Annotated in this window: 59 protein-coding genes and 1 tRNA gene (2 of these 60 running past the window's edge); 23 read left to right on the plus strand and 37 right to left on the minus strand. The window is 70.9% G+C overall.

Annotated features, from left to right (window positions below):
* Positions 1–45, plus strand: partial view of a YchJ family metal-binding protein gene (locus GRQ65_RS18430; protein ID WP_160879462.1) — the 3' end only. It extends 318 nt beyond the left edge of the window; only the last 45 of its 363 coding nucleotides appear in the window; its start codon lies beyond the left edge, outside the window; it ends in the stop codon at positions 43–45.
* On the opposite strand, the gene GRQ65_RS18435 is transcribed toward GRQ65_RS18430, so the two are convergent.
* From GRQ65_RS18435 to GRQ65_RS18445, 3 genes are all read right to left on the minus strand, one after another.
* Positions 21–458 (minus strand): VOC family protein, encoded by a 438-nt coding sequence (locus tag GRQ65_RS18435; protein WP_160879463.1) that lies wholly within the window; start codon positions 456–458, stop codon positions 21–23. The genes GRQ65_RS18430 and GRQ65_RS18435 overlap by 25 nt on opposite strands.
* Positions 459–524: 66 nt before the next feature.
* Positions 525–1,946, minus strand: coding sequence for a PAS domain S-box protein (locus GRQ65_RS18440; protein ID WP_160879464.1), 1,422 nt, complete (start codon positions 1,944–1,946; stop codon positions 525–527).
* Positions 1,947–2,010: 64 nt separating this feature from the next.
* Positions 2,011–2,796 (minus strand): dioxygenase family protein, encoded by a 786-nt coding sequence (locus tag GRQ65_RS18445; protein ID WP_237448504.1) that lies wholly within the window; start codon positions 2,794–2,796, stop codon positions 2,011–2,013.
* Between the two features lie 92 nt (positions 2,797–2,888).
* On the opposite strand from GRQ65_RS18445, the gene pdxY reads away from it, so the two are divergent.
* Positions 2,889–3,740 carry a pyridoxal kinase PdxY gene (gene pdxY, locus GRQ65_RS18450; RefSeq protein ID WP_160879465.1) on the plus strand — a complete coding sequence of 284 codons (852 nt, stop codon included), beginning with the start codon at positions 2,889–2,891 and terminating at the stop codon, positions 3,738–3,740.
* A gap of 13 nt (positions 3,741–3,753) precedes the next feature.
* The gene (locus tag GRQ65_RS18455; RefSeq protein WP_160879466.1) at positions 3,754–4,368 is read left to right on the plus strand and encodes a trimeric intracellular cation channel family protein; all 615 of its coding nucleotides are present in this window, start codon (positions 3,754–3,756) and stop codon (positions 4,366–4,368) included.
* 120 nt (positions 4,369–4,488) lie between these two features.
* Here GRQ65_RS18455 and GRQ65_RS18460 read toward each other — a convergent pair whose 3' ends face one another.
* The 4 genes from GRQ65_RS18460 to GRQ65_RS18475 all read right to left on the minus strand — a co-directional run bounded on the left by GRQ65_RS18460 (position 4,489) and on the right by GRQ65_RS18475 (position 7,775).
* Positions 4,489–5,124 carry a DUF2510 domain-containing protein gene (locus GRQ65_RS18460; RefSeq protein ID WP_160879467.1) on the minus strand — a complete coding sequence of 212 codons (636 nt, stop codon included), beginning with the start codon at positions 5,122–5,124 and terminating at the stop codon, positions 4,489–4,491.
* The gene (gene malQ, locus GRQ65_RS18465) at positions 5,121–7,217 is read right to left on the minus strand and encodes a 4-alpha-glucanotransferase (RefSeq protein WP_160879468.1); all 2,097 of its coding nucleotides are present in this window, start codon (positions 7,215–7,217) and stop codon (positions 5,121–5,123) included. The genes GRQ65_RS18460 and malQ overlap by 4 nt, the downstream gene beginning before the upstream one ends.
* 25 nt (positions 7,218–7,242) lie before the next feature.
* Positions 7,243–7,548 carry an HNH endonuclease signature motif containing protein gene (locus GRQ65_RS18470; RefSeq protein WP_237448505.1) on the minus strand — a complete coding sequence of 102 codons (306 nt, stop codon included), beginning with the start codon at positions 7,546–7,548 and terminating at the stop codon, positions 7,243–7,245.
* A gap of 151 nt (positions 7,549–7,699) precedes the next feature.
* Positions 7,700–7,775 (minus strand) — tRNA-Thr (locus tag GRQ65_RS18475).
* Positions 7,776–7,841: 66 nt separating this feature from the next.
* On the opposite strand from GRQ65_RS18475, the gene GRQ65_RS18480 reads away from it, so the two are divergent.
* Positions 7,842–9,071, plus strand: a complete 1,230-nt coding sequence (locus GRQ65_RS18480; protein ID WP_160879470.1) for a DUF4032 domain-containing protein — start codon at positions 7,842–7,844, stop codon at positions 9,069–9,071.
* Here GRQ65_RS18480 and GRQ65_RS18485 read toward each other — a convergent pair.
* Genes GRQ65_RS18485 through GRQ65_RS18510 form a run of 6 tightly spaced genes read right to left on the minus strand, consistent with a single transcriptional unit; the run spans position 9,068 to position 16,186 of the window.
* Positions 9,068–10,609: a metallophosphoesterase family protein gene (locus GRQ65_RS18485; RefSeq protein ID WP_160879471.1), complete on the minus strand. Its 1,542-nt coding sequence runs from the start codon at positions 10,607–10,609 to the stop codon at positions 9,068–9,070. The genes GRQ65_RS18480 and GRQ65_RS18485 overlap by 4 nt on opposite strands.
* A complete protein-coding gene (gene rlmB, locus GRQ65_RS18490; RefSeq protein WP_160879472.1) occupies positions 10,606–11,547 on the minus strand; it encodes a 23S rRNA (guanosine(2251)-2'-O)-methyltransferase RlmB in 942 nt (313 codons plus the stop codon). Before rlmB ends, GRQ65_RS18485 begins: the two co-directional genes overlap by 4 nt.
* Positions 11,547–12,932 carry a cysteine--tRNA ligase gene (gene cysS, locus GRQ65_RS18495; RefSeq protein WP_160879473.1) on the minus strand — a complete coding sequence of 462 codons (1,386 nt, stop codon included), beginning with the start codon at positions 12,930–12,932 and terminating at the stop codon, positions 11,547–11,549. The genes rlmB and cysS overlap by 1 nt, the downstream gene beginning before the upstream one ends.
* 48 nt (positions 12,933–12,980) lie before the next feature.
* On the minus strand, positions 12,981–13,436 hold the full coding sequence (locus GRQ65_RS18500; protein WP_160879474.1) for a response regulator: 456 nt from the start codon (positions 13,434–13,436) through the stop codon (positions 12,981–12,983).
* On the minus strand, positions 13,408–14,991 hold the full coding sequence (locus GRQ65_RS18505) for an ATP-binding protein (RefSeq protein WP_160879475.1): 1,584 nt from the start codon (positions 14,989–14,991) through the stop codon (positions 13,408–13,410). Before GRQ65_RS18505 ends, GRQ65_RS18500 begins: the two co-directional genes overlap by 29 nt.
* A 25-nt stretch (positions 14,992–15,016) precedes the next feature.
* Positions 15,017–16,186 (minus strand): PP2C family protein-serine/threonine phosphatase, encoded by a 1,170-nt coding sequence (locus GRQ65_RS18510; protein ID WP_160879476.1) that lies wholly within the window; start codon positions 16,184–16,186, stop codon positions 15,017–15,019.
* Positions 16,187–16,290: 104 nt separating this feature from the next.
* On the opposite strand from GRQ65_RS18510, the gene GRQ65_RS24170 reads away from it, so the two are divergent.
* Both GRQ65_RS24170 and GRQ65_RS18520 read left to right on the plus strand, forming a co-directional pair.
* Positions 16,291–17,541, plus strand: coding sequence for a C39 family peptidase (locus tag GRQ65_RS24170; RefSeq protein WP_160879477.1), 1,251 nt, complete (start codon positions 16,291–16,293; stop codon positions 17,539–17,541).
* A 764-nt stretch (positions 17,542–18,305) separates the two neighbouring features.
* Positions 18,306–19,190 carry a hypothetical protein gene (locus GRQ65_RS18520; protein ID WP_160879478.1) on the plus strand — a complete coding sequence of 295 codons (885 nt, stop codon included), beginning with the start codon at positions 18,306–18,308 and terminating at the stop codon, positions 19,188–19,190.
* A gap of 4 nt (positions 19,191–19,194) precedes the next feature.
* Here GRQ65_RS18520 and miaB read toward each other — a convergent pair whose 3' ends face one another.
* Positions 19,195–20,652 (minus strand): tRNA (N6-isopentenyl adenosine(37)-C2)-methylthiotransferase MiaB, encoded by a 1,458-nt coding sequence (miaB, locus tag GRQ65_RS18525; RefSeq protein ID WP_160879479.1) that lies wholly within the window; start codon positions 20,650–20,652, stop codon positions 19,195–19,197.
* 72 nt (positions 20,653–20,724) lie between these two features.
* Between miaB and GRQ65_RS18530 the strand changes: the two genes are divergently transcribed.
* From GRQ65_RS18530 to GRQ65_RS18540, 3 genes are all read left to right on the plus strand, one after another.
* Positions 20,725–21,495, plus strand: coding sequence for a site-specific integrase (locus GRQ65_RS18530; protein ID WP_160879480.1), 771 nt, complete (start codon positions 20,725–20,727; stop codon positions 21,493–21,495).
* 336 nt (positions 21,496–21,831) lie between these two features.
* Complete coding sequence (locus GRQ65_RS18535) at positions 21,832–22,161, plus strand: hypothetical protein (protein ID WP_160879481.1); 330 nt, start codon at positions 21,832–21,834, stop codon at positions 22,159–22,161.
* A gap of 592 nt (positions 22,162–22,753) precedes the next feature.
* Positions 22,754–23,032 (plus strand): hypothetical protein, encoded by a 279-nt coding sequence (locus GRQ65_RS18540; RefSeq protein WP_160879482.1) that lies wholly within the window; start codon positions 22,754–22,756, stop codon positions 23,030–23,032.
* Between the two features lie 255 nt (positions 23,033–23,287).
* Here GRQ65_RS18540 and GRQ65_RS18545 read toward each other — a convergent pair whose 3' ends face one another.
* Both GRQ65_RS18545 and GRQ65_RS18550 read right to left on the minus strand, forming a co-directional pair.
* Positions 23,288–23,581: a hypothetical protein gene (locus GRQ65_RS18545; RefSeq protein WP_160879483.1), complete on the minus strand. Its 294-nt coding sequence runs from the start codon at positions 23,579–23,581 to the stop codon at positions 23,288–23,290.
* Positions 23,582–23,872: 291 nt separating this feature from the next.
* Positions 23,873–24,133, minus strand: coding sequence for a hypothetical protein (locus GRQ65_RS18550; protein ID WP_160879484.1), 261 nt, complete (start codon positions 24,131–24,133; stop codon positions 23,873–23,875).
* A gap of 213 nt (positions 24,134–24,346) precedes the next feature.
* Between GRQ65_RS18550 and GRQ65_RS18555 the strand changes: the two genes are divergently transcribed.
* Positions 24,347–24,760 (plus strand): DUF6228 family protein, encoded by a 414-nt coding sequence (locus tag GRQ65_RS18555; protein WP_160879485.1) that lies wholly within the window; start codon positions 24,347–24,349, stop codon positions 24,758–24,760.
* Positions 24,761–24,936: 176 nt separating this feature from the next.
* Complete coding sequence (locus tag GRQ65_RS18560; RefSeq protein ID WP_160879486.1) at positions 24,937–25,506, plus strand: recombinase family protein; 570 nt, start codon at positions 24,937–24,939, stop codon at positions 25,504–25,506.
* 277 nt (positions 25,507–25,783) lie between these two features.
* Here GRQ65_RS18560 and GRQ65_RS18565 read toward each other — a convergent pair whose 3' ends face one another.
* Positions 25,784–27,028, minus strand: a complete 1,245-nt coding sequence (locus GRQ65_RS18565; RefSeq protein WP_160879487.1) for a site-specific integrase — start codon at positions 27,026–27,028, stop codon at positions 25,784–25,786.
* 231 nt (positions 27,029–27,259) lie between these two features.
* Between GRQ65_RS18565 and GRQ65_RS18570 the strand changes: the two genes are divergently transcribed.
* From GRQ65_RS18570 to GRQ65_RS18580, 3 genes are all read left to right on the plus strand, one after another.
* On the plus strand, positions 27,260–27,598 hold the full coding sequence (locus tag GRQ65_RS18570; RefSeq protein ID WP_160879488.1) for a histone-like nucleoid-structuring protein Lsr2: 339 nt from the start codon (positions 27,260–27,262) through the stop codon (positions 27,596–27,598).
* A gap of 217 nt (positions 27,599–27,815) precedes the next feature.
* Positions 27,816–28,040: a hypothetical protein gene (locus GRQ65_RS18575; protein WP_160879489.1), complete on the plus strand. Its 225-nt coding sequence runs from the start codon at positions 27,816–27,818 to the stop codon at positions 28,038–28,040.
* A 240-nt stretch (positions 28,041–28,280) separates the two neighbouring features.
* Positions 28,281–28,832, plus strand: coding sequence for an excalibur calcium-binding domain-containing protein (locus GRQ65_RS18580; protein WP_160879490.1), 552 nt, complete (start codon positions 28,281–28,283; stop codon positions 28,830–28,832).
* A 129-nt stretch (positions 28,833–28,961) separates the two neighbouring features.
* Here GRQ65_RS18580 and GRQ65_RS18585 read toward each other — a convergent pair whose 3' ends face one another.
* The 4 genes from GRQ65_RS18585 to GRQ65_RS18600 all read right to left on the minus strand — a co-directional run bounded on the left by GRQ65_RS18585 (position 28,962) and on the right by GRQ65_RS18600 (position 32,506).
* Positions 28,962–29,996: a DUF3631 domain-containing protein gene (locus GRQ65_RS18585; protein ID WP_160879491.1), complete on the minus strand. Its 1,035-nt coding sequence runs from the start codon at positions 29,994–29,996 to the stop codon at positions 28,962–28,964.
* Between the two features lie 801 nt (positions 29,997–30,797).
* Positions 30,798–31,289, minus strand: coding sequence for a hotdog fold domain-containing protein (locus GRQ65_RS18590; protein ID WP_160879492.1), 492 nt, complete (start codon positions 31,287–31,289; stop codon positions 30,798–30,800).
* 42 nt (positions 31,290–31,331) lie between these two features.
* The gene (locus tag GRQ65_RS18595; protein WP_160879493.1) at positions 31,332–31,604 is read right to left on the minus strand and encodes a metal-sensitive transcriptional regulator; all 273 of its coding nucleotides are present in this window, start codon (positions 31,602–31,604) and stop codon (positions 31,332–31,334) included.
* A 122-nt stretch (positions 31,605–31,726) separates the two neighbouring features.
* Positions 31,727–32,506, minus strand: coding sequence for a methyltransferase domain-containing protein (locus GRQ65_RS18600; protein WP_160879494.1), 780 nt, complete (start codon positions 32,504–32,506; stop codon positions 31,727–31,729).
* Between the two features lie 63 nt (positions 32,507–32,569).
* Here GRQ65_RS18600 and GRQ65_RS18605 point away from each other — a divergent pair, with 63 nt between their 5' ends.
* Positions 32,570–33,061: a MarR family winged helix-turn-helix transcriptional regulator gene (locus GRQ65_RS18605; protein WP_160879495.1), complete on the plus strand. Its 492-nt coding sequence runs from the start codon at positions 32,570–32,572 to the stop codon at positions 33,059–33,061.
* Positions 33,062–33,064: 3 nt separating this feature from the next.
* Here GRQ65_RS18605 and GRQ65_RS18610 read toward each other — a convergent pair whose 3' ends face one another.
* The 8 genes from GRQ65_RS18610 to rsmI form a co-directional block, all read right to left on the minus strand.
* Positions 33,065–34,873 (minus strand): ATP-binding cassette domain-containing protein, encoded by a 1,809-nt coding sequence (locus tag GRQ65_RS18610; RefSeq protein WP_160879496.1) that lies wholly within the window; start codon positions 34,871–34,873, stop codon positions 33,065–33,067.
* Positions 34,866–35,774 (minus strand): 4-(cytidine 5'-diphospho)-2-C-methyl-D-erythritol kinase, encoded by a 909-nt coding sequence (locus GRQ65_RS18615; protein WP_160879497.1) that lies wholly within the window; start codon positions 35,772–35,774, stop codon positions 34,866–34,868. The genes GRQ65_RS18610 and GRQ65_RS18615 overlap by 8 nt, the downstream gene beginning before the upstream one ends.
* Entirely contained in the window at positions 35,771–36,640 is an 870-nt protein-coding gene (gene rsmA, locus GRQ65_RS18620) for a 16S rRNA (adenine(1518)-N(6)/adenine(1519)-N(6))-dimethyltransferase RsmA (protein ID WP_160879498.1), read from the minus strand. Before rsmA ends, GRQ65_RS18615 begins: the two co-directional genes overlap by 4 nt.
* 31 nt (positions 36,641–36,671) lie before the next feature.
* Positions 36,672–37,298 (minus strand): resuscitation-promoting factor, encoded by a 627-nt coding sequence (locus GRQ65_RS23555; protein WP_160879499.1) that lies wholly within the window; start codon positions 37,296–37,298, stop codon positions 36,672–36,674.
* 57 nt (positions 37,299–37,355) lie between these two features.
* Positions 37,356–38,477, minus strand: a complete 1,122-nt coding sequence (locus GRQ65_RS23560; RefSeq protein ID WP_160879500.1) for a transglycosylase family protein — start codon at positions 38,475–38,477, stop codon at positions 37,356–37,358.
* Between the two features lie 61 nt (positions 38,478–38,538).
* A complete protein-coding gene (locus GRQ65_RS18635) occupies positions 38,539–39,372 on the minus strand; it encodes a TatD family hydrolase (RefSeq protein WP_160879501.1) in 834 nt (277 codons plus the stop codon).
* A complete protein-coding gene (locus GRQ65_RS18640; RefSeq protein WP_160879502.1) occupies positions 39,369–40,205 on the minus strand; it encodes an alpha/beta fold hydrolase in 837 nt (278 codons plus the stop codon). Before GRQ65_RS18640 ends, GRQ65_RS18635 begins: the two co-directional genes overlap by 4 nt.
* Positions 40,202–41,053 (minus strand): 16S rRNA (cytidine(1402)-2'-O)-methyltransferase, encoded by an 852-nt coding sequence (gene rsmI, locus GRQ65_RS18645; protein ID WP_160879503.1) that lies wholly within the window; start codon positions 41,051–41,053, stop codon positions 40,202–40,204. Before rsmI ends, GRQ65_RS18640 begins: the two co-directional genes overlap by 4 nt.
* A 33-nt stretch (positions 41,054–41,086) precedes the next feature.
* On the opposite strand from rsmI, the gene GRQ65_RS18650 reads away from it, so the two are divergent.
* Both GRQ65_RS18650 and GRQ65_RS18655 read left to right on the plus strand, forming a co-directional pair.
* Entirely contained in the window at positions 41,087–42,799 is a 1,713-nt protein-coding gene (locus tag GRQ65_RS18650) for a dolichyl-phosphate-mannose--protein mannosyltransferase (protein WP_337191869.1), read from the plus strand.
* Positions 42,799–43,206, plus strand: a complete 408-nt coding sequence (locus tag GRQ65_RS18655) for a pyridoxamine 5'-phosphate oxidase family protein (protein WP_160879505.1) — start codon at positions 42,799–42,801, stop codon at positions 43,204–43,206. The genes GRQ65_RS18650 and GRQ65_RS18655 overlap by 1 nt, the downstream gene beginning before the upstream one ends.
* A gap of 1 nt (position 43,207) precedes the next feature.
* Here the strand turns inward: GRQ65_RS18655 and GRQ65_RS18660 are convergent, their stop codons facing one another.
* The 4 genes from GRQ65_RS18660 to GRQ65_RS18675 form a co-directional block, all read right to left on the minus strand.
* The gene (locus GRQ65_RS18660) at positions 43,208–44,056 is read right to left on the minus strand and encodes an alpha/beta hydrolase family protein (RefSeq protein ID WP_160879506.1); all 849 of its coding nucleotides are present in this window, start codon (positions 44,054–44,056) and stop codon (positions 43,208–43,210) included.
* Positions 44,057–44,115: 59 nt separating this feature from the next.
* A complete protein-coding gene (locus GRQ65_RS23020) occupies positions 44,116–44,415 on the minus strand; it encodes a sigma factor-like helix-turn-helix DNA-binding protein (protein ID WP_160879507.1) in 300 nt (99 codons plus the stop codon).
* A 131-nt stretch (positions 44,416–44,546) separates the two neighbouring features.
* Complete coding sequence (locus tag GRQ65_RS18670; protein WP_160879508.1) at positions 44,547–45,710, minus strand: CDP-glycerol glycerophosphotransferase family protein; 1,164 nt, start codon at positions 45,708–45,710, stop codon at positions 44,547–44,549.
* A 65-nt stretch (positions 45,711–45,775) separates the two neighbouring features.
* Positions 45,776–45,916, minus strand: coding sequence for a hypothetical protein (locus GRQ65_RS18675; protein WP_160879509.1), 141 nt, complete (start codon positions 45,914–45,916; stop codon positions 45,776–45,778).
* Positions 45,917–45,964: 48 nt separating this feature from the next.
* Here GRQ65_RS18675 and GRQ65_RS18680 point away from each other — a divergent pair, with 48 nt between their 5' ends.
* The 6 genes from GRQ65_RS18680 to GRQ65_RS18705 all read left to right on the plus strand — a co-directional run bounded on the left by GRQ65_RS18680 (position 45,965) and on the right by GRQ65_RS18705 (position 52,038).
* Positions 45,965–46,168 (plus strand): hypothetical protein, encoded by a 204-nt coding sequence (locus GRQ65_RS18680; protein ID WP_160879510.1) that lies wholly within the window; start codon positions 45,965–45,967, stop codon positions 46,166–46,168.
* Between the two features lie 57 nt (positions 46,169–46,225).
* Positions 46,226–46,762 carry a PadR family transcriptional regulator gene (locus tag GRQ65_RS18685; protein WP_160879511.1) on the plus strand — a complete coding sequence of 179 codons (537 nt, stop codon included), beginning with the start codon at positions 46,226–46,228 and terminating at the stop codon, positions 46,760–46,762.
* The gene (locus GRQ65_RS18690; RefSeq protein WP_160879512.1) at positions 46,759–47,451 is read left to right on the plus strand and encodes an ABC transporter ATP-binding protein; all 693 of its coding nucleotides are present in this window, start codon (positions 46,759–46,761) and stop codon (positions 47,449–47,451) included. Before GRQ65_RS18685 ends, GRQ65_RS18690 begins: the two co-directional genes overlap by 4 nt.
* On the plus strand, positions 47,448–48,758 hold the full coding sequence (locus GRQ65_RS18695; protein WP_160879513.1) for a hypothetical protein: 1,311 nt from the start codon (positions 47,448–47,450) through the stop codon (positions 48,756–48,758). The genes GRQ65_RS18690 and GRQ65_RS18695 overlap by 4 nt, the downstream gene beginning before the upstream one ends.
* 191 nt (positions 48,759–48,949) lie before the next feature.
* Positions 48,950–51,067 carry an endo-1,4-beta-xylanase gene (locus GRQ65_RS18700; RefSeq protein WP_160879514.1) on the plus strand — a complete coding sequence of 706 codons (2,118 nt, stop codon included), beginning with the start codon at positions 48,950–48,952 and terminating at the stop codon, positions 51,065–51,067.
* 86 nt (positions 51,068–51,153) lie between these two features.
* Complete coding sequence (locus tag GRQ65_RS18705) at positions 51,154–52,038, plus strand: aldo/keto reductase (protein ID WP_160879515.1); 885 nt, start codon at positions 51,154–51,156, stop codon at positions 52,036–52,038.
* Here the strand turns inward: GRQ65_RS18705 and GRQ65_RS18710 are convergent.
* The 4 genes in view from GRQ65_RS18710 to GRQ65_RS18725 are tightly spaced (at most 28 nt apart) and all read right to left on the minus strand, a layout consistent with a single transcriptional unit that may run on beyond the window.
* Positions 52,001–52,873 (minus strand): phosphatase PAP2 family protein, encoded by an 873-nt coding sequence (locus GRQ65_RS18710; RefSeq protein ID WP_160879516.1) that lies wholly within the window; start codon positions 52,871–52,873, stop codon positions 52,001–52,003. The two genes, GRQ65_RS18705 and GRQ65_RS18710, sit on opposite strands and share 38 nt — an antisense overlap.
* Positions 52,870–53,370, minus strand: a complete 501-nt coding sequence (locus GRQ65_RS18715; RefSeq protein ID WP_160879517.1) for a glycosyl-4,4'-diaponeurosporenoate acyltransferase CrtO family protein — start codon at positions 53,368–53,370, stop codon at positions 52,870–52,872. The genes GRQ65_RS18710 and GRQ65_RS18715 overlap by 4 nt, the downstream gene beginning before the upstream one ends.
* A gap of 28 nt (positions 53,371–53,398) precedes the next feature.
* Entirely contained in the window at positions 53,399–54,562 is a 1,164-nt protein-coding gene (locus tag GRQ65_RS18720) for a glycosyltransferase (protein ID WP_160879518.1), read from the minus strand.
* A protein-coding gene (locus GRQ65_RS18725; RefSeq protein WP_160879519.1) for a cytochrome P450 crosses the window boundary here: on the minus strand, positions 54,559–55,034 show its 3' portion. It continues 892 nt past the right edge of the window; only the last 476 of its 1,368 coding nucleotides appear in the window; its start codon lies beyond the right edge, outside the window; it ends in the stop codon at positions 54,559–54,561. The genes GRQ65_RS18720 and GRQ65_RS18725 overlap by 4 nt, the downstream gene beginning before the upstream one ends.

Consider the following 55,034-nt stretch of genomic DNA (forward strand, 5'->3'; position numbering starts at 1 on the left):
CACCGCCGCGGGCGGTGGGTCTACGTCGACGGCGACGTGTCCTGATCTGCGACGTTGAACATCCAGTTCACGCCGAAGCGGTCCTTCACCTGACCGTAGTGGTCGCCCCACACCTGCCGCTCGAGCGGGACGTCGACGTTCCCGCCCTCGGCGAGCGCCTCGAACCACCCGGTCACCGTCTCGACCGCGTCGCCGCTGATGCACAGGTGGCCGTTGGGCGTCGAGCCGGTCTCGCCCGGAGGCAGGTCGGACCCCATCAGGCGCAGCCCGGCGTCGGTGACGAGCCGTGCGTGCATGACGCCGTCCGGCGGGACCCCCGAGCCCTCCTCGCTGCTGTCGGGGAGGCCGTAGTGGTCGAAGGTGACGATGTCGAGCTCGCCGCCGAACACGTCGCGGTAGAAGGTCATGGCGGCGCGGGCGTCGCCGTCGAAGAGCAGGTACGGCGTGAGGTCGATCATCGGGGCTCCTGGGTGTCGGGGACGGGTCCACCGGAGCAGACCGCGATCGACCCGCGGACTCATCGCTCAGGCGACGGATCGGACCCTTGCCGGCAGCTCGACGCTGACGATCGTGCCCTGACCGACGACGGAGTGGATCGACACCCGGCCGCCGTGCTCCTCGGCGAGCCGACGGACGCTCGAGAGCCCGAGTCCGGTGCCGCCGTCGTCCGTGGCCAGCCCACCGCGCTGGAACTCGTCGAAGATCGTGTCGAGGTCCTCCTCGGGGATGCCCCGGCCCTGGTCCGAGACCGTGAGCCGCACCGACTGCTCGGTGCTGTGCACGTCGACGGCGATCGGGTCGCTCGCGGAGTACTTCATCGCGTTGCCGACGAGGTTGGTCACGACCCGCTCCATCGCGGCCCGGTCGACGAGGACCATGACGGGTGCGTCGGGCAGGTCGATGCGAGCCAGCTCGGAGGCGCTGCCCATCGTGGCGACCGTGTCGCGGGCCAGCTTGGCGAGGTCGAGGGGCTCCGGTCGGAGGGTGGTGCTGATGGAGTGGTGGGTGGCGTAGCCGACGAGGTCGCTCATCATCTGCATCAGCCGGTCCGCGTTCGCGTCGATGCGGCCCAGGAAGTCGTCGCGCTTGTCGTCCGGCGCGTCGCGCACCAGCTCGGTGAACCCCTTCATCGCGGCGATCGGGGTGCGGAAGTCGTGGGCGATGGTGCCGAGGAACGACGCCTGCGCCTCCTCGAGGCGCTTGCGCTCGGTGAGGTCGCGCGTCACCTTCGCGAACCCGGTCAGCTCGCCGTGGTCGTCGTGGAGCGCGGTGATGACCACCTCGCCCCAGAAGCGGGTGCCGTCCTTGCGCACGCGCCAGCCGCTGTGCTCGACCGAGCCCTCGCGACGGGCGAGGTCGAGCAGCTCGAGCGGGAGCCCGGCGCGCCGGTCCTCCTCGGTGTAGAACATCGCGAAGCTGCGGCCGATGGCCTCCTCGGCGGTGTAGCCCTTGTGCCACTCCGCGCCGGCGTTCCAGGACTCGATGGTGCCGCTGGCGTCGAGCGCGATGATCGCGTAGTCGACCACCTGGCTCACCAGCAGCCGGAACCGCTCCTCGCTGCGCCGCAGCTCCTCCTCGAGGCGGTGGGCCTCGGTCAGGTCACGGGTGACCTTGCCGAACCCCACGAGCTGCCCGTCGTCGTCGTGGAGAGCCGTGATGGTGACGTCGGCCCAGAAGCGGGAGCCGTCCTTGCGGACCCTCCACCCCACGCTCTGGGTGCGACCGTGCACCCGGGCCTCGTCGAGCAGTCGGAGCGGGAGCCCGGCGCGCCGGTCCTCCGGGGTGTAGAACATCGCGAAGCTGCGACCGAGCGCCTCCTCGGGGGTGTAACCCTTGAGCCGCTGCGCACCGGCGTTCCAGGACTCGATCGTGCCGCTGCCGTCCAGCGCGATGATCGCGTAGTCGACCACCTGGTCGATCAGGCGGGCAGGGGCGGTCCCGGTCACGTCCGACACCCTAGGACCGCAGGCTCACCCGCGGAGGTGGAACGGCCCAGGACGTCGGGGTGGGTCAGGCCACCTGCAGACTGCGCTTCGAGAGGCCCAGCCAGAAACCGTCGATCACCTGGTCGCCCGGGACCTCCGGATCGCTCGCCGCGCCGAGGGTCACGAAGAGCGGGGTGAAGTGCTCGACCGTCGGGTGGGCGTAGGGCATGCCCGGAGCGCGCGTGCCGTACGCCGCCAGCTCGTCGACGTCGCCGCGGGCGAGCGCCTCGCCAGCCCAGGCGTCGAACTCCGAGGACCAGCCCGGAGCCTTGGCGTCCAGCGACCAGTCGGTGAGGAACGGGAGGCCGTGGGTGAGGAAGCCGGAGCCGATGATCAAGACCCCCTCGTCGCGCAGCGGGCGCAGCCGTCGACCGAGCTCCATGAGCCGCACGGGGTCGTGGGTGGGGAGCGAGAGCTGCAGCACCGGCACGTCGCCGGCGGGGTACATGATCGACAGCGGCACCCAGGCGCCGTGGTCGAGACCGCGGCTGGCGTGCTGGTGGACGGGCTCGCTGTCCGGCATCATCGCCGCGACCCGGCGGGCCAGCGCGGCGGCGGGCGGGGTGCGGTAGGTCATCTGCGAGTACTTCGGGTCGAACCCGCCGAAGTCGTAGACCAGCGGGGCGCCGTCCGCGGACAGCATCACGGGCGCCGACTCCCAGTGGGCGCTCACGATGAGCACCGCGGTCGGGCGCGGCAGGTCGCCCGCCCACGCGGCGAGCTGCGAGGACCACAGCGGGTCGTCGAGCAGCGGCGGCGCGCCGTGCCCGATGTAGAGGGCGGGCATCCGGTCGGGGGCGGTCGTCTCCATGGTGGGTTCAATTGTTGCAGCTTCAACTTCATTCCACCAGGGTCGTGCGGGCCCTGCTCGCCGCGGGGCCTGTCGGCTGGGACGATGGACCCGTGCAGATCCTGTCGATCCAGTCGTCGGTGGCCTTCGGTCACGTGGGCAACTCGGCCGCGGTGTTCCCGCTGCAGCGGCTGGGCCACGAGGTGTGGCCGGTCAACACGGTCCACTTCTCGAACCACACCGGGTACGGCGCCTGGCGCGGGCCGCTGCTCGACCCCGCCGACGTGCGCGAGGTCATCACCGGCATCGGCGAGCGCGGCGCGCTCGCGGGCGTCGACGCGGTGCTCTCCGGCTACCAGGGCGACCCCGCCGTCGGCGCGGTCATCCTCGAGGCGGTCGCCGCCGTGCGCGCGGTCAACCCGGGTGCGACGTACTGCTGCGACCCGGTGATGGGTGACGTCGGACGCGGGATGTTCGTGAAGCCCGGCATCCCGGAGTTCATGCGCGACACCGTCGTGCCGCAGGCCGACGTGCTGACGCCCAACCACTTCGAGCTCGACTTCCTGGCCGGCGGCTCGACCTCGACCCTCGACGAGGTCCTCGACGCCATCGACGAGGTGCGCGACCGCGGACCCCGCGACGTCCTGGTCACCTCGGTGCTCCACGAGGGGTCGGAGGCCGACTCCCTCGACGTCGTCGCCGTCTCCGACACGGGTGCGTGGGTGGTCACCACCCCGCTGCTCCCCATCGCCCCCAACGGCTGCGGTGACGTGACCGCGGCCCTCTACCTCGCCCACCTGCGCACCACCGGCTCCCCCGCGCTGGCCCTCGAGCGCACCACCGCCACCGTCTTCGCGATCCTCGAGCAGACCCTCGACGCCGGCACCCGCGAGATCCAGCTCGTCGCCGCCCAGGACGCGATCGCCGAGCCCCCGCACGCCTTCGCGGCCCGCCAGCTGCGTTGAACGGCGTCACCCGTTGAACGGCGTTCCGCTGCTCGACGTCCTCGGCACCTTCGTCTTCGCCGTCTCGGGCGCGCTCGTCGCGGTGCGCGCGCGCCTCGACCTGTTCGGCACCCTCGTGCTCGGCTTCGCCACCGGCCTCGGCGGCGGGCTCGTGCGCGACGTGCTGCTCGGCGACGTCCCGCCGGTCGGGCTCACCGAGTGGCCGCTGCTGGCGGCGGCCGTGGTGGCCGGGGCGACGACGTTCTGGTGGCACCCGGCGTTCTCGCGGTGGGAGCCGCTCATCCTGCTGCTCGACGCGGCCGGGCTCGCGCTGTTCTGCGTCAACGGCGCGCTGAAGGCCTCCGACGCCGGCCTCGACGTGGTGCCCGCGGCGCTGCTCGGCATGATCACCGGCATCGGCGGCGGGATCATCCGCGACGTCCTCGCCAACCGCGTGCCGGTGGTGCTCGAGGGCGGGTGGTACGCCGTGCCCGCCCTGACCGGTGCGCTGTGGGCCGCCACGGCTCACGGGCTCGACCTCAGCGCCCCCTTCGTCGTCGCCCCCGGCATCGCCGTCTGCTTCGGCTGGCGCGTCCTCGCCCTGCGCCGCGGCTGGTCACCGCGCCCCGCGCGGCACCCCGGTGGTTGAGGAGGGCCGCTGGGCCCGTCTCGAAACCACTCCCCGCCGACAGTGGTTTCGAGACAGGACTTCGTCCTTCCTCAACCACCGGCATGACAGGACTTCGTCCTTCCTCGACCACCGGAAGGGTCAGAACGAGTCCTGGATCGTGATCCGGTCCCAGCTCACCGGGAGGTCGTCGAAGCTGGTGCAGTCGAGCACGGCGGTCGCGCCGACCTCGACGGTGCCGCTGGTGCAGGTGAGGGTGGCGTTCACCGCGGTGCCGAGCAGCAGCCGGATCTCGACGAAGGCCGAGTCGGAGTCGCTGCGGTCGTTGGTGACCCGCAGGCCGGTGACGTCGGCGTCGCCGAGCTCGTCGGCAGTGACCTCCCAGCCGTCGCCGTAGTCGAACCCCGCGACCGAGAACGCCTCGCCCTCGGTGATGCTCAGCGGGTTGTCGGGCCCGCCGGGGGTGTCGTCGTTCACGGTGTCGTCGACGCGGCTGGCGAGCACCGCGATGCCGACGCCGCAGCCGGCGATCATCAGCACCAGGACGAGCGCGCAGCCGAGCAGCACGTTGCGCCCGACGTTGCTCTTCTGCTGCGGGGCGGCGTAGTAGGGCTGGCCGTAGCCGGGCTGACCGTACGACGGCACGCCGGGCGCGCCGGGGGCCAGCGGGCGGAAGGAGTCGCTCCACGAGCTGCCGTTCCACCAGCGCTCCTGGTCGCCCTGGGGATACCAGCCGGCGGGCGGGAGGCGGTCGCCGGGCGCGGGTTCCTGCGTCACGAGCGGAAGCCTGCCACGAGCGCGGCGGCGCGCGCGGAGGTCAGCACGTCCTCCAGCGGGACCGGTCGACCGTCGGGGCCGGCCAGCGGCACGCGCCAGTTGGGGTACTCGTCGACGGTGCCGGGCTGGTTCTGCGCACGGCGGTCGCCGACCGCGTCGACGAGGGCGACGTTGAGCAGCCGGGCCGGCGTGAGCGCGAGGTAGCGGTGGAGGGCTGCGACGACGCGCTCCTCGTCGACGTCGCCGGGCTCGAGCAGGCCGCGGCGGCGCAGCTCGTCGAGCCAGGCGTCGACCTCGGTGCGGGCGGCGGCGAGGTCGGCGTCGAGGTCACCGTCGAGCAGGCCGAGGCGGTGCTGCAGGCGCACCTGGTCGCCGGCGAGGTAGCCCGCGGTCGGCGGCAGGTCGTGGGTGGTCACGGACGCCATGCACCACTCGCGCCACTGCTCGGCGGGCAGCGGGCCGTCGGTGCCCTGCTCGAACCACAGGATCGAGGTGCCGAGCAGCCCGCGGCGCGCGAGGTAGGAGCGCGCCTCCGGCGGCACGACGCCGAGGTCCTCCCCCACCACGACGGCGCCGGCGCGGTGCGCCTCGAGGGCGAGCACGCCGATGAGCGCCTCGTGGTCGTAGCGGACGTAGGTGCCCTGGTCGGCCGACGCCCCGACCGGGATCCACCACAGCCGGAACATCCCGAGCACGTGGTCGACGCGCACCCCGCCGGCGTGCCGGAGCACGGAGCGGATCAGGTCGCGCAGCGGCGCGTAGCCGAGCTCGGCGAGCCGGTCGGGCCGCCACGGCGGCTGGCTCCAGTCCTGACCGAGCTGGTTGTAGGGGTCGGGCGGTGCGCCGACCTGCACGCCCTGGGCGTAGACGTCACGCATCCGCCACGCGTCGGCGCCGCCGGGGTGCACGCCGACGGCGAGGTCGTGGAAGACCCCGAGCCGCATGCCGGCGCCGGTCGCCTTGGCCTGGGCGAGCTGCAGCTGCTCGTCGAGCACCCACTGCAGCCAGCAGACGAACGCCACCTGCTCGGCGTGCTCCTCGGCGTACGCCGCCACAGCGGGGCCGTCGGCGTCGTGGAACTCCTCGGGCCAGGTGCGGGCGTCGTTGCCGAACTCCTCGGCGAGGACGTTCCACACCGCGAACAGCCGCAGCGCCTCCCCCTCGCGCTCGACGTACGACGCCAGGTCGAGCTCTCGACCGACGCTGCGCGGCGCGGCGTGCACGAGCCGCAGCGCCGCCCGCTTCGCGGTCCAGGCGCTGTCACGGTCGACGGCGTCCTCGGGCGCGAGCCAGGGCGCGAGGTCGGCGTGCAGCTGGTCGACGGCCGCGCGCTCGGAGGCCGGCAGCTCGGCGTACTCCGGGATCCGCTCGACGCGCAGGTAGAGCGGGCTGGGGAAGCGCCGCGTGCTGGGGAGGTAGGGCGAGGGCTCGAGCGGGGCGAGCGGCTCGGCCGCGTGGAGCGGGTTGACGAGCACGTAGTCGGCGCCGAGACGGCTGCCCGACCAGACGGCGAGGTCGGTGAGGTCGGTGAGGTCCCCGAGCCCCCAGCTGCCGGCCGAGCGAACGCTGTAGAGCTGGGTCGCGAACCCCCAGCTGCGCCCCTCGTGCGGCACGCCCAGCCAGGCCGGGGTGACGACGAGCTCGGCCCGGGTCGTGCCGTGCGGGGTGGTCGCCAAGAGGTGGTGGTAGCCCAGCGGCAGGTCGTCGGGCACGGCGAACGTCGCCTCGCCGACCAGCGCGCCGTCCACCGGCCGCGGGTCGACCCAGCGGTCGACCTGCGCGAGCGGGCGGGTCTGCCCCGCCTCGGTCACCACGCTGACCGCGACGCCGTCGCCGTGCGGCACGTGCACCGGCACCGTCGTGGGCTCGCCCTGGACGCACACCACGCACGGCGGGAGCGTGCGACGCCACGGCTCGTCCTCCCGCGTGGCGCGCGCCGCCTCCGGGTCCGCGGTCGCCACGCCCATCGCGGTCAGCACCGCCTCGATGGTCTCGGCGGAGACCACGACCGTGCGGCCGCGCCAGTCGGTGAACTCCGTCGCCACGCCGTACGCCTCGGCCAGCCGGGTCAGTGCGTCGCTCGGCGCAGTCACGGGAGGACTCTCCCACGGTCGACGTTCAGTACGACCGCCCGTCGGCGTACCGCTCCCGACGACTGTGGCGGCCCTTGCCCTTGTTGCGCATCTTGAACGTCGGCAGTTGCGAGTCGCAGTTGGGGCAGACCAGCCGCAGGTTGTCACGATGGTTGTTGCCGGAGTCGCCGTCGACGTGGTCGAGCACGAAGGCCAGGGGAAGCCCGTTCCAGGTCGCGGGGGCCAGGCAGATGGCGCAGCGACCGCCCTGCTCGTCGTTGATGTAAGTCCGTACGTAGTGCCCGCGAGAGGTCGCCGGGTTGCACGTTCCCGTCTCGAGCCAGCGTGCCACGTTGGCCCGCCTCTCGAGTTCTCGCTGACACCGGACGCTGCAGTAGACCTGCTGATGCCGCTTGACCAGCTCGGCCCCACAGCCTCGACACTCCCGCATGCGGTCGAACCTAGGCTGGGGCACCGACAACGGCGGTCGAGGCGCGGCGTCCTGGAGCCGCCTGGGGGACTCGAACCCCCAACCTTCGCATTACAAGGGCGCTGCGCTGCCAGTTGCGCCAAGGCGGCACGGGACGGTCGACCGTCCCGAGTGGTCAACCTACCCAGGAGCGCCGTCGGCGCTAGCCTCGGCCTGTGGCCCTGCGCATCGTGGCGAGCCGGCCGGACCCGGCGATCGTGACCCTGCCCTGGTCGCTGCCGCTGGAGGAGTGGGGCGAGCCTCACGTCGTACCGCTCCCCCGGGGGCTGTCGCGCCACGTCGTGCGGATCGTGCGGCTGCGCGACCGGGTCTACGCGGTCAAGGAGACGGTCGAGGACATCGCGTTCCGCGAGTACCGCCTGCTGCGCGACCTGCACCGCCTCGGCCTGCCGGCCGTCGTGCCGCAGGGCGTGGTGACCGGGCGGGTCGACGCCGACGGCGAGCCGCTGCCGAGCGCGCTGCTCACCGAGCACCTGCGCTTCTCGCTGCCCTACCGCAGCCTCTTCAGCCACGGCCTGACCCACGACAGCCTGCCGAGCCTCGTCGACGCGATGGTCGTGCTGCTCGTGCGCCTGCACCTCACCGACTTCTTCTGGGGCGACGTGTCGCTGTCCAACGTGCTCTTCCGCCGCAGCGCGGGCGGCTTCGCGGCGTACCTCGTCGACGCCGAGACCGGCGAGCTGCGGCCCTCGCTCAGCCGTCAGATGCGCGAGTACGACGTCACCATCGCCACCGAGAACGTCTTCGCCGAGCTGCTCGACCTGCAGGCCAGCGAGTCGCTGAGCTACGAGGTCGAGGCCCACGACATCGTGCAGCTGCTCGAGGAGCGCTACACCGCCCTGTGGACCGAGCTGACCCAGGAGGAGGAGTTCTCCGCCGACGAGCTGTGGCGCATCGAGCAGCGCGTCGAGCGGCTCAACGACCTCGGCTTCGACGTCGACGAGCTCGACATCGTCACCGACTTCGACGGCGACCGGGTGCTCATCCAGCCGAAGGTCGTCGAGGCCGGCCACCACCAGCGCGAGCTCCAGGGACTGACCGGCCTCCACGTCGAGGACGCCCAGGCCCGCCGCCTGCTCAACGACCTCGCGGCGTTCACCGCCCACTTCAACCTCGGCCGCGAGGACCGCTCGCTCGTCGCCGCCCGCTGGCTCGACGACGTCTACACGCCCATCACCGCGATGGTGCCGCCCGAGGCGCGCGGCAAGCTCGAGCCGGCCGAGGTCTTCCACGAGGTGCTGCAGCACCGGTGGTTCCTCGCCGAGCAGGCCGGGCACGACATCGACACCTTCGACGCGGCCCGCGACTACATCGACAACGTCCTGGCCCACAAGCCGGAGGAGGCGCTCACGAGCGCCGCGGCCGACGAGACGGCCGAGTCCTAGGACTCGCCGTCGTCCGCCGGGGCGAGCTCGGTCGGCACGAACTCTCCGACCTCGAAGGTGCCGTTGGTCTGCAGCATCACGCCCTGCACGCCGACCGGGCGCCCGTCGGCGTAGGTGATCAGCGCGACGTCAGCGGGGCGCCGGATCGAGGAGCCGACCGCGATGGCGTACGCCGCTCCCCCGGTGGTGCCGGAGGTGTAGCTCCACCCGACCTGGCCGTTCTCGCCGTCGACCCGGTTGGGGCCCGAGCGCACGTGGGTGTGGCCGCCGAGCACGAGGTCGGCGCAGCCGCGGGCGAGCGCCTCGCGCCCGAGGTTGGCGTCGTGCACCAGGATCGTCCCGATGCGATCGCCTCCCTCGTCGGCGGCGCAGGCGGCGTCGGCGACGCGGGTCTCGACGTCGGAGAACGACAGCCCGCTCTCGTCGCGCCAGTTGCCGAGGCCACTGGAGCGCGGGTCGCCGACCCCGAGCAGCCGCACCCCGTCAGGACCGTCGACGACCTCGCCGTCCAGCAGCGTCCAGCCGTGGCTGTCGAGGTAGGAGCCGACGAAGTCGCCGTTGTCGTGGTTGCCGGTCACGGCCCAGCGGGCGTCGGCGTAGGGCCCGGCGCCGAACGCCGCGTCGAGCGAGTCGAGGGAGAAGGCCTCCCAGGTGCTGCCCGTCGAGGTGTCGTCGCCGGCGTCGAAGACCGCGGTCGCGCCGGCCCGGTCGCCGATCGCGCGGGCGACCTGGTCCATGCCGATGTTGTCGTGGCGGTCGGTGACCATCACGACGACGTTCTCGCCCTCCTCTGGCGTGCGCAGCTCGAGCTCGGCCGCCGCCGCGGCGGCGTCGCTGTAGAAGTCGAGCCCCTTCTGGTAGGTGCTGACCGCGCTCTCGATCAGTCGACGCGTCTGGCTGGTGGTGACGTCGCCGCGCACCTCGACGCCGTCGAGCTCGGCGGGCACCGGGACCTCGGGGCCGAGGAACTCCGAGAGGCTCTGCCACGACCGGCCCTGGCTGACGCTCTCGTCGTCGTCGAGCCCGCCGCCGCTCCACGGCTGGGTCACGCCGACCACGACCAGGGCGGCCACGACCACCACGGGCACGGCCCGGGGGCTCCGGGCCGCGCGGAGCAGCTCGCGGCGGCGGGTCGCCCCGACGGCTGCCCACGCCAGCAGCGGCACGGCGGCGAGTGCGCCCCCGCGCAGCGCCGCGCTGAGCGCGAGGTCGCCGAGGACCTCGCGCACCCGTGATTCGACGCCCTCGGGCTGGCTGGCGATGAAGGCGTAGCGCTGGACGAGCTCCTCGAAGCTGCCCGCCGTGGTCTTGCCGAGCTCGACGTCGACCCCGATCCGCTGCCCGGTCACGATGCGGACGTCGGGCAGCACCGGGCCGGCGTCGACGACCAGGTGGCCGCTCAGCGTCGGGTGCACGACCGCGTCGTGGCTCGCCAGCGTCGTCTCCCGGCTGCTGGAGAGGAACAGCACCGAGCCCGCGACGGCGGTCAGGACGAGCCAGACGCCGGCGTACGCCGAGAAGCGAGCGAGATGCCTCAAGCGCGGGCCTGGGAGATGGCGTACAACGCCACCGACGCGGCGACCCCCGCGTTGAGGGACTCGACCTGGTTGGCCATCGGGATCGAGACGAGCTGGTCGCAGGTCTCGGCGACCAGGCGCGACAGGCCGTCGCCCTCGGAGCCGACCACGACGACGAGCGGGCCGTCGGACAGCTCCAGCCCGGGCAGGGTGACGTCGCCGTCGGCGGCCAGGCCGACGACCATCAGGCCGGCGTCCTGGTAGGCCTTGAGCTGGCGCACCAGGTTGACCGTCTGGGCGACGGGGATGCGCGCGGCGGCACCGGCGCTGGTCTTCCAGGCGGCCGCGGTCATGCCAGCGGCGCGGCGCTCGGGGATGACGACCCCGTGGGCGCCGAACGCCGCCGCGCTGCGGATCGCCGCGCCGAGGTTGCGGGGGTCGGTCACCTGGTCGAGGACGACCACCAGCGGCGGCTCGCCCATCTCGCGAGCGCGGTCGAGCAGGTCGTCGGGGTGGGCGTACTCGTAGGCCGGGATCCGCGCGGCGAGGCCCTGGTGGACCGCCCCGCTCGTCATCCGGTCGAGCTCGCCCTTGCTGACCTCGAGCAGGCTGATGCCGCCCTCGGCCGCCAGCCGGAACGCCTCGCGCAGCCGACCGTCACGCTCGGCGCCCTCGGCGACGTAGAGCCCGTTGACCGGCACGCCCTCGCGCAGCGCCTCGACGACGGGGTTGCGCCCGGCGATCCACTCGGCGTCGCCGGAGGTGCGCCGCTTGGGCCGGCTCGGCCCGGAGCGTTCCGCCTTCTGGGCGAGCTTGTAGGCCTTGTGGTTGGGGCGGTCCTTGGCCTTGGGCGTGGGGCCCTTGCCCTCGAGGCCGCGGCGCACCCGTCCGCCCGAGCCCGCGGTCGGCTTCTTGGTCGTCTTGCGGATCGAGCCCTTGCGCTGGCTGTTCCCTGGCATCAGGCGTCCTTCTGGGAGAGGGACCACACGGGTCCGTCGGGGGTGTCCTCGACCTCGATGCCGGCGGCCGCGATCTGGTCGCGGATCGCGTCGGCGGTGGCGAAGTCCTTGGCGGCACGGGCCTCCGAGCGCTGCGCGAGCAGGCCGGAGAGCAGGGCGTCGACCACGTCGCTCAGCCCGGCGTCGGTCTTCTGCGCGTCGGGCCAGGCCGGGTCGGCGGGGTCGAGGCCGAGCACGTCGAGCATGGCCCGCACCTGGGCGGCGTACGGCGCGGGGTCGCCGGAGCGGTTGCCCTCGCGCACGGTGTCGAAGAGCACGGCCACGGCGGCCGGAGTGCCGAGGTCGTCGTCCATCGCGTCGGCGAACGCCTGGGGCACCTCACCGGCCTCCTCCTCGCCCGCGCGCTCGAGGAACCCCTCGATCCGGCGGAAGCCCTGGGCGGCCTCGTCGAGCGCCTCGAAACTGAACTCGACGTGGCTGCGGTAGTGCGCGGCGACGAGGTAGAAGCGCAGCTCGATGCCGCGCACCCGCTTCAGCACCTCGGGGATGAGCAGGCTGTTGCCCAGCGACTTGCTCATCTTCTCGCCGGCGGTGGTGATCCAGGCGTTGTGCATCCAGTACGACGCGAACCGCTGGCCCGCGGCCCGTGACTGGGCGACCTCGTTCTCGTGGTGCGGGAAGCGCAGGTCGACGCCGCCGCCGTGGATGTCGAACGCCGAGCCGAGGTACTTGCCGGCCATCGCGGAGCACTCGATGTGCCACCCCGGACGCCCGCGGCCCCACGGGCTCGGCCACGACGCGGTCTCCGGCTCGGAGGCCTTCTTGCCCTTCCACAGCGCGAAGTCGCGCGGGTCGCGCTTGCCGCGCGGGTCGGCGTCGCCGGCGGCCTCCATGTCGTCGATGCGCTGGTGCGTCAGCTCGCCGTACGCCGGCCACGACTGCACGTCGAAGTAGACGTCGCCCGAGCCGTCCTCGGCCGGGTAGGCGTGCCCGGCCTCGATGAGGCGGGTGATCAGCTCGAGCATCTCGGGCACGTGCCCGGTCGCGGCCGGCTCGTAGGTCGGCGGCATGACGTTGAGCGAGGCGTAGGCGCGGTCGAGCTCGCGCTTCATGTCGTAGGCGAGGTTGTACCAGGGGCGGCCCTGCTCCTCGGCCTTGGCGAGGATCTTGTCGTCGATGTCGGTGGTGTTGCGGATGAAGGAGACGTCGTAGCCCTCGTGGCGCAGCCAGCGCTGCAGGACGTCGAAGTTCACCGCCGAGCGCACGTGACCCACGTGCGGCTCCGACTGCACGGTCAGCCCGCAGACGTACAGCCCAGCCTTGCCCTCGACGAGGGGCACGAAGTCACGGACCTCGCGGGTCTGGGTGTCGTAGAGCCTGAGCACCGTCCGAGTCTAGAGAGACCCGGCCGGGGTCACGATTCGCTGCTGGCCCTACTGCTCGGGCAGCTCGGCGATGTTGCCGAAGAAGTCGTCGATCTGACGGACGACATCGGTGAACTGGTCGAAGTCGACGGGCTTGGAGACGTGCACGTTGGCGTGCAGGTCGTAGCTCTTCGCGACGTCCTCCTGGGCCTGCGAGGTCGTCAGCACGACGACGGGGATGCGGCGCAGCTCGGGGTCGGCCTTGACCTCCTCGAGCACCTCGTGGCCCGACTTCTTCGGGAGGTTGAGGTCGAGCAGGATCAGGTCGGGGCGCACGGCGTCGGCGTACGGCGCGTCCTGGTGGAGGTACTGCATCGCCTCGACGCCGTCGGTCACGACGTGCAGCTCGGTCGAGAGACGTCCGGCGGCCAGCGCCTCGCGGGCGATCATCACGTCGCCCGGGTCGTCCTCGACCAGCAGCACCGACAGGGGCGCGTCAGGCGTGAGCGCGTGGCGAGGGTTCATCGTCGTCGACCGTTCCGAGGGGGGACTGGACCAGAGGGAGCGTGAACTGGAACCTAGCACCCGGTCCTTCGGGTTCGGCGAGCCAGATGCGCCCCCGGTGGAAGTCCACGATCTTGCGGCAGAGGGCGAGTCCGATGCCGGTCCCACCGTAGGCGTCGCGCAGGTGGAGGCGCTGGAAGATCGTGAAGATCCGCTCGGCGTACTGCGCGTCGATGCCGATGCCGTTGTCGGCGACCGTGACCACCCAGTGCGGCGGCTCGTCGAGGTCCGTGCCCGGGGCCGCGGTCACCTCGACCCACGAGGGACGCTCGTCGCTGCGGTACTTCACGGCGTTGCCGACGAGGTTCTGCAGCAGGGCGGTGAGCAGCGTCGGATCGCCGGGCACGGTCGGCAGCGGACCGCGGATGACCTTGACCCCACCGGCGGAGATCTGGTCGTCGAGCGTGCTCAGCGCACGGTCCAGGGCGACCCCGAGGTCGACCTCGGCGAAGTGCTCGGTGGTGCGCCCGACCCGGCTGAACGACAGCAGGTCGTTGATGAGGACCTGCATGCGCTTCGCACCGTCGACCATGAACCCGATGTAGGTGCGGGCTTTGTCGTCGAGCTGGTCGGAGTACTGCCGCTCGAGGAGCTGGCAGAAGTTGGTGACCTTGCGCAGCGGCTCGGACAGGTCGTGGGAGGCGACGTAGGCGAACTGCTCGAGGTCGTCGTTGGAGCGGGCCAGCTCGGCGCTGCGCTCCTGCAGGCGCAGCCGCGCGCGCTCGACCCGCTCGAGGTGGTGGAGCAGCTCGGCGCGCATCGTCTCGACGTCGATGGCCAGCGTCTCGATCTCCGCCGGGCCCTGCTGGTGGATCTCGGTCGACAGGTCGCCGTCGGCCACCGCACGGGTCTGCAGGACGAGCCCGCGGATCGGCTGCAGCACGGAGCGCCGCAGCCCCCGCGCGAGCAGGAACCCGACGGCGAGCAGCAGGGCCACCCCGACGCCGATGGCGACCCACACCCAGGTGAAGGCCCGCTCGCGCAGATGCTCGGCGTCCGCGGACTTCGTCAGCAGCCCGTCGTTCAGCTCCTGCAGGGCGGTGCGGATGTCGTCGAACTTCGCCTTGTTGGCCTCCGACACCGCGTCGGCGCCGACCCCGGCGTCACCGGCCCGGGTACGCGCGATGATCGGCTCGGCGACCTCGGTGTTCCAGGTCTCGTAGGCGTCGACGTACGCCGCGAGGAGGCGCTCGAGCTCGGGCTCGCCGTCGACGTAGCGCTGGAGGTTGTCGAGCTCCTCGGCGATCACCGGGACGGCGACGTCGTAGGCGTCGAGGAAGTTCTCCTTCTTGCCCGCGGCGAACCCCCGGACCCCGGTCTCCTGGCTGATCATCCCGTTGGTCGAGCGCGCCCGCGAGAGCAGCGCCGGGTCCCAGCGGTCGATCACGCTGTCACCGGCCTCCTTGGCCCGCACCAGCGCGGCGGTGACGACCACGACGAGCACGAGGATCAGGGCCAGGACGAGGACGATCGCCCGGTTGACCCGGCGTTCGAGGCTCCAGCTGTCGCTCTTCACCGCTGCCCTTCCTCCACGCCGGCCCTCACGCCGCCGAACCGGCGAGACTGAGCACGACGAGGGCCGTGTCGTCGGCCTCCTTCATCGAGTCGCGCGGCAGTGCGACCGGGAGCAGCGTCTCGATGGAGTCGCCGGTGCTGAGCGCGTCGGCGGCCACCTCGGCCAGCTCCTCGAGCCCGACGCTCGTGCGGCTCTCGGGCTGACGGTAGGCGTCGAGCAGGCCGTCGGTGTAGAGCACGACAGCACTGGAGTCGGGCAGCACCGCCCGGCTCACCGGCCAGTCCTCCTCGGCACGCTCGCCCGGGTGGAGGTCCTCGATGCCCAGCGGCGGGCCGACCTCGACGTCGAGGAACGACGCCGTCGTGCCCGCGCACAGCAGCGGCGGCGGGTGACCCGCGACCCGGGTCGTGACGCTGCGGTCGCGCTCGATGGTCAGGTCGCACGCGGTCGTGAAGACGCCCCCGCCACTCTCGGCGAACAGCAGCCGAGACAGGGCGGTGAGGATCTGCTCGGCCGGCACCCCGGCCAGCACCATCGCCCGCCAGGCCACCCGCAGGTGCACCCCGAGCGCGGCCTCGTCGGGGCCGTGGCCCATCACGTCGCCGATGATCGCGCGCACCCGGCCGTCGGTGGTCTCGACGACGTCGAAGAAGTCGCCGCCGAGCACCGCCCCCGCGCGGCCGGGCCGGTAGTGGCTGCGGCAGGCGACGAAGTCGGAGAGCAGCAGCGGCTTGGGCAGCAGGCCGCGCTCGAGACGGGAGTTCTCCGCGGCGAGCATCCGCTCCTCGCGCAGCTGGAACTCGGTCAGCTGCGCCATCCGCCGCTGCACGGCGTACTTGATGGTGCGGTCGAGCAGCTCGGGGGTGATGTCGTCCTTGACCAGGTAGTCCTGCGCGCCGGCGGCGACCGCCTCGACCCCCGTCCGGTCGTGGCGCCCGGTGAGCACGATGACCGGCGTGGTGACCTGCTGGGCGACGAAGCGGGTCAGGGCCTCCAGCCCGTGGGCGTCGGGCAGGCCGAGGTCGAGCAGCACGCAGTCGGGGTCGAGCGTCAGCGCCTCGATGCCCTCGGCGACCGAGCGGCGCCAGGCGACGTCCGCCTCGCCGTAGCCGACCTCGCGCAGGCACTCGCGCACGAGCAGCGCATCGCCCTCGTCGTCCTCGACGAGCAGCACCTGCGCACCGACCTGCGTCATGCCGCTCCTCCCCCGATGCCGTACGGACCTCCAGACCATCGGCAGCCTAGGGGCAGGCCTGACGTTCTGTGACGAATGTGGCGGAAGTGACCTACCGTGTCAGCGTGTCTCGGAACCCGCTGCGCCTCTCGCTCGCCGTCCTCACCCTCGCCCTGCTGCCGTGGGCGGCGCCGTCGGCCTCCGCTGCCCCCGCTCCCGAACGGGCGGGCGACCGGGCCGTGACCTGGACCCGGTGGGACGCCGGCAAGGAGCTGCGCCCCGGCGCCCGGTCGGGGCTGAAGGTGCGTCAGGGCTCGCTGGTGCTCGAGGGCGCGACCGCCCGCCGCACCTACCGCTCGACGTCCTACGACGTCGGCACGTGGACCTCGCCGTGGACCTCCCCCGGCCACGGCATCACCCAGCTCATCGCGTCCTGGTCGGCCACCACCCCGCGCAACTCGTGGGTCGAGACCCGGGTGCGGGTCACCGACGGCACCACGACCGGCCGCTGGCAGGTGCTCGGCCGCTGGACCTCCGGCGACAAGCACGTGCGCCGCACGTCGGTGCCCGGCCAGTCCGACGCCCTCGGCCGCGTCGACGTCGACACCTGGAAGTCCGCTTCCGCGACCGGCGCCACCGGCTACCAGCTGCAGGTGCGCCTGATGCGGCGCGCCGGCGCCACCAGCGCCGCCCCGACGGTCGCCTACGTCGGCGCCGCGGCCTCCGCCATCCCCGCCGGCGTGCCCGCGGTCTCGGCGCCCGGCCCGGCCTCGGCCGCCGGCACCGTGATCCCCGTGCCGACGTACTCGCAGATGATCCACGCCGGCCAGTTCCCGCAGTACGGCGGCGGCGGCGAGGCGTGGTGCTCCCCGACCTCGCTGTCGATGGTGCTCGGCTACTACGGCAAGCTCCCGACCTCGCTCGGCTGGGTCGGCGCCCGCACCGACCCGTTCGTCGCCGAGGCCGCCCGCCGCACCTACGACACGGCGTACGGCGGCACCGGGAACTGGCCGTTCAACACCGCCTACGCCGCCTCCCGCGGCCTCGACGCCTTCGTGACCCGGCTGCGCTCGCTCACCGAGGCCGAGCAGCTCGTCGCCGCCGGCATCCCCGTGATCACGTCGGTCTCGTTCGCCCGCGGCGCACTCACCGGCGCCCCCATCTCCTCCACCAACGGCCACCTCCTCGTCGTCGTCGGCTTCACCCCCTCCGGCGACGTCGTCGTCAACGACCCGGCCGGCGCCACCAACGCCGCCGTCCGCCGCACCTACTCCCGCGCCCAGTTCGAGGCCGCCTGGCTCGGCGGCTCCGGCGGCACCGCCTACGTCGTCCACGACGCCGCCCACCCCCTCCCCGCCTCCCCCGGCAACTGGTGAGGCGAACTACCGGCGGTGGGCGGGACGCGAGCAGTCGGTGGTTGAGGAAGGACGAAGTCCTGTCTCGAATCCACTCTCGGGGTACGCCGGCCCGGGAGCCGACCGACCGGTGGTTGAGGAAGGACGAAGTCCTGTCTCGAAACCACCTTCGCCGGCCCCGGAAGGATTGTTCTAAGGGTCGTCTCGGATGCTGATCGACGACGGCCTCGACGGGGCCTGAATGTCGGTGGTGACCTCTAGCGTTTGACTCATGACGGAGCATCTCGACCACGAGCTCGCGCAGGCCGTGCTGGCCTCCGCGACCCGGGTCGTGCGTGCCCGTCGTCTGGTCGAGGTCGAAGACCTCGAGACCCTCGCCGCGTGGGCCGACCTGCACACCGGACCCGCCGCCGGACGCTGGGACACACTGGCGCAGCTCGGTGGCCAGGGCACCCCGAAGGTCCGCGACCACTGCCTCGGCGAGATCGCGATCGCCCGCGGCACCGGCGTCGTGGCCACGTCGAACGCTCTGGCCGACGTCCTCGACCTACGGCACCGGCTCCCGCTGACCTGGGCCGTCGTACGCCGCGGCGAGGCGGAGGTGAGCGTCGCCCGTCGGGTCGCGAAGCTGTCACGGCACCTGCCGCTCGACTGTGTCGGGACCGTCGATCTAGCGGTCGCCCGGGTCATCGCCCGCGAGGCCGGCGGACGGGTCTTGGCGGTCGCAGAGGCAAAATCGTCGAGGCCGACCCCGCCCTCCACGAAGAACGCGTCGAGGCCGAGCGGTGACGTCGGTACGTCGGGATGTCCGCACCGACGAGCACGGCCTGCGCACCATCATCGCCAGGGTCGAAGCCGGCGACGCGCACTGGATCGACGCCACCCTCACCCGCGTCGTCGAGCTCATCGCACCCCGCCACCCCGACACCGGCGCCCAAGAGCTCAGGTCGATCGCGTTCGGGTGGCTCGCCCGCCCCGCCGAGCTCTTCAAGCTCCTCGTCGAGCACGAGCAACCCGGCCTCTTCGATGAAGAGGCCGAGCCGTCCCGGGCGACCGCGATACCCGCCGACCTCCTCAACGCCCTGCGCGACCTGAACCTCGAACCCCTGCGCCCCCGGACAGTGCTGTACGTCCACCTCCACCGAGCCGCGCTCCACGGCACCCCCGCCGTCGCCCGCATCGAAGGCCTCGGACCGAGCACGCTCACCGGGGTCACCGGCCTCCTCGCCGGCTGCAAGGTCACCGTGAAGCCGGTCATCGACCTCGCCGACCGCGTCCGGACCACGGCCTACGAGCATCCCGAGGCGTTGAAGGAACGGGTGCACCTCACCACCGGCGGCGACTACTGGCCCTACGCGGTCAACGTCAGCAGACGCGTCGACTACGACCATCCCACGCCGTGCACAGCGCAAGGTCCGCCCGGGCAGACCGGCACCCACAACTCCGGCCCCCTCGGCCGCCGACACCACAGGTGGAAGACCCACGCCGGCTACCAAGCACGACAATCAGGCGCAGGCCGCTACGCCTGGCTCACACCCCACGGCCTCGGCTACCTCGTCGACCACACCGGCACCCGACCCATCCCCGCACACCACGCCCGAATGATCATCGACGCCCCACCCGGCCTCGACCTCTACCCCGGCACCGAGATCGACCTCGACTGGCGCTGACCCGTCAGCGGCAGGCGGGCGCGTCCGGCAGCGGGGCCGGTACGCCGAGGCTCGGCATGCCGAGGGAGACTCCGGCGGGCACGGGGGCGGCGGTGCGGGCCTCCCAGGCGTCGCCGGACCGGGTACGGCGCACGCCGAGGACGCGGTCGGCGACGAGGTGGTGGGGTGCGGCGTAGGTGACCTCGACCGTGACGACGTCGCCGGGGCGCACGGCGGTGTCCGGAGCGGCGAAGTGGACCAGCCGGTTGTCGGGGGCGCGGCCGGAGAGACGCAGCGTCTCGGCGTCCTTGCGGCCCTCGCCCTCGGCGACCATGACGTCGATCGTGCGGCCGACCTGGCGCTTGCCCTCGGCCCAGGCGACCTCGGACACCAGCGCGGCGAGCCGCTCGTAGCGCTGGCGCACGACGGCGGGCTCGATCTGGTCGGGCAGCGTGGCGGCGGGGGTGCCGGGACGCTTGGAGTACTGGAAGGTGAAGGCGCTGGCGAACCGCGCCTCGCGCACGACCTCGAGGGTCTGCTCGAGGTCCTCCTCGGTCTCGCCGGGGAAGCCCACGATGATGTCGGTGGTGATGGCGGCATCGGGGATCGCGGCGCGGACCCGCTCGATGATGCCGAGGTAGCGCGAGCGCCGGTACGACCGCCGCATCGCACGCAGCACCTGGTCGGAGCCCGACTGCAGTGGCATGTGGAGGCTCGGCATGACGTTGGGCGTCTCGGCCATCGCCTCGATGACGTCGTCCGTGAACTCCGCCGGGTGCGGGCTGGTGAACCGCACCCGCTCGAGCCCCTCGATGCTCCCGCAGGCCCGCAGCAGCTTGGAGAAGGCCTGGCGGTCGCCGAACTCCACGCCGTAGGCGTTGACGTTCTGACCGAGCAGGGTGATCTCGCTGACGCCCTCGGCGACGAGCGCCTCGATCTCGGCAAGGATCTCGCCCGGGCGCCGGTCACGCTCCTTGCCGCGCAGCGCCGGGACGATGCAGAACGTGCAGGTGTTGTTGCACCCGACGCTCACCGACACCCACGCGGCGTACGCCGACTCGCGGCGGGTCGGGAGCGTCGAGGGGAAGACGTCGAGCGACTCGAGGATCTCGACCTGCGCCTCCTGCTGGACGCGGGCGCGGTCGAGCAGGGCGGGCAGCGAGCCGATGTTGTGGGTGCCGAAGACGACGTCGACCCACGGGGCCCGCTCGGTGATGGTGTCGCGGTCCTTCTGGGCGAGGCAGCCGCCGACGGCGATCTGCATGCCCGGGTCGGCCGCCTTGCGCGGCGCGAGGTGGCCGAGGTTGCCGTAGAGCTTGTTGTCGGCGTTCTCGCGCACCGCGCAGGTGTTGAACACGACGACGTCGGCGTCCTGGCCCTCGGCGGCGGCGACGTAGCCGGCGTCCTCCAGCAGCCCCGCGAGCCGCTCGGAGTCGTGCACGTTCATCTGGCACCCGTAGGTGCGCACCTCGTAGCTGCGCATGACCACGGCAGTTTACGGCGGGGAACGGCGTGGAGATTCATCGCGAACAGCGGATACGTGAGGAACCCACCCATGACGACCAACGGCCAGACGGTCCATGACCTGCTCAGAGAAGTGGCGTTAGCACGTGGACTCCGACGCTCGACCTACCTCCACTACCAGCGCCTTCTGACCCGCCTCGACCTGCTCGACAGGGAGGTTGGGGAGGTTGCACAGGGGGACGTGGTCGAGTCCCTATGGAGCATCGACAGCCCCAACACGAGACGGGCAGCCGTCATCTGCCTTCGGTCGGTCTTCGGGTGGCCCATGAAGATTCCTCGCGGCATCCCAAGGCGCTACGACCTCCCAGACGAGGACACGCTTCGTCTGGCGCTCATGACGACTCCACACGAGCCCAGAGGGCTTCTCATGATGTACGCGGGCCTTCGCATCGGGGAGGCGTGCGCCATCACGTCGTCGGACGTCACGGGCGACCGTCTTCGCGTCGACAAACAGGTGCAGCAACTGCACGAAACCGGCAAGCCGACAACGACCAAGGTCGGCCCGACGAAGTCGGGCGTAGCCGAGGTGGTCATACCCCACTTCCTGACGGGGGTCGTCCTGTCGCTGGACAAGACGACCAAGCCCGACGTGGTCAGAGAGTCCATCCGACGCGCTGGACTCAAGGTTGGCATCCGGCTCAACCCGCACATGTTGCGCCACTGGTACGCGTCGACCATGTTGGCCCGCGGCGTGCCCCTCTCCGTTGTCTCCGAACAGATGCGTCACTCGGACATCGCGGTCACTCTCCGCACCTACAGCCAGGCGAACACCAGCCGGACCATTCACGACACGTTCGGATAGGGCCACCCGACGCCCCTGAGGGGCTCCTGACAGCCCAGCGAATTCGGCTCGGACAGGACGACCGGGTCAAATTCGACGGCGCTGAGAAAACAATTCCGGAATGCACGCAGGTCTGTTCAGAATAAAATCTAGATGGTAGACTAGATGCACAGAGCAATCGTTCTAGCGTGACGCAAAGAATGGCATTCTGTGGTATAATTAGAGTAGGCAATCAAAGGCCTCCGCTACCAGAAATGAAGCATTCCTCAGAAACTTTCTCCTCAATGTGAAAGATGCCGAAGGTCCCCTCTCGTCTGGTAGCGAGAGGGGACCTTTTCATATTGAGAAAGATAAAACATGACGATATTTGAGAGAAAGCAAAAGTGGCTTGGCCTTGTAATGCGGTCGAACTTGACCAACGCACAAAAGGTTTTTGCTTACGCGGTCTTCGACCGCATGTATGGTGATAAGTTGTGGTCTTTTCCTACGACTGAACAGTTAGAAGAAGCAACCAACTTAAATCGCTCTAAGTTTGGCGCACATAGGCGTGCCCTTTTTGCATCAGGGGCAATGACCGGGGACAAAAAGCACCATCACGGCCAGTGGGCAAACTACACCTACACCTTGAACTTGGACTGGGACGGTGAAGTTGACCGTGTTCCTTCAGGACCAAACCCTGTTCCCTGAGGGCACAACCGTGGTCCCCGTGGGTAGGCGCCGTATTCCTCGCGGGATGAGTAATCTATCAAACAATCACTCAAAGAATCATTCAAAGCAAACTATCAAGACAGCGCGACGCAGTCGCGCCCTTAGTAGTCAGAGAAGGAAAGAGGAATTAGGAAGACTTGCCCAGTCTTCTTCATTCTCTTGGAACCCAATCCCTGCTAATAATGGCAACGAGCCAAGGGCGAGTTGCTTCCACAGACCGCCGTGGACCCTACGGGGACGCGGCATTAGCGAGGGGAAGGACCCCCTCCAATTAAGATGAAGGAGATACAAAAACCATGCAAGAGCATGAACTAAACCTCCTGCGGCTGACGCAGGAGAGCAACGCGGCAAATAGACAGGCCGCAGAGTACGAAGAGTCTTGTCGTACGGTCGTCGGGGGGTTTCTGAGCGCGAGCGATGTCTGCAAACTGTTCGCCGACGATTCGGATTGGCAGCAAGCACCAGGCGCTAGCGCACGCCGCGTCATTTCTGAGAAGGGCCTGCCCTTCCTAGAGGTTGGACCGGGCCGATTCAGCGTATTCCACCCAATCAGGTTGCCAAAGGGGGCCGCATGACCGACGCAGTGGCGGTGCCGCAGCCTTGGGAAGCCGAGGAGATGAATGAGCAGACCTACTTAAGGTGGGCCGAGGTCAAAGAGCAGAACGGCAAGACACTTGTTGTTCAGACGCTAGTGAATGGCTACCAGTCGCACGACGGCGACTGGGTCGCAGACAGCCTCGTGTACACGGCTCTGCGCGGTGGCGAGGTACTCGCGGTCATTGACGAGGACTCGGATGAGCGCCAGGTCGAGGACTACGTCGTAGTAGAGCGTCGAGTCGTGAACGAATGACGGCGAAGGCTGGTCACCGTGAAGTCCTCACGGTGACCAGCCGGCTCAGATTGACCATAGCGCGAGGGGCGATAAAAACATCTCCTGGTCACTGCCCTGACGACCTTGTCATAGAGAGCACTAAAGGGGGCGCCACTGTCCGTCGCAAGTATTGCCAGGGGCTCGACTTGCCCGTCTCAGTCATAGAGCACCGATGTCTACGACCCACCTTGAAGGGCCGGAGATGGTGTCGCGTCGTGCCGACACCCAGTGGTGCTAATTCGTGGCTCCGGGGAACGGCAGATACCCGTAGGCCCGGGGGCACAGGCCGACGTCTTGCCCGTTGAGACTCAGTGCCGCCGACCACGAGGAGACCCCCCGCTTACCCAACTCGCCGAGCACGTCTGTTGGGAACAGGGCCGAAATGACCCGACCGTCGACCGTCGCAGAGGCGTCCAGGCTTTGTTGCTGGGCGGTCTCGTCGAAGTAGAAAGACTCGACCTGCTGACCGTCCTGAAACTTCACGCCCATCTGCCCGCCGTAATTCTCGGTGGAGTCGTAGGCCGTCACGGAATAGAGAGCGGTCCCGATGGCAGGGACCGGCTCACCCCGGAACTCCATGAGCAGTCCGGTGTTGCTCTCAACAAGGGTGACACGAGTATTCCTCGACCCCTTCAAGACACACGTTGCGACAGTCGCTAACTCGTAAGTCGCCTCTACCGAAGCCGAGCCGTCAGACGGAGTTGTTGATGGTGGCTCGCCCCAACTGCAAGATGTCATCAGGGCAGAGGTGACCGCGAGGGCGGTCATCTGTACGGCTCGCACCGGTAGTTACCCCCGTGATGTCGGTGTCAGGTGACGCTAATCGTCACTCTGTTGGCGCGGCGGGAGCCTCTGCTGCGCCTCCTCGACAAACCTGACGATGACCGCCATCGGAAGCACAGTCGCCTGGTGAACGACGAAGTCGAAGCCGGGGTCAGCGTCATGCCATACCGCCTCAATGACTGGCCCGCGTCCTGAGTCGTCCGCAAGGTCGCCGAGTTCCAGAACCATACTGTCGCGGTTCAAATCAGAGGCCATCACGACCTCGAACAGCCTGCCGTCGTGCTCCCACACATCCACCGTTGCATGATGGCACCGGTAGGGGCGCAAGGCACTGCAAATCAGATGCCGGAACTGCGGCGCTCGTATGCGTCGGCGATATCTGTTCAGAGCATCCCCGAACCCCGGGAGCGTCGTGGTACCGCTCGACATCTGGTGGGGGTGGCCCAGCAGCGGGCCGACGACGCCGAGTCGTTGAACCATTTGTGCGGGCGAGTCGCTGATGATGTCGGTATGGACCCCGTGGTCATAGGCAGCGAGGGCACTACGATGGTGTTCGCAGACCCGCAGTCTTTGGGCGCCGACTCAGCGGACTTGCTTTCGGTCACCCTTACTGGGCCTGACCTGCACGCCAGTCGCCAGGTCTATGCAGGCTGGGTCGACGGATTCGCACACCTGGCGACCTTCTTTACTGGCCTCGCTGACCAGTGGCGTGGGTGGACGGGTGTCCTAGTTTTTGAGTCCGTCGAGGGTGACCTGCGCATCGAGGCAACTCACGACGGCCATGTAAATCTCCGTGTAACGCTGTCGGAGTCGACGGTTCTAGATGGCTGGACGGTTCGGGCGACGGTTCGACTCGATGCTGGCGAGGCTCTCAGCGACGCTGGGCGCGATGTCGCTCTTCTGGTGAGCCCTCCAGCCGCGTAGCACGCCCAGTCGAGCAGGGCCCAGGGCTTCACGTATCACTGACTGACCAACGGCTTGGATGCCTTGGACTGTCCATTTGAGGTACACCCTAACTAGACACTCGACAGTTCCTGCTCTAGTGTCCATCTAGGGTCGCGATTGGCGTTCCTGGACATATGTGTCGAAGGGTCTTAGAAGTGTCTGGACAGATTGTGGCCTACGTGCGGGTCAGTAGCGCTGAGCAGAACGAAGCCCGTCAGGTTGAGGCGCTAGCCGGTGCCGACCGGGTCTTCATGGACAAGATGAGTGGGAAGTCCGCTGAACGTCCGGCCCTTTCCGAGATGCTGACCTATGTCCGGGAGGGAGACACGGTGCGGGTTGCGAGCCTCGACCGACTGGCGCGCAATCTCGATGACCTCCGCCGACTGGTTGACGCCTTGGTCGGCAAGGGCGTGCGCGTGGAGTTCGTGAAAGAGGGGCTGTCGTTCACCGACGATGAGTCGGCCATGAGCAAGTTGCTGCTCTCAGTTATGGGAGCGTTCGCGGAGTTCGAGCGCTCGCTCATCCGAGAACGTCAGGCAGAGGGCATCGCCATCGCTAAGACCAAGGGCGTCTACGCGGGGCGGAAGCCCCGCCTCACACCAGAAACCCTCGGTCAAGCGCAAGCATGGGTCGCCGGTGGGGTGCCAAAGGCAGAGGTTGCCCGTCGACTAGGCGTCAGTCGTCAGACTCTGTACAACGCTCTATCGCCCGCGCCAAAGGCTTGAGGCACTTGGCTCGTCACTTGGTCTGGCTCTTGCGAAGCGAGAGGGCCACGGACACGCCGCTGAGCAGCACGCCAGCGAGGGTGAACCACGGGCCCGGACGTGACGGGTTGACTATCAGAAGAGCAACGCATGAGGCGGAAACTAGACCGCAGCCCACCAAGAGCCACTTCCCGAACGTTCGCACGGCGAAGAGTTTCGCAGAAGCCCAGGCAGCGAGGAGTTGAGGAGACGAGCCGGCTTCGTGGCACAACAGATGACGTTGGCCGTTGTTCGGGCGTCAACGCACAGTTGCTGCAGCGTCGCGGAGGGGGTATCTCGTCACAATGTCGAGAACACTTCTGTATGTTTGCTCCGCCATGCCCACTTCGAGACGTTCGAAGAAGCCATGCGCAGCCCAGTTGCGTCGGTTGCCGATGGAATCGACCAGGTGCCGGTCAGCCGTTTCTAGCACTCGAAGCCGCTGCAACTCGCCAGCCCAACGGTTGATAGACCCAAGGTCCTGCGGTTCGGGGGCTTGAACACCGCTCTCCATGCAGAGCAGCCGCAGGTGCCGCTCGAGGACCGCCCCCGCAGCCATGAGCGCAAAGGCGTCCGGAGTTGATGCATCACTGAGAAGCGACTCCACATTGCTCAAGGCGTTCTGAGTGGATTCTGTCGGGTGAAAAACCATTCTCGCCAACCGCAGGGAGGCGTTGTCTTGCGAGAGCGGACGGTCTGCTGTCATCCACCGCATGGAATGCCGAGGCTGTGGCACTCCCATCGCGCGCAGGACGCTCGTGAGACTGAACCCGTTCTCCAGTGCTGTCGCCTGAAGTGTGTAGGAGAGCATCTGGGGCGTCACGGTGTAGGGGATGCCCGCCCGCTGGGCTGTAAGTCGGACCATTGAAGCAGCAGACGAACGATTCAGTCGGCCACCGTTGACGTTCAGGATGAGGGGTCCCGAACGGCGTCCTTTGAGATAGCGAGACAAAACGACTTCTACCTCGGGTGCCAAAACAATGAGCGGGGGACGCTGCTGACCGAGGTTAGAGTCGAACCGTAGATGGGTGAAACCATTGCGACGCTCCACATTCGAAACATCGCACCCCAGCAGTTCCGAAACTCGAAGGCTGTTGACTGCCAGCACGGCTATAATGAGCCAGCCTTGGTCCGAGACAGTATTGTCCAGCATCAAGCGAAGTTCGTCTACAGAAACCGACTGCGGGAGCTTTCGCACCTCCTGTCGAGGTTGCATGCCGGTCATAGGCGAGCGGGCAATCTCGCCCTCTAATTCTAACCATCGGAAATATCCCCGCAGAACATGGAAACGGTTTCTTTGGCTCGCGACTGACTTGCCAGCCTCGTCCCACTCAGCGAGATAGTTTGCGATATCGCGTGTCGTGGCGGACTGAATGGCGCGGCCACGGTGGGCGGTCAACCAGTCATCGAAGTGGCGCAGGCCCGTACGCTTGGCCCTCTTCGTGACGGCCGCGTGCATCAACGAAGCGAGGTAGTCGGCGATGGACGGGTCGGGTTCTTGCACGACGCAATGCTAACGCTGATAGGCCCTCGCCCAGTGGCACCAAGTCTGCGTGACAGCGGTGATTGCCCGGAGCCACGAGACGGCCTGCACGGCATGGGCGCACTATCTTGACAGTTGCACGTTACTATGAGCGTCGTATCATGCATCTCCTTGGATTTCATGCATAACTGGTCTGAAATGTTTGCCATGCCGACCTGAGGCAACCCCACTGCTTGACGTTAGGACCATCACATGCCAGCCATGCGTAAGACAGTCGTGCTCGACGACTTCGATGGCAAAGAACTGCCAGAGGACACCAAGCCCATCAACCTGTCGATGGGCCGAACGACATACAGCCTGTACCTGTCCGAGAAGAGCCATCAGGCTCTGCTCAAGGCGTTGGACCCGTTCATAAAGGACGCAGACACCACGACCCCCGGTGCCACTCGGCATGCGGCAAGCACCGCATCCGGTCGCACAAAAAAGGAATTAGCCGACATTCGTGCTTGGGCCAAGGACAACGGCCACGAGGTTTCGGAGCGCGGTCGCATCAAGGGCGAGGTCATTAAAGCCTTCGAGGCGGCCAAGTGACCCGGATGCGTTACGCAGTTCGACTTCGGTCTGCTGTCGAGGAGGTCGGCGCGGATGGTGGCGTTCGTCGAGGCGCAAAGGCACTCGAGATGGGCCTAAACCGCCTGGCTGATGAGGGTTATGTGCTACTGCAGGTGCTCCAAGAGTCATCCTCAGATGAGGCTGCCTGTATTTTCACGTACGAAGAGGAAGAGAATTAACTATGCCATATCGTGTTGTGACGGTATTCCTGGCTCAGGAGCAGGGCAAGGCTGCATGGGCGGCGGACCCTGAGACTTCGACCAACGCCACAGAGGCGGAGGCCCTCACAAAGTACCTGAACGACGCCGAGGTTGACGGCTGGTCACTTGTTGGCGCGGTTAATGACACCCAGGGCAACCCTCAATTCGTGCTGCATCGAGAGCCTCCGAAGACGCCGGGTGCGTTTGCACTGCTGGACTGACACCTCGGCGGGCTGTCCGACGCTGCCTGCGAGAGGCTTGTGAGTCCCGCCTGTTCATGTTCCAAGGGTTGGCCAACGGTGCCGCACGACCGGCCAGGCATGGCTGCCGGGTAAGGCCGCAAATCGTCCACCCGACGACTTGTGTCCCGCCGAGCGGGGCCGACCGGTACTCAGGCGACCCGGCGACAGGGATACCCTGCCAAGTCCGTTCCAACCAACGACCCACGGGGAGTGCTCCACATGCGTAACCTTGTCCGGCTACTGACCCTGATGCTCGCCGCCACCGGCTTGACCTTCGTCGCTCTCGCCGGGTCAACGACCTCGGCGCAGGCGAAAGACCTGAACTGCGATGACTTCAGTTCGCAGGCTGCCGCTCAGGCGAACTTGAACAACAACCCGAGCGACCCGAACGGCCTCGACACAGACGGCGACGGCGTCGCCTGCGAGTCCAATCCCTGCCCCTGCAACACGTCGTCAAACTCGGGCGGCAACAACAACCCCCCGGCAGCGCCGTCGAAGAAGTTCCACGCCATCAATCTCCGAGTCGCCGAGGTGAAGCGCAGCGGGAACAGCGTCGTCATCGGCAAGGTCCCGACTTACAGGGGCAAGTTCCAGATTCAGCGCAAGTTGAAGGGTCAGAACTTCAAGTTGTTCAAGCGAGCCACCGCCAAGAACCCCACCGGCGCCGTCAAGATTGGCGTCACTGGACCGAAGGGCACCTGCTTCAAGGCCATCGTCCCTGCCACCAAGAAGTACAAGGCCACAGGCAAGGTCATCGGCTGCATTCGCTAGTCCTCTCTCGACGGACCCGGTTCAGCGCGGGCGCCAACAGCGCCAATATCGCCGTCCGAAGCGTCCGGCCCTACGACAAACAGGACCCCTACCGCGCATCTGCGGTAGGGGTCCTGCGGGTTCCGGGGCTCAGAGCCACTCCTCCCAGACGGGCGCGAGGTCAGCCTTGAAGTAGTACATGCTGGAAATCTTGCGGGGCTCTACGCCGTAGCCTCGCAGCCGTCCGGCCAAATTCTTCGGCGTAACGTTGGGCAACCGGTCGTCCCTGCTGATGTAGTCCGCCAGGTGGGTCGAAGACACACGGTCCGCCTTCGTGGCAGCGAAGCACTCCCGGGTGGCACGGAGGATGCCCTTCTGGTCGTTGTCCTCTGTCGGCCACTGATGGACCTCCTGAGCCGTCCTAAGCCGCTCGGGCCAGTCCTCCCCCGCGGCAGCAGCAACCGAGTGCAGCGCGGCCCAAATCTGGTTGAACCGCCCAGGCACTGGCTTGTGCCACGTCCACGATTCCGAGAAGCGCTTGAGGCGCGCCCTGACCTCATCCCCGTAGGCGATGTGGTCGTACGGGTCGAAAGACTCGGCGGGCACACCAGGGCGCATGCGGATGGGGATGCAGCGCGAGCGAGTGTCCTTCGGCATGGTGCCGTTTTCGATGCCGGCGAACGCCAGAGCGCCGTAGCAGGGGACGGGACCAGCCTTGCGCAACACGAAGCCATCGGGCAGATAGCCGTCGTTGATGACAGCCGTCAGGACACCGCGCTCGGGGTGGGACGTGAACAGATTCTGCGTCTCGTCAAGAAACACCGTGCGAGTGGTCACGATGGTGAACAGTCCTGCCGCGCTACTTGAGCCCGCTCGGATTCCTGCGTGCGACGCGAACTTGATGACCTCGGCTTGGGTCGACTTCCCGCAACCGGGCTCCGGGGCCACGATGAACAGGCGAGGCGAGGCCCGCCACGTCTGCATGCTGTGCGTGTGTGCGGCCCAGAGCACCGTCAGGTCGTAGGTGGAGTCGTGAGGGTGGCGAACGAACCGCTTGTTGAACTCCACCAGACGGTTAAGCGTCGTCGCCAGGGTCTCGGTCGGGAGCACGGACAACAGGTCCGGCTCGACTTCCCCATCCTCCCGGGTGTTGGTGTCAAGGTCAGCAATCATTGTCCGGGTCATCGTGAATCCTTCGCGTCGGTTCTGGGGGCCGGTGTTGGCCTGACACGAAGAACCCTCGCAGCGCTCTGACCTGCGACGATAGCCCGAAGGCCGCCTGAATATTGATGCATACGCGGCGTGCAAGAACGGGTTTTACCCCCTCCCCCTGACTCGCAAGTAACTTGCACGACAGCGCATAAGCATGCACTCAGATGTCTAGACCACCCCAAGCAGTGGTGTCACTACTCCCTCGAGCGAACGGGGATGTCGCCAATCTGGGCACCCCTTGTCCACTGGCTGTAGTGACGCCGACAGAGTTGGCGAATGACGTTGTAGACCAGGTCCTCGCATCTTGGGGCACAGCACGTCGCGTCCGGGGCCAAGTTCAGGGCCACCAGGGGCAGACCCGCTCGCTTCGCGTGCCAGTGGTGATGGCAGAGGCGGTCGGCCCTCGCGTAAACGGGCTGCGGGCACTTTTCGACCACGCAGTTCCAGCGGTGCACGGTGGGTCCCATATCGAAAGTATGAGCGACTCACGCCCGATGGACAGGTAGGTGAACACGCGACGCGGGCGGGCCGAGTCGCAGCAGTCCCAGAGCGCTCACGAACCTCCCTAACCTCCCACGGGGGCCGGTTCGACTGCGCCCGGCGGGGCCGTTGAGAACGCAGCGGCGTAGGGTCATCGCGACAGGAATCGACACGTCACGTCACACCGCTTGCTCGGGTCTGTGCACGACCCTCAGGGGGCGACCGAAGGTCGCATCATCTGGCACCCGTAGGTGCGCACCTCGTAGCTGCGCATGACGGGTCCAGGGTAGGTCGTCAGCCCGTCGTCGCGGGCATCCGTGCGGCGCCCTTGCGCGGGGTCACCCAGAGCCGGATCTCGCCCTCGACGACGACGGTGCCGTCCTCACGCACGCCGCGGACCCGCACGGGCAGGTCGGGGTCGTCACCGAGCCACTGGGAGCGGTCGGTCTCGGCGATGCAGGTGATGTCGCCGGTGGCCTTGGCGGTGTAGGCGACCTCCATGCCCTTGGGGATCCACCGCTTGTCGGCGGGGATGCTCACCTCGGCGAGCGCGCCCATCGCGGCCTCGAGGCCGTTGCACAGCGCGATGGCGTGCACGGTGCCGATGTGGTTGTGGACGCCGCGACGGTCGCGGATGACGAGCTCGGCGCGGTCGGGCTCGACGACGGTGAAGCGCGGTCGGATGGTGGCGAAGTACGGCGCCTTCTGGCTGAACGCGAAGGAGAAGGCGCGCGCGCCGACGACGGGGACGGACGACGCCGTGCGCCACAGGGCCAGGAGATCCATGCCGACAGGCTAGCCCCGGAAGTTACCGAGCAGTAGACAGCGTCAGGCGAGGCTGAGGAAGAACCGCTCGAGACGTTCGAGCTCCTCGTCGGAGGCGTTGCCGCTGCGCACGCTCTCGCGCAGCTCGCCCGCGATGATGGCGAACCCGGCCCGGTCGAGGGCCCGCGAGACCGCCTTCAGCTGGTTGACGACCTCCTGGAGGTCGCGCTCCTCCTCGAGCATCCTCAAGACGCCCGAGAGCTGCCCTTGCGCCCGCTTGATCCGGTTCACGACCTGCGTCGTGGCGGCCTGCGTCGGCGTGGTGGCCTGAGTCATGGCCCGTCACTTCCCCCCGTAGAACTCCAGCCGAACCGTCTCCCAGGGCCCACCCGTTGTCAACCTGGAAAGTTACTCACCGGACACGTTTTCGCTGGTCAGCGTGGGAGCGGGCGACGGGATCAGTGCCGTGCGACCGCGAACACGCGCCGGAACGGCAAGAGCACGGTGCCCCCCTCGCGGGTCGGGTACGCCGCGGCGAGGCGGCGCTTGAACTCCTCCTCGAACGCCGCGCGCAGCGGACCCTCCCCCAGCGCCTCGAGCGTCGGCCGGGCGCCGGTGGCCGAGACCCAGGTGAAGACGGGGTCGGAGCCGCGCAGCACGTGCGTGTAGGTCGTCTCCCAGACGTCGACGTCCGACGCGCCGGCGACGGTCAGCGCGTCGTAGTAGTCGACCGGGTCGTGGGAGGCCGGGGCCTCGATGCCGACCGTCGTCTCGGCGTACGCCGGCTCGGCGGCGAGCTCGGCGCGCAGTGTGTGGCTGGGCTCGTCGAAGTTGCCCGGCACCTGGAAGGCGAGCCAGCCGCCCGGCGCCACGGCATCGAGCAGCCGGGGCAGCAGGTCGAGGTGGCCGGGCACCCACTGCAGCGTCGCGTTGGAGACGAGCACGTCGACCGGGCCCGCGGGCGCCCAGTCGCGCAGGTCGCCGACCGAGAAGGTGACCGACGAGCCGGCCTGCTCGGACCGCGCGCGGTCGATCATCGCCGGGCTCGAGTCGACCCCGGCGACGCGGGCCCCGGGCCAGCGCTGCGCGAGCAGCGCAGTGAGGTTGCCCGGTCCGCAACCGAGGTCGACCACCGCGTCCGGGGATTCGGCGCCCACCCGGGCGAGGAGGTCGACGAAGGGCCGACCGCGCTCGTCGGCGAAGGACAGGTAGCGCTCGGGATCCCAGCTGAAGCTCACTCTTCGAGCCTGCGCCGCAGGTGTCTTGATGTCAAGAATCTCGACGGGAGGTAAGATGGGGCCATGAGGGACGAGGTCGACGAGCTCACCGAGGCGTGGGCCCGTGAGCGCCCCGACCTCGACCTGGCGCCCGTCGAGGTGTTCAGCCGCATCTCGCGGCTCGGCCGGCACCTCGACCTCGCGCGTCGCGAGGCCTTCACCGCGAGCGGGGTCGAGCCGTGGGAGTTCGACGTGCTGGCCGCGCTGCGCCGCGCGGGGGCGCCGTACGAGCTCTCTCCCGGCCGGCTGCTGCGCGCGACTCTGGTGACCAGCGGGACCATGACCAACCGGGTCGACCGGCTGGCCGAGCGCGGGTTCGTCGAGCGCCATCCCGACCCGGCCGACCGTCGCGGCGTGCTGGTGCGCCTGACCGGCGAGGGCCGCACCGCCGTCGACGCGGCGTTCACGGCCCTGGTCGACGCGGAGCGGTCGTTCCTCTCCGACCTGCCCGCCGGCGAGCAGCAGGAGCTGGCGCGGCTGCTGCGCCGCCTGCTCGTGCCGTTCAGCCAGGACTGAGCCTCACTCCAGCGACTCGGCCACCTCGAGCCACTCGAGCTCGAGCGTCTCCTTCTCCGCCAGCACCTCGGTGAGCTCGGCGCTGATCGTGGCCAGCCGCGCGTAGTCGGTGCCCGCCGCGACCACGGCCTCGTTGAGCTCGGCCTCGCGGGCGGAGACCCGCTCGAGCTGGCGGTCGATGCGCGCGAGCGCCTTGCGGCCCTCCCGCTCGGCCGCCGATCCCTTGCTCGCCCGCGGCGCCGCCGCGGCGGGATCAGCGGGTACGGCGGGTACGGCGGCCGCCGCCTCGGCCGCGCGCAGCGAGGCCTGCCGGCGCTCGAGGTACTCCTCGACCCCGCGCGGCAGCATCGAGAACTGCCCGTCGCCGAGCAGCGCCCAGACGGTGTCGACGGTGCGCTCGAGGAAGTAGCGGTCGTGGGAGACGACGACGAGGGTGCCGGGCCAGCCGTCGAGGAAGTCCTCGAGGACGGTGAGCGTCTCGATGTCGAGGTCGTTGGTGGGCTCGTCGAGCAGCAGCACGTTGGGCTCGCTGAGCAGCAGCTTGAGCAGCTGGAAGCGGCGCCGCTCGCCGCCCGACAGGTCACCGAGCCGTGCGGTCAGCCGGTCGCCGGTGAACCCGAACCGCTCGAGCATCGAGGTCGCGGTGATCTCGCCGTCCGCCGTCTTGGTGACGCGACGGATCGACTCGACCGTCTCGAGCACGCGCGCGGCCGGGTCGACCTCGTCGATGTGCTGCGAGAGGTGCTGCAGCGCGACCGTGCGGCCCTGGCGCACCTTGCCGTGCGAGGGCGCGAGCTCGCCGCCGATGAGGTTGAGCACGGAGGTCTTGCCCGCGCCGTTGACGCCGACCAGCCCGACGCGGTCGCCCGGGCCGAGGCGCCAGGTCGCGTGGTCGAGCAGCACCTTCTCCGCCGGCGGCGTGCCGCGGCGCAGGTCGACGTCCTCGAGGTCGATGACGTCCTTGCCGAGGCGCTGGGTGGCGAAGCGCTGCAGCTCGAGCCGGTCGCGCGGCTCGGGGACGTCGTCGATGAGGGCGTTGGCGGCGTCGATGCGGAACTTCGGCTTCGAGGTCCGCGCCGGCGGACCGCGGCGCAGCCAGGCGAGCTCCTTGCGCATCAGGTTGCGCCGGCGCAGCTCGCTCGCCGCGGCCTGGCGCTGGCGCTCGGCCTGGGCGAGCACGTAGGCGGCGTACCCGCCCTCGTAGACGTCGACGACGCCGTCGTGGACCTCCCAGGTCCACTGGCACACCGCGTCGAGGAACCACCGGTCGTGGGTCACGACCACCATCGCCGAGCTGCGCTTGACGAGATGGTCGGCCAACCAGGCGACGGCCTCGACGTCGAGGTGGTTGGTCGGCTCGTCGAGGACGACGAGGTCGTGCTCGCCGAGCAGCAGCGCCGCCAGCGAGCAGCGCCGCCGTTCGCCGCCGGACAGGCCCTCGACGACCCGGTCGAGGGGTACGCCGGCCAGCAGCACCTCGACGATCTCGCGGGTGCGGGAGTCGGCCGCCCACTCGTGGTCGGCGAGCCCGCCGAGCACGGCCTCGCGCACGGTGTGGGAGTCGTGGAGGTCGTCGTCCTGGCGCAGGTAGCCGACGAGCAGGCCGCGCTGCTGGGATACCCGGCCGGTGTCGGGCTCCTCGACCCCGGTCATGACGTTGAGCAGCGTGGTCTTGCCGTCGCCGTTGCGCCCGACGATGCCGATGCGCTCCCCCGCGCCGATGCCGAGGCTGACGTCGGTGAGCAGCGGACGGATGCCGAAGGACTTGGAGACCCGCTCGAGGTTGAGCAGGTTGAGGCCGGGACTAGGCACGGGTCACCACGTGCGCCCCGGCCACCGGCCCGTTGGCGACGAGCACGACGGGGTGCCCCTCGGCCCCCAGCCCACCGGCGACCCGACGGGCGTCGTCGGCGTCGCGCGCCAGGAAGACGCAGGTCGGCCCCGAGCCCGAGACCATCCCGCGCAGGGCGCCGTGGCTCTCGCCGAGGTCGATCAGCGTCGCGAGGTCGGGACGCAGGTCCAGCGCGGCCTCCTGCAGGTCGTTGTGCAGGGTCTCCGCGAGCCGCTCCGGGTCGCCCGACTCGACCGCGGCGAGCAGGTCGCCGGCGCCGGCGGGCTCGGCGGGGGCGTCGGGGCGCAGCTCGTCGAAGCGGCAGTAGACCGTCGGGGTCGAGAGCCCCCCGGTCGCCGACGGGACCACCACCCACCACCAGGTGCCGGTGTCGGGGACCGGCTCGACCAGCTCGCCGCGGCCCGTGCCGAGGGCGGTGCCCCCGATGAGGGCGAACGGCACGTCGCTGCCGAGCTCGGCGGCCAGCGCGAGCAGGTCGTCGTCGGAGGTGTGCGCGTCCCAGAGCCGGTCGAGCGCGACCAGGGCCGCGGCAGCGTCGGCGGAGCCACCGGCCATCCCGCCGGCGACCGGGATCGACTTCTCGACGCTGATCGCGGCGTGCTGGGGCAGGCCGTGGTGGGCGGCGAGCAGGGCCGCCGCCCGGTCGACGATGTTGTCGCCGGTGACCGGCACGGCGTCGGCGTCGATCCAGTCGGGCACGGTCACGCCGAGCGTCCAGCCCGGGGACGACGACACGGTGACGTCGTCGCACAGGCCCACGGCCTGGTAGACGGTCACGAGGGGGTGGAACCCGTCGGGACGGGGCGCCCCCACGCCGAGGTGGAGGTTGATCTTGGCGGCGGCGCGCACGGTGATGCTCATGCCTGCGGGGCCTCCGCGAGCGCCTCGGCGATCCGGGCGAACGCCGCCACGTCGAGCACCTCGCCGCGCGCCGTCGGGTCGACGCCCGCGGCCTCGAGGGCGGCGCCGGCAGCCTCCCCCGAGCCGGCGAGCGGACGCAGCGCGGCACGCAGCTGCTTGCGGCGCTGCGCGAACGCCGCGTCGACGACCGCGAAGACCTGCTCGCGGGCGGCGGTGGTGGCCGGCGGCTCGCGGCGGGTCCAGGCGACCAGCCCGCTGTCGACGTTGGGCGCGGGCCAGAAGACGTTGCGACCGACGGCACCGGCGCGGCGCACGTCGGCGTACCACGCCGCCTTGACGCTCGGGACGCCGTACGTGCGGGAACCGGGGCCGGCGGCGAGTCGGTCGGCGACCTCGGCCTGGACCATCACCAGCCCCCTCTCGAGGCTCGGGAGCACCTGGAGCAGGTGCAGCAGGACGGGCACGGACACGTTGTAGGGCAGGTTGGCGACCAGCGCGGTCGGCGCCGGACCGGGCACGCCGTCGACGCGCAGCGCGTCGGCCGCGACCACCTCGAGGGCGGCGGCGGCCTCGGGCGCGAACTCTGCGACGGTCTCGGCCAGCCGCGCCGACAGCACGTCGTCGACCTCGATGGCCACCACCCGGCGCGCCACCTCGAGCAGGGCGAGCGTGAGCGAACCGAGTCCGGGGCCGACCTCGACGACGACGTCGTCGGGGCCGACCCCGGACTCACGGACGATGCGACGCACGGTGTTGGCGTCGATGACGAAGTTCTGACCGCGCTGCTTGGTCGGGCGCAGGTCGAGCTCGGCCGCGAGACGACGCACGTCGGTCGCGCCGAGCAGCCTCACCCCCGCCTCGACCATGCTGGCCAGGCTAGTGGTGGGTGGGTGGTGCTCAGGTGGGCAGGCCGAGCTTGGCCGCGCAGGCCGGCCAGGCGCCGTAGCCGCCCTGAGCGTTGCGCAGCTTGGTCGCGATGCGGATCTGCTCCTCGCGGCTGTGCTGGCTCGGCAGGCCGGTGCCGCCGTACGCGCGCCACGTGCCGAGGCTGAACTGCAGGCCGCCGTAGTAGCCGTTGCCGGTGTTGATCGACCAGTTGCCGCCCGACTCGCAGTTGGCGAGGGCGTCCCACGGGCCGGCGGGCACGGCGGTGCCGACCATGACGACGCGCGGCTTCGAGCGCTGGATGACGTCGAGGGTGCGGATCTTGCGGCTGAGGATCTGGCCGTTGCGGATGCGGAAGACGTAGACGGCCTCGCGGATGCCGGGGCGGCCCTTGCTGATGACCTTGGTGGTGCCGGCCTTCATCTTGGGGTTCTCGCGCTCGACGGGCGGGAGGCGGAACCGGTCGCGCGGGTGGTGCTTCTTGACCTTGTGGACCTTGCCGAGGACGTTGCCGGCGGTGCCGTCGGGGCCGTCACTGGGCCGCGCCGAGGCGGCACCCGGGGCACCCACGACGAGCGTGGAGCCGAGCGCGGCGGCGGCGAGCAGGGTGGCTGTTCTGGAGGCTGTTCGAGAGAACATGGGCATCGACAAGACCAGTAAGTCGATAGAGACGCAAATTTGACGACGCGGAGATCGTCAGCGCGGCAGGCCGAGCTTGGCGGCGCAGCCGGGCCACGCGCCGTACCCGCCGGCGGCGTCGCGCAGCTTCGTCGCGATGGCGATCTGGGTCTCGCGGCTGGCGTTCGAGGGCAGCCCGGTGCCGCCCCAGTGCTGCCAGGTGGAGAGGTTGAACTGCAGACCGCCGTAGTAGCCGTTGCCGGTGTTGATGGCCCAGTTGCCGCCCGACTCGCACTGCGCGAGCCGGTCCCAGACGCCGTAGTCGAGGGTCTGCGTGCCGACGCTGACCACCTCGTCGACGGGCTCGCTCAGCACCTTCTGGCCCACGACGGACCGCTTGACCTCGACGCCGTTCTTGGTCGTCACCTCGTACCGCACGCTGCGCACGCCGTCGCGGCCCGGCGTGACGACGCTCGTGTCGCCGACGTACGTCGAGTCGTCGGGCTCCTCGACGGTGGCGAAGGGCACGGCCTCGCGGCGGACCCGCTCGTAGGCCACGTCGATGTCGGTGAAGGCGAAGCGGTCGCCGTCGGCCAGCGGCTCGTCGAGCCCCGGCACGGTGCGGTCGTGCTCGTCGACCTCGACGCCGAGCTGGGCGAGCGCCTCGCGCGGGGTGAGGGCGGTGAGCACCTCCTTGGTCGGCTCGGCCCCCGCCAGGCGCACCATCAGGCGCTTGGGGGTCACCACCGACAGGCTCACGCCGTCGCGCGGGATGGACGAGCTGCGGCTCATCGACAGCGCCGCGCGGCCGTACGGCGTCCCGAGGGACTTGAGGGCCGCCGAGACGTCGGTCTCGGTCGTCCAGTGCACGCTCTCCTGGCCGTCGACCGTCAGCCGCACCTCGCGGCCGGTGCGGACCGTGACGTGGCTGCCGTCCTCGACGCGGCTGTCGAGGCCGGGGGCGACGACGTCGTGGGGCCCGAGCGTGATCCCCTCGTCGCGCAGCACGTCGGCGACCGTGTCGCCGCTCGCGACCACCTCGGTGGACCGCCCGTCGACGTCGAGGCGGACCTCGGACGTCAGGCCGCGGTAGCCCACGACGCTGGTCGCGACGGCCGCCACGACGACCGTCGCCAGGCCCCCGACGACCGCGGGACGGGCCGCGGCGCGGCGCAGGAACCCGGTTGAACGTTCAGCCACGGTCGACCACTGTTCGTGACGAGCCGGGCGAGGTCAAACCCTCGGCGGTGAGCAGGGCTCCCTACCACGCCCCCCCGAAGGCCCTCTCGGTGTTGGCGTCGAGGGCCTCGCACAGCGTCTCGAGGTCGTCGCCGCGCACCTCGGCCATGGCCCGAACGGTGATGGGGACCATCGTCGAGGCATTGGTGCGTCCGCGGTGCGGCGACGGGGTGAGGTACGGCGCGTCCGTCTCGACCAGGACCCGGTCCAGCGGCGTCGCGGCGAGCGCGGCCCGCACCGGGTCGGCGTTCTTGAACGTCACGGTGCCGGCGAAGGAGAGGTGGGCGCCGAGGTCGAGACAGGCCCGGGCGAACGCCGCGTCGCCGGAGAAGCAGTGCATCACCCAGCGCTCGGGCGCGCCCTCGTCGCGCAGCACCTCGAGGACCTGCTCGTGCGCGTCGCGGTCGTGGATGACCAGCGTCTTGTCGAGCCGCTTGGCGAGGTCGACGTGGCGGCGGAACGACTCGACCTGCACCGCCATCCCCTCGGGGCCGGTGCGGAAGGTGTCGAGCCCGGTCTCCCCCACCGCCCTCACCTTGTCGTGGGCCCCGGCGAGCGCCTCGATCTCGGCCATCGCCGCGTCGAGGTCGGCCAGCCGCGGCGCCTCGTTGGGGTGCAGCGCGACCCCCGCGACCAGGGCGTCGTGGGTGGCCGCGGCCTCGACGGCCCAGCGCGCCCCGGGCAGGTCGCAGCCGATCTGCACGATGCGCGGGACGCCGACGGCGGCCGCCGCGGCCAGCGCCTCCTCGACGGGGACGGCCGGCTCCTCACCGCGCGCGATGTCGAGGTGGCAGTGGTTGTCGACGACGGGGTGCGGCAGCGGTCCGGGGGACGGCGGGATCCCGGTCCCGCTCACACGGACCCGATCCGCTCGAGCACGGCCTCGGCGAGCGCCTCGGGCGCCTGGGTGGGGATCCAGTGGGTGACGCCCTCGAGCACGACGAGCCGGTAGTCGGCCAGCACGAAGTCCGCGGTGCGGTCGACGCCGGACCGGGAGATGGCGGCGTCGCGGTCGCTCCACACCATCGTGGTGGGCACCCGCACCCGACCGCCGGCACCGCGCAGACCACCGAACGCCAGCGCGCGGTACCACCCCAGCCCACCGGGCAGCGCGCCCGCCTCGACGATCCCCCGGCGGTAGTGCTCGGCGTCCTCGGCGCTCATCCCCGCACGCCGCAGCCACGTGACGCCGCGGGGGCTCGAGAGCACCTTCTCGGGCAGGAAGGGCAGCTGGAAGGCCCCGATGTACCACGAGTCGAGCAGCTGACGAGAGCCCTTCACCGCCTGCGCGAACGCCACGGCGTGCGGCACCGAGACGGCGGTCCAGGTGCGCACGACGTCGCCGTGTCGCGCGGCGACGCCCCAGCCCACCGCCGAGCCCCAGTCGTGGCCGACGAGGTGCACGGGCCGTCCGATCCGCTCGATCAGGGCGGCGACGTCGGCGACCAGCTCGGCGGCGACGTAGTCGCGGCGGCGCCGCGGCCGGGCGCCGGGCGAGTAGCCGCGCTGGTCGGGCGCGTAGGTGCGCAGCCCGGCCGCGTGCAGCAGCGGCTCGACCTTGCGCCAGGTCTCGGCCCGCTCGGGGAAGCCGTGGAGCAGCACCACCGGGTCGCCGTCCACGGGTCCGCGGTCGCGGACGTCGAAGACCAGCCCGTCGCGCTCGTACGACGTGATGCGGGTCTCGCTCATGACCGGTGCACCAGGTCGTAGACCTCGCGCTTGGGCACCCCGGCCGCGCGTGCGACCTCGGCGATGGCGTCCTTGCGGGACATCCCGGACTCCTCCCGTTCGGCGACCCGGGCGCGCAGGGCGTCGGGGTCGGTCTCCGGTGCCGGCGGCTGCGCGCCGGCGACCACGATCGTCACCTCGCCCCGTACCCCGTCACCCGCCCAGGCAGCCAGCTCGGCCAGCGGGCCGCGCCGGACCTCCTCGTGGGTCTTGGTGAGCTCGCGGCACACGGCGCCCGGCCGGTCGGCGCCCAGCGCCTCGGCCATCGCCTCGAGGGCGGCCTGCGTGCGGTGGGGGGCCTCGAAGAAGACCATCGTGCGCTCCTCCGCGGCCAGCCCCGCGAGCCGCCGCGACCGCTCGCCCGCCTTGCGCGGCAGGAACCCCTCGAAGCAGAACCGGTCGACCGGCAGGCCGGAGACCGCGAGCGCGGTGAGCACCGCGGAGGGGCCGGGCACCGCGGTGACCGCGACGCCCGCCTCGACGCAGGCGGCCACCAGGCGGTACCCGGGGTCGCTGACGCTGGGCATCCCGGCGTCGGTCACGAGCAGCACGCGAGCACCGCCGAGCAGCTCCTCGAGCAGGGCCGGGGTGCGGGCGGACTCGTTGCCCTCGAAGTACGACACGACGCGGCCGCCCACCTCGACGCCGAGGTCGGTGGTGAGCCGGCGCAGCCGGCGGGTGTCCTCGGCGGCCACGACGTCGGCTCCGGCGAGCTCGGCGGCGAGGCGCGGCGGGGCGTCCTCGACGCGACCGATCGGCGTCGCCGCCAGGACCAGCAGGCCGGCGGCGCCTCCGGCGTCTGCTCCCATGCCCCGATCATGGCAGCCCGTACGCTTCCGGACGTGACCACGGCCCCGACGCTCCCCCCGCAGGAGGAGCTCGAGTCGCTCGGCGGCCCGACCGCCTGGGAGCGCGCGCGGCGCCGGGTCGACCTCGAGGACCCCGTCGTCGGCTGGGCGGCCGCGCTCGGCCTCACACTGTTCGCGCTCTTCCTGCGGCTGTGGAAGCTCGGGACGCCGCACGAGTTCGAGTTCGACGAGACCTACTACGCCAAGGACGCGTGGTCGCTGCTGCACTTCGGCTACGCCCAGTCCTACGTCGACGGCGCCAACGACCAGATCCTCGCCGGCAACGTCGACGGCCAGTGGACGGGCGACCCGTCGATGGTGGTGCACCCCGAGGTCGGCAAGTGGCTGATCGCGCTGGGCGAGAAGGCCTTCGGGATGGACCCGTTCGGCTGGCGCGTCGCCTCGGCCGTCGTCGGCGCGCTGATGATCCTGCTGATGTGCCGCCTGGTGCGCCGGATGACGGGCTCGACCATGCTCGGCCTGGTCGCGGGGCTGCTGCTGAGCCTGGACGGCCTGCAGTTCGTGCTCTCCCGCCTCGCGCTGCTCGACATCTTCCTGGCCTTCTTCATCCTGCTGGCCGTGCACTGCCTCGTCGCCGACCGGCAGTGGCTGCGCCGCCGCATGGCCGAGCGGGTGACCACGCAGCTCGACGGCTCGTCGTGGGGGCCCGTGCGCGGACTGCTGTTCCGCCCCTGGCTGCTGGCCAGCGGGGTCGCCTGGGGTCTCGCGATCGGCACGAAGTGGACCGCGCTCTACCCGCTCGCGGCGTTCGGCGTGCTCACCTGGCTGTGGAGCGCGGGCGCGCGCCGCTCGTTCGGCGTGCGCTGGGCGACGCTGCGCTCGGTGCTCACCGACGGCCTGCCGGCGTTCGTGCACCTCGTCGTCGTGGCGGCGCTCGTCTACACCGTGAGCTGGACCGGCTGGCTGATGCACGCGGGTGAGTACGAGCGGGCGCTGTCGTCGACGCAGTACACCCAGTTCGTCAAGGAGCGGCCCTGCACCGGCACCGGCGACGAGCGCCAGGAGAACAACCTCGACGACAGCGGCAAGCGCTGGCCCACCGCCACCGAGCCCGACGCCAGCGGTCTCGGCGAGGTGTGGCAGTCGCTGCGCTCGCTGGCCAGCTACCACCACGACGTCTACACCTTCCACACCCACTACCTGAACTGCTCCAGCCACCCCTACGCCTCGGCGCCCTCGGGCTGGCCCGTCCTCAACCGGCCGGTCGGGGTCGCCGCCGACACCGACATCCAGCCGGGCACCCGCGGCTGCGACGCCGCGGCCGGCAGCACGTGCCTCAAGCAGGTGCTGCTCATCGGGACGCCGACGATCTGGTGGGGCGGCGTGGTCGCACTGCTCTTCGCGCTGCTGATGTGGGTGGGGGCACGCGACTGGCGCTTCGGCGTCGCGGTCGTCGGCGCCGCGTCGACGTGGCTGCCGTGGCTGCTCTACGACTCCCGGCCGATCTTCAGCTTCTACGCCGTCGCCTACCTGCCGTTCGTGGTGCTCGCGCTGACGCTGGCCTTCGGCACGATGATCGGGCCGTCGCGCACCCCCTCGCGCCGGCGCACGGTCGGAGTGGTCGTCGCCGGCTCCTTCGTGGTGCTGACCGTGCTCAACTTCGCGTGGTTCTGGCCGATCTTCACCGACCAGCTCCTGACCCGCGGCGAGTGGCTCGACCGCGTGTGGTTCCAGAGGTGGATCTGATGAGCTCCTTCACTCCCGGCTGGGGCGCGTGGCCGCCCGCGCTGCTCGACTTCCTGACCGAGCGGCACCTCGCCACGCTCACCACGCTGCGCCGCGACGGCACCCCGCACGTGGTGCCGGTCGGCGTCGTGCTCGACCACGAGCAGGAGTGCGCGTGGGTCATCACCGACGGCGGCTCGGCCAAGGCCCGCCACCTCGCAGAGCCCGCACCCGTGGCGGTCGCGTCCGTCGAGGGGCGTCACTGGGCGACGATCGAGGGCACCGCGGTCGCGCGCAGCGACCAGGAGTCGGTCGCGCGCGCCTGCGAGCGGTACGCCGCGCGCTACCGCCAGCCGCGCGAGAACCCCACCCGGGTCGCGCTGCGCATCGAGGTCTCCCGCGTGCTCTGCAGCGGCTCGCTGCTCTGAGTCAGGCGGGGTCGGCTTGGGGCTCGGCGTTCGCGCAGGACGCGGCGAAGCTGAGCAGGTCGTCGATGTCGAAGTGCGACGGGTCGTCGTGGGTGCCGCTGACCGTGAGCACGCTGACGTCCGCGCCGCGCTGCTGCAGCGCGGCGGCGACGCGGCCGGTGTTCTCCGACTCGCGCACCCAGGTGTCGTCGGGCGAGGTCACCATCCGGTAGCGGGTCTGGGTCGGGAGGTCGTCGACCACGTTGACCGGGTTGCGGTCGAAGGGCACGTCGCCGCCGTAGGCCTCGCGGATGATCCGCGGCCCACCGGGGACGTTCTGCATCTTGGTCAGGTCGAGCGCCGGCTTCACGCCGTACCAGCACGGCGGCTCGGCGACGTTGCCGTGGACCATGGCGTTGACCGACACCGCGCCGCCCATGGAGCCCGAGACCCACAGGCGCACGGGGACGCCGCCGGTCTCCTGCTCGGCCCAGGCCAGGAGGTTCTCGGTGTCGGCGGTGGACGCCTCGTTGCCCCAGGAGTCGGTGTGGAAGTCGGAGGCCGCGACGATCCAGCCCGCCTGCACCAGCGACTGCAACCACGGCTCGTCCATGCGGTTGTCGACGCCGCCGTTCTGGCCGTGGAAGAAGACGGCGATGCCGACGGGCGAGTCGGTCGGCGGCATCGAGAGCCGCACGTCCTGACCCTTCACCCGGCCGTAGACCACCGAGCCGACGGGAGCGTCGGCGGTGGCGGTCGCGGTGGCCAGCACGAACAGCGCGGCGAGGACCAGGGCGAGCGGACGGATGCGGAAGAACGCACCGAGGAACGAGCGGGCGCGACCGCTCCCCACCACCCCCGTCACTGGCATGCCCCCATCATCGCCGATGACCGGTCAACGGTCACGACGGGACCGGGTCACGCCCCCGGTCACGCTCCCAGCACGGCCGCCACGGTCTGGACCGGCAGCGCCGGCACCTCCCAGGGGTGCACGTCACCGCGGCGGTGACGGGCGCGCGAGACCGCCTCGACGATCACCCGCTGGACGTGGTCGACGCCGAGCCCGACGTGCTGCGCGATCTCGTCGGCGGACCAGTCGTGGAACAGGCGCAGCTCGACGACCTGGCGCTGGGTGGCACCGAGCTCCAGCACGCAGGCGCGCAGCAGGAGCCGCTCGAGCGCGGCCTCGTGGGCCTCGTCGACGGGTCGGGCAGTGGGGGTGAGTGGCACGGGGGAGCACCGGGTTCTGCGAGGGAGGGGGTGTGAGTCCCGCGGGCGCACCCGAGCGGCAGCGGTCCTCACGCTGCACGCTACGCGGCCACAGTGGCCGATGCAAACGTTTGCCCGACCTTGACGGCCCCTCAGGCGGTCTCGGCACTCCCCCGGTGGGGCACGCCGGCCAGCTGGTCGCGACGTACGACGAGCCCCGAGACCGTGGTGAGGAACCGCTCGGTGCTCTCCCCCGGCGCCAGGTCGTCGAAGTAGTGGCGGCGCATCGCGACCCGGGCGAGGTGGTGCTCGTCGTGGTCGAGTCGTGCGGCGAGCAGGGCCGTGAGGGTGTCCATCGAGTCGGCGTCGACGACGTCGGCGCAGCGACTGACCGGCACCTCGCTGCGCAGCCGCTCGGCGTCACCGTGGCGGTCGGTCAGGACGATCGGCTTGTCGGTGCGCAGGAACAGCCAGTCCAGACCGACGGAGGAGACGTCGGTGACCATCGCGTCGCAGCGGCCCATGACGGCGAGGATGTCGCCGTCCAGCACCGCCACGTGGCCGGCCCCCGGGTCGAGCCGGTCGGCCTCCGCGAGGCGGTCGAGCACGGCCTGGTGGCCGGCCCGGATCGCCGGCGTCGGGCTCGTCACGACCTTGGGGTGGGGCTTGTAGACGAGGCGCACGTCGGGCAGCGCCAGCACCGACCCGGCGATCTGGTCGGCGAACAGGTCGACGCTGGTGTAGTCGTTGTAGTCGGCGTCGCCCTCCCACGTGGGGGCGTAGAGCACGGTGCGCCGCGGGCTCTCCGCGACGATCGGGGCGCGGTCGAGGTCGAGCTGGGGGCGCCCGACGCGCACGAGCCGGCTGCCGTCGTACTCCAGCAGCCCGGTGACGTGACGCTGCACGGCGGCCTCGCCCGCGACGAGGACGCGGTCGTAGGCCTTGGCGTTGTTGCTGGCCATGCTCTGCTTGTCGCTCTCGCCGTGGCCGATGTGGACGTGCAGGAAGCGCGAGTCCAGCAGCGAGTGGAAGTTGAGCATGGAGTTGTTGACGTAGAGCGCGACCTTGGGCGCGAGGGCGTCGTAGAGCTCCGCCAGCTCGGCGAACTCGGGCGCCAGCAGGACCGGCAGCCGTGTGCGGCGTCGCGCGACGGCCGCGGTGCGGGGATCTCGGGTGACGACGGCGACCTTGTGCACGGTGTCGAGGAGCTCGAGCACCGGGAGCCACTGCAGTAACTGGTAGACCCGGGTCGGGTCGTCGGGGTAGTAGGCCACGACCTCCACCGCGACGCCGACCGGGTCGGTCTGGTCCGTCACGAGCGAAGCATAGGAGCGGCGCGCCCCGAGGGGCGCGCCGGTCCGGGTGCTGTCTGCTGCAGCCGTCAGAGACGGCTGCGACCGCGCAGGTGGTTGGCGACGTAGATCGCCAGGGCGACGATGGCGAGGATGACAAGGATGGTCCACAGCATGGTGCAACTCCGTCCGTCGTTCGCGGGCACCGTTGCCTCGCGGTCACCGATCACTACCCGGTGGTGACCCTCGTCACACCTCGGGCGGGGTACCACCTCGACATGGCCGTCACCGTCAACCACCCCCAGCTCGGCAGCGCGAGCACCGAGACCCGCCACGAGCTGGGCACCAGCGTCATCGTCGAGGATGGCCACCTGCAGGTGCGCTCGAGCGAGAACGGCCTCGAGCACGCGATCGTCGCCATCTACGCCCCCGGCCAGTGGGCCTCGGCGATCGTCGACCTGCCGGCAGCGCCGCCCGCCTGAGGATATCTCCCCGCTCCCTATTCACTCGGTGTATACATCGGGTGTACTGTCCGTGGCATGGGAGCGAGCGAGGTGCTGCTCGGCCTGCTCGCCCGGGGCCCCGCGCACGGCTACGAGCTGAAGGCCGACCACGACGCGTGGTTCCCCTCGGCCAAGCCCCTGGCCTTCGGGCAGGTCTACGCGACCCTCGGCCGCCTGGAGCGTGACGCCCTGGTCGAGACCGTCGAGGTGCAGACCGGCTCCGGCCCCGAGCGCACCGTCTACGCCATCACGACCGGCGGTCGCGCCGCTCTCGACGCGTGGCTGGGCCAGGCCGAGGGCCCGGCCGAGCACGCCGCCGACGAGCTGGTCCGCAAGACGGTGACGGCGCTGCGGCTCGGCGTCGACCAGGCCGGGTTCCTGGCCCGCCAGGGCGAGGCGCACCTCGCCCTGATGCGACGCCTGACCCGCGAGCGCGAGACGACCACCGAGCCGGGGGCGCGACTCGCCCTCGACCACCGTCTCCTGCACCTCGACGCAGACCTGCGCTGGCTCGAGGAGACCCGGGCCCGCGTAGGCGACACGACGACCACGACAGACGGGGAGCAGCGATGACGGAGCACGACGGAGCGGTCCTGACGGGGACCGCCCTGCACAAGTCCTTCGGCGCGACACCCGCCCTGCGCGGGGTCGACGTCGCGATCGCGCCGGGCGAGCAGGTCGCGGTCACCGGGCCGAGCGGCAGCGGCAAGTCGACCCTCCTGCACTGTCTGGCCGGCGTGACCTCGCCCGACTCGGGCTTCGTCAGCCTGGCGGGCCACCGACTGGACTCGCTGAGCGAGCACCAGCGCACCCGGGTGAGAAGGGTCCGGATCGGCCTCGTGCTGCAGTTCGGTCAGCTCGTGCCCGACCTCACCGCTGTCGAGAACGTCGCCCTCCCTCTCCTCCTCGAGGGCCGCCGGCGCCCGGACGCCGAGCAGGCCGCCCGGGGCTGGCTCGAGCGGCTCGGGGTCGGCGACCGGGCCGACGTACGCCCCCTCGAACTGTCGGGCGGCGAGCAGCAGCGCGTCGCCATCGCCCGCGGGCTGGTCACCTCGCCCGACGTGGTGCTGGCCGACGAGCCCACCGGCGCCCTCGACACCGTCACCGGCGAGCAGGCTCTGCAGGTGCTCGTCGAGGCGACCCGCGAGACCGGCGCGGCCCTCGTCGTCGTCACCCACGACCACCGGGTCGCGGCCCACATGGAGCGCGGCATCGCGCTGCGCGACGGCCGCGTCGAGCTGGTGCGGGAGCCCGGCGCGTGAGGCCGCTGTGGGTCGCGGTGGTCGCCGGAGCCGGACAGCTGCGCGGCATCCTCGTCCTCCTCACCACCGCCCTCGTGTCGGGACTGCTCCTCGTCGCAGTCTCGTACGCACGACTCGGCGGCTGGGGCGGCTACCAGAGCACCTACGACGGCGGTGCGCCGCTGTTCGGTCCGGTGGCCGACCCGGGCACGCGGGGCGGCGCCATCCTCGGGGTGGTGCTGCTCTGCCTGCCGGTCGTGCTCCTGCTCGACCAGTGCGTGCGGCTCGGGTCCGCCGCGCAGCGGCGACGCTACGAGGCCCTCGCCGTCGCGGGGGCCAGCCGCCGCGACCTGCGCCGCTGGGGGGCGATCGAGACCGGGGTGCCCGCCGTGGCCGGTGCCGCGCTCGGGGTCGGCGTCTGGATCGTGATGCGGCAGGTCCTCGGCTACGGCCTGGCCACCTCCCCCGTCCGCGCCCTGGTGCCGACGGCGACCGGCCCGGGGTGGTGGACGCTGCTCGTGATCGTCCTGGTCGCGGCGTACGGCGTGCTGGTCGGGCAGCGCGCAGCGGCGCGCGCGAGTCGGCCGCCCCGGGCGCCGAAGAAGCCGCCGCGTCCCTGGGGTCTGCTCGTGCTGGGTGCCGCGGTCGCGCTCCTGGCACCGTGGATGAACACAGAGTCCGAGCTGCCGGGGCTCGCTGCGGTAGCGCTCGTCACCGTGGGCCTGGCGCTGACGACACCGTGGCTCGCCCACGTCATGGCCTCGCGGCTCCACGGGCGGACAGACGACCCTGCCGAACTCCTCGCCACGGCTCGGATCCGCGCCGACCACGGGGCAGCGGGCCGGGCGGCGGCCGCAGTCGGAGCAGTAGGGGCGACGTCCGGGGTCGCCGGCGCCCTGCTGGTGCGCGCCCTGACGGAGCAGTACGTCGACCTCTACATCGTGGTCCCGCTGCTCCTGGTGGGCTCCCTCGCCGCACTCGTCCTCGGGGTCATCACCTCGTCGCTCGCCCTCCACTCGATCGAGGCCACCCTGACCCGCGGTCGCGAGGTGGCGGCGCTCGTCGCGACCGGGGTCCCGCTCTCCACACTGGAGCGGGCCGTGGAGGCAGAGTGCCGGATCGTGACGATGCCGGTCACCACGGGTGCCGCCCTGTGCGGAGCGCTGGCCATCACCGCCCTGACCGCGTCTCCGTCAGCCCTGGTGGGCGGACTCGTCGGAGCCGCAGTCGTCGCGATCGGGCTCCGGTTCGCGGTCCGCTGCACGGCGCGCCTGACCGCGCCGTGGCTGCACCGCGCCGTTGCTCAGGGGAGCCTCCGCACGGCCTGAGAGCGTTCTCACCCATTTGGACGACAGGCGAACTAATTCGTCCGGACCCCTTGACCTGAGTCGTTGACGACGACAACGATGCTTGTGTCCGTCGTCACAGGTCAGCGTCGCCGACCGGACGGACTCCTCCCTCGATCGCCGCCGCGGCCTCGGCCCCGTCGGCGACCTCTCGGCACCCCAGGAGCTCCCGCATGTCGTTGCGCAGCATCACCAGGTGGACGGGGCTGGCGCTCGCGCTGAGCCTCGGTGCCGCCGCCCCGGTCCTCACGACCGCACCACCCGCTCAGGCCGTCGACCTCACCCTGCCCTCGCTGTGGCAGGCCTACCAGGACGACTTCATCTTCGGCACCTTCGGTGACTGGAGCAGCGAGCAGGCGCGGTACCACTACCGCACCAACAGCCCGGCCAACTCGCTCAAGCTCGATGCCCAGATCGGCAACAACCCGACCAACAGCCTGTCGCGGCAGACCTACGTCGCCGCGGTGGCACGCATCGATGCCGACACGAGCCTCTCCGAGGCGGAGAAGGCCGACGCGATCCAGGACGCCAACGAGCACGTCGTCCTGCAGCCCACCACGGGCAACGGCCAGTCCGAGGCCGTCCTGAAGGCGGTCCAGGCCTACAACGCGGCCAACGCGCTGCCGCCCGCGCAGCGCAAGGTGGTGCGCGCCCACGTGCTGGCCTGGCACGGCGGCCAGCAGCCCAACTACTTCTTCACCAACGGCTTCACCTACGACGCCGCCAACCCCGACTGGGCGAGCAAGCAGACGATGCTCAAGCGGCTCGACGACTACATCCGCCAGATGATGGCGAAGTACAAGCCCTACCAGGACGTCATCTACTCCTGGGACGTCGTCAACGAGGCCATCGACGACTACTCCGGGCAGATCCGCAACGCCCAGGACCCGCAGGTCGGCCAGTGGGGCCGGATCTTCCGCACCCCCTCGCTCGACGCCACCCCCGACGAGCGGCTGCGCGTCGAGTCGGCGTGGGTGCGTCAGGCCTTCGCTTCGGCGCGGAAGTGGTCGGCGGCCAACGGCGAGACCTGGAAGCTCTACTACAACGACTACCAGGACTCGAACAAGCTCTACGAGCCCAAGCTGAGCCAGACCATCAAGATGCTCCGACCGATCTACGCCGCCGGCAACATCGACGGCTACGGCATGCAGGGTCGCCTGTCCTCGGTCTACCCGAGCATCAACCAGCTGCGCGCCCAGGTGACCGCCGGGCTGACCGTGGCGAACGAGGTCTCGATCAGCGAGTCCGACATCCGCAGCGACTTCGAGCTGAACCCGGACTACGACGCCACCCAGCCCACCCGCCCGGTGACGGCCGCCGACGCCGACGACCCGCGCGGCCAGTGGCCGGCGTTCGGCTCCTGCTCGTGGGCCAACCGCACCGCGGCCAACGGCAACACCTTCGACACCTGCAACTCGCCGGTGCGCCGCATCCCCGACTGGGGCACCGGAACCAACACCCCGCTCGCCGACTCCCCGGCGATCATGACCCGCCAGGCCGACTACGCCGCCGACTGGATGGACCTGCTGCTGTCGTTCGGCGACAAGATCAAGGCCTACCAGTTCGACGGGTTGTCCGACACGAGCACCTTCAACCGCTTCGACGGCGCCCACCTGTGGTCGGGCGCGGCCGACCGGCACGAGAAGTACTCCTTCTTCTCCGTCCTCGGCGCCCCGGCGCGCAAGAAGATGCGCGCCGCCATCGCGGTCGACGCCGGGGACGCCGCGCGGTGGACGCCCGACAGCTGGTCGACGTACGCCGCCGCACGGCAGCGCGCGCAGTCGCTGGTCGGGGTGCGGATCTACACCATCGACGCCGTGAACGACGTGACCTCGGCGACCACCGCGCTCACCGAGGCCCGGCTCGCGCTGGTGCCGCGCCAGGGCACGACCGTCCCGCCGACGACCACGCCCACCACCCCCACCACGCCCACCACGCCCACGACCCCGGCCCCCACCGGGGCCAAGGGCACCGTGGCGGCGAAGGTGAAGGTCGTCCGCGCACCGCGGACCACCGCGCCCGGCCGGCTCCAGGTGCGACTGCGGACGCTCACCAGCCCGACCGGCTCCGCGGCCGGCGCGGGCACGGCACCGTCCGGCACGGTCACCGTCGAGCTGACCCACCGCGGTCGTACCGTCGAGCGCGTCGGCACCGTCGAGGACGGCGTCGTGCGGCTCAAGGTGCACCGGCTCGCCCGGGGCACCTGGAAGCTGACGCTCAGCTACGCCGGGTCCTCGGCGTACGAGCCGCTCGCGGAGCAGCGGGCCGGGAAGCTGCGCGTGCGCCGCTGACCGCTCCTCCGCCATCCACCAGCACGCCCCGGCCTCCCGGCCGGGGCGTGCTGTGCCGTGCGCCAGGGCGCGGGTACAGAACGCACATGAAGACACGCACACTCGGCAACGCGACCACCGGCACCGTCGAGGTCGGAGCGATCGGGCTCGGACTCATGACCTTCGACCAGACCGGCACCCAGCCCCGCCAGCAGCTGCTCGACACCGTCTCGGCGGCGCTCGAGGCCGGCGTGACGCTCTTCGACACCGCCGACGCCTACGGCCCCGGTGACGCGAAGGGCATCGACGCCCAGGGCGAGAACGAGCGCCTCATCGCCTCCCTGCTCGACGAGCTCGGCGTGCGCGACCAGGTGCTGCTCGCCACCAAGGGCGGCCACGTGCGCACCGACGGCGGGGGCTGGGACACCGACAGCAGCGCCGCGCACCTGCGCGCGGCCGTCGACCACTCGCTGCAGCGGCTCGGCGTCGACCAGATCGCCCTGTGGCAGCACCACCGCCCCGACCCGGACGTGGCCTACGACGAGGTGATCGAGACCCTCGCCGAGATCGCCGGCACCGGCAAGGTGCGGATGATCGGGCTCTCCAACGCCGACGAGCAGCAGATCCGGGCGGCCAAGGAGGTGCTGGGCGACGCACTGGTGAGCGTGCAGAACCAGTTCTCCCCCGCGTTCCGCAGCAGCCGCTCCGAGATCGACGTGTGCGCGGAGCTCGGTCTGGCGTTCCTGCCGTGGAGCCCGCTCGGCGGGCTCGGCGACGCCAAGGAGCTCGCCGACAAGCACCCGGCGTTCGCCCGCGTCGCGGAGGACCGCGGGGTCAGCCCCCAGCAGGTCGCGCTGGCCTGGGAGCTCGCGCAGTCGCCCGTCGTCATCCCGATCCCGGGTGCCAAGCGACCTCAGTCGGTCCGCGACTCCGCGCAGGCCGCGGACCTCGAGCTCACGTCCGAGGAGCTGTCGGCGCTCGACGCCGACTGACTGCCCGCGCGACCAGCGCTCCCGTCAGCACGGCGACCACCGCGGTCGCCCAGCCGGCGAGCACGTCGACCACGTAGTGCTCGCCGGTGTAGACGAGCGTCAGGCCCATCAGCAGCACGTACGCCGCCAGCGCGGCGCGGGCCGCGCGCCCGACGACCGGCCACAGGAACAGCGTGACCAGCAGGGCGCTGCCCGCGTGGAGCGACGGCATCGCGGCGACCGGGTTGCTGATGCCCTGCGCCAGCCCCAGCAGGTCGGCGACCGGCTGCAGGTGCAGCTGCTCCCAGCCGAGCGCGGAGAGTCGCTGCACCCCGTGCGGCCCGTCGCCGTACGTCATCCACGGCGGGGACGCGGGGTAGACGACGTAGCCGCCGATGCCGACGAGCGTGAAGGCCAGCAGCGTCACCAGCCACCGGGTGAAGCAGGCGCGCAGCGCGAACCACACGACAGCGGTGAGCACCGGGATGGCGACGAAGTGGGTCGCGTAGACCAGCGCCCCGACGGCGTCGTACCAGTGCGCACCGCCGTCGTGCAGACGCTCCTGGAGCCAGGACGACGGCAGGGTGCCGAAGAGCCAGCGGTCGGCGTCGGCGGGGGCCGTGGTGTGCAACGCGGCGCCGATCCGGTTGCGTGATCCGGCGGCGACCCCGTCGGCGTGCAGCGGTGCGCTCACCCACCCCGCGACGGCGTAGGCGAGCAGCAGCAGGCTGAGCGGCGACCAGGCGATGAGCAGCTGGGCGATCGGGCCGTGACGGGTCGCGCGTCTCGATGTCCGGTGACCCTGCGGGGGCGCGAGGTCGAGATCGAGGGGGCCGGTCGAGCGGACGACCGTCACGCGGTCGGGCCCGCACGCCGCGCGCGTCGCGCCTGCACCGAGACGATGCGGGCGCGGTTGTAGCGCTGGATCGCGATGAACGGCGCGTTGACCGCGACGCCGTAGCCCACCAGCACCCCGGCGGCCACCGGCGGGTTGAACAGCACGAACAACGGCCCGCACGCCATCGCCCACCAGTGGGCGAGCTCGGCGCGGCGCGTCTCGCGCACGAAGCGCGCGAGCCCGACGTCGTCGAGCGCGGGCAGCGCCCGTTTGGTCATGCCCCCGCGGAAGAGGTCCCCCGCCTCGGGCACGCGGTCCTTCCAGCGGTGGATGCGCACGTGCCGCCGGTACCACCCTCCGCCCTGCTCGAATCGTCGCAGTCGCAGGAGCCAGCCCTCCCGGCTCAGCCGCGCGTCGCCGAGCCGGTGTGCGGCGTAGCCCGTGAGGGCGTGGCACAGGGCCCACAGGGCGACGTCGAGCACCACCGTCCAGGCCTGGGGCAGGACCAGCCCCATCCCTAGTGGCCCATCTCAGTGGTCCATCTCAGTGGTCCTCGGTGCGCAGCCGTCCCAGACCGGTCGGCACGGCGCGCCCGCGCCAGCGCACGGAGCCGCGCACACCGGTGAGCAGCACCGAGCGCGCGAAGACGAGGTCGAAGGCCAGGAGCGTCACGGGGAAGAGCAGCCAGGTCCACCACGCGAAGGAGCCGATGCGCCGCAGCACCGAGCGCAGCTGCGCGGCCACCCCCGCCCAGGCGAGCACCCAGGCCGTCGCGACGACCGAGGTCGGCACATCGGGGTCGGCGGGGGCGCCGCTCAGCAGCCCCACCAGCCAGGTCAGGGCGCCGACGGCGACGGCGTGGTGGGCCGCGACCCAGCCGGTCACCGCCGCGGCCGGCAGCGGCGAGGTGGCGGCGGCACCGGAGGCGAAGTTCTTGGTCCAGCCCTCGATCAGCTGGCGCGGCCCGGCGGGGTACATCCGCATCCGGGCGGCGCGACCGCCCACGAGGCAGCGCACCGGCAGCCCGACGCGGTCGTAGGCCCGGGCCAGCGCGACGTCGTCGAGCACCTCCGCGCGCACGGCGGCGTGGGTGCCGGCGGCCACCCAGTCGGCCTTGGAGGTGAGCAGCACCGGACCGAAGGCCATCGGGCGCCGCGGCGGCCGCGCCCCGAACCCTCCGCTGGCCAGGAGCGAGACCGCGTTGAAGTAGGCGGAGAGCTGCTCGTAGCCACGGCGTACGACGTGGAACGGCTGCACGGACAGCAGGCCCTGCGGGCGGGCGGCGTACGTCGTGAGCAGGCCGCCGAGCGCACCGGGCTCGAGCTCGGTGTCGGCGTCGAGGAAGAGCAGCAGGTCGCCGCGGGCGGCACTCGCGCCCTGGTGGCAGGCCCACGCCTTGCCGGTCCAGCCGGACGGCGGGCCGTGAAGGGTCAGCACCGTCGCTCCGGCCTCCCGGGCGATCCGGGCGGTGGCGTCGCGCGAGCCGTCGTCGACGACCACGACCTCCGCGGGTGCGGGGTCGAGGCGGGCGAGGGAGGCGAGCAGCACCGGCAGCCTCGCCTCCTCGTCGCGCGCCGGCACGACGACCGAGACCGTCCGCGCGAGTCCCGGAGCCCGGGTCTCGCGCAGCGAGTGGAGGCTGCCGCGGAGCCAGTGCACGCCCGCGGCCGTGGCGAGCAGGAGCAGCAGGGAGGTCAGGGCGTTCACGCCGCCCGCCCGGCGCGGCCCGCGCGACGCGTCAGCACCAGCGGCATCCCGCCCTGCGGGTGCACCGCCACCCGGGCCTGGTGGCGGGGGCGGGTCCAGCCCGCCGGCAGGTCGAGTCGGTAGGCCGCGAGCACGCGGCTCAGCACCAGCACCATCTCCCCGATGGCGAACTCGCGACCGATGCACAGCCGCGGGCCCAGGCCGAACGGCGCGTAGGCCGTGCGGCCGGCGCCCTCGACGAGGAAGCGCTCCGGGTCGAAGGCGAGCGGGTCGGGCCACGACTCCTCGCGGCGGTGCAGCAGCCAGGGGCTGACGATCACCGTGGTGCCCGCCGGCACGTCGACGCCGCTGACGGTGTCGGGCCTGTGCGAGCGGCGCGAGACGACCCAAGCCGGCGGGAAGAGCCGCAGCGCCTCGTCGACCACCGCGCGGGTCCAGGGCAGGTCGCTGCGGTGCGACAGCATCGAGACCC

Origin of the sequence: Nocardioides flavescens (genome assembly GCF_009823805.1) — a bacterium.
GTDB lineage: Bacteria > Actinomycetota > Actinomycetes > Propionibacteriales > Nocardioidaceae > Nocardioides > Nocardioides flavescens.

Excerpts from the sequence above, each read along its gene's own strand:
- GRQ65_RS18585 (WP_160879491.1), bottom strand. The coding sequence starts at position 29,996 with ATGACCCGGACAATGATTGCTGACCTTGACACCAACACCCGGGAGGAT.
- GRQ65_RS18445 (WP_237448504.1), bottom strand. The coding sequence starts at position 2,796 with ATGGAGACGACCGCCCCCGACCGGATGCCCGCCCTCTACATCGGGCAC.
- GRQ65_RS18530 (WP_160879480.1), top strand. The coding sequence starts at position 20,725 with ATGACGACCAACGGCCAGACGGTCCATGACCTGCTCAGAGAAGTGGCG.
- GRQ65_RS18700 (WP_160879514.1), top strand. The coding sequence starts at position 48,950 with ATGTCGTTGCGCAGCATCACCAGGTGGACGGGGCTGGCGCTCGCGCTG.
- rsmI (WP_160879503.1), bottom strand. The coding sequence starts at position 41,053 with ATGGGAGCAGACGCCGGAGGCGCCGCCGGCCTGCTGGTCCTGGCGGCG.
- GRQ65_RS18640 (WP_160879502.1), bottom strand. The coding sequence starts at position 40,205 with ATGAGCGAGACCCGCATCACGTCGTACGAGCGCGACGGGCTGGTCTTC.
- GRQ65_RS18435 (WP_160879463.1), bottom strand. The coding sequence starts at position 458 with ATGATCGACCTCACGCCGTACCTGCTCTTCGACGGCGACGCCCGCGCC.
- GRQ65_RS18660 (WP_160879506.1), bottom strand. The coding sequence starts at position 44,056 with ATGCCAGTGACGGGGGTGGTGGGGAGCGGTCGCGCCCGCTCGTTCCTC.
- GRQ65_RS18685 (WP_160879511.1), top strand. The coding sequence starts at position 46,226 with ATGGGAGCGAGCGAGGTGCTGCTCGGCCTGCTCGCCCGGGGCCCCGCG.
- GRQ65_RS18580 (WP_160879490.1), top strand. The coding sequence starts at position 28,281 with ATGCGTAACCTTGTCCGGCTACTGACCCTGATGCTCGCCGCCACCGGC.
- GRQ65_RS18555 (WP_160879485.1), top strand. The coding sequence starts at position 24,347 with ATGGACCCCGTGGTCATAGGCAGCGAGGGCACTACGATGGTGTTCGCA.
- GRQ65_RS18680 (WP_160879510.1), top strand. The coding sequence starts at position 45,965 with ATGGCCGTCACCGTCAACCACCCCCAGCTCGGCAGCGCGAGCACCGAG.
- miaB (WP_160879479.1), bottom strand. The coding sequence starts at position 20,652 with ATGCGCAGCTACGAGGTGCGCACCTACGGGTGCCAGATGAACGTGCAC.
- GRQ65_RS23555 (WP_160879499.1), bottom strand. The coding sequence starts at position 37,298 with ATGTTCTCTCGAACAGCCTCCAGAACAGCCACCCTGCTCGCCGCCGCC.
- GRQ65_RS18535 (WP_160879481.1), top strand. The coding sequence starts at position 21,832 with ATGACGATATTTGAGAGAAAGCAAAAGTGGCTTGGCCTTGTAATGCGG.
- GRQ65_RS18690 (WP_160879512.1), top strand. The coding sequence starts at position 46,759 with ATGACGGAGCACGACGGAGCGGTCCTGACGGGGACCGCCCTGCACAAG.
- GRQ65_RS18615 (WP_160879497.1), bottom strand. The coding sequence starts at position 35,774 with ATGAGCATCACCGTGCGCGCCGCCGCCAAGATCAACCTCCACCTCGGC.
- GRQ65_RS18510 (WP_160879476.1), bottom strand. The coding sequence starts at position 16,186 with ATGACGCAGGTCGGTGCGCAGGTGCTGCTCGTCGAGGACGACGAGGGC.
- GRQ65_RS18605 (WP_160879495.1), top strand. The coding sequence starts at position 32,570 with ATGAGGGACGAGGTCGACGAGCTCACCGAGGCGTGGGCCCGTGAGCGC.
- GRQ65_RS18500 (WP_160879474.1), bottom strand. The coding sequence starts at position 13,436 with ATGAACCCTCGCCACGCGCTCACGCCTGACGCGCCCCTGTCGGTGCTG.
- GRQ65_RS18570 (WP_160879488.1), top strand. The coding sequence starts at position 27,260 with ATGCCAGCCATGCGTAAGACAGTCGTGCTCGACGACTTCGATGGCAAA.
- GRQ65_RS18655 (WP_160879505.1), top strand. The coding sequence starts at position 42,799 with ATGAGCTCCTTCACTCCCGGCTGGGGCGCGTGGCCGCCCGCGCTGCTC.
- rsmA (WP_160879498.1), bottom strand. The coding sequence starts at position 36,640 with ATGGTCGAGGCGGGGGTGAGGCTGCTCGGCGCGACCGACGTGCGTCGT.
- GRQ65_RS18590 (WP_160879492.1), bottom strand. The coding sequence starts at position 31,289 with ATGGATCTCCTGGCCCTGTGGCGCACGGCGTCGTCCGTCCCCGTCGTC.
- rlmB (WP_160879472.1), bottom strand. The coding sequence starts at position 11,547 with ATGCCAGGGAACAGCCAGCGCAAGGGCTCGATCCGCAAGACGACCAAG.
- GRQ65_RS18540 (WP_160879482.1), top strand. The coding sequence starts at position 22,754 with ATGACCGACGCAGTGGCGGTGCCGCAGCCTTGGGAAGCCGAGGAGATG.
- GRQ65_RS18595 (WP_160879493.1), bottom strand. The coding sequence starts at position 31,604 with ATGACTCAGGCCACCACGCCGACGCAGGCCGCCACGACGCAGGTCGTG.
- GRQ65_RS18705 (WP_160879515.1), top strand. The coding sequence starts at position 51,154 with ATGAAGACACGCACACTCGGCAACGCGACCACCGGCACCGTCGAGGTC.
- GRQ65_RS18715 (WP_160879517.1), bottom strand. The coding sequence starts at position 53,370 with ATGGGGCTGGTCCTGCCCCAGGCCTGGACGGTGGTGCTCGACGTCGCC.